This is a genomic window from Photobacterium sp. J15 (assembly GCF_963870815.1).
Taxonomy (GTDB): Bacteria; Pseudomonadota; Gammaproteobacteria; order Enterobacterales; family Vibrionaceae; genus Photobacterium; species Photobacterium marinum.
Genome location: NZ_CAWMUI010000003.1, coordinates 57,672 through 115,342, shown reverse-complemented (window position 1 = coordinate 115,342; position 57,671 = coordinate 57,672). Strand labels below are relative to the sequence as shown.

The 57,671-nt window shown below is 43.2% G+C and carries 47 protein-coding genes and 3 pseudogenes (2 of these 50 cut by a window edge); 20 read left to right on the top strand and 30 right to left on the bottom strand.

Annotated features, from left to right (window positions below):
• Both AACQ93_RS25395 and AACQ93_RS25390 read left to right on the top strand, forming a co-directional pair.
• Positions 1–748, top strand: partial view of an alanine racemase gene (locus tag AACQ93_RS25395; protein ID WP_007471246.1) — the 3' portion only. 413 nt of this gene lie to the left of the window's left edge; only the last 748 of its 1,161 coding nucleotides appear in the window; the start codon falls outside the window, past its left edge; its stop codon occupies positions 746–748.
• 1 nt (position 749) lies between these two features.
• Positions 750–1,676 (top strand): ornithine cyclodeaminase family protein, encoded by a 927-nt coding sequence (locus AACQ93_RS25390; RefSeq protein WP_064609919.1) that lies wholly within the window; start codon positions 750–752, stop codon positions 1,674–1,676.
• 53 nt (positions 1,677–1,729) lie between these two features.
• Here the strand turns inward: AACQ93_RS25390 and AACQ93_RS25385 are convergent, their stop codons facing one another.
• The 5 genes from AACQ93_RS25385 to AACQ93_RS25365 form a co-directional block, all read right to left on the bottom strand.
• Positions 1,730–3,829: an FG-GAP repeat protein gene (locus AACQ93_RS25385; RefSeq protein ID WP_084419536.1), complete on the bottom strand. Its 2,100-nt coding sequence runs from the start codon at positions 3,827–3,829 to the stop codon at positions 1,730–1,732.
• Between the two features lie 674 nt (positions 3,830–4,503).
• Positions 4,504–4,878: an H-NS family nucleoid-associated regulatory protein gene (locus tag AACQ93_RS25380; protein WP_064609917.1), complete on the bottom strand. Its 375-nt coding sequence runs from the start codon at positions 4,876–4,878 to the stop codon at positions 4,504–4,506.
• Positions 4,879–4,923: 45 nt separating this feature from the next.
• Entirely contained in the window at positions 4,924–7,089 is a 2,166-nt protein-coding gene (locus AACQ93_RS25375; protein ID WP_064609936.1) for a type I secretion system permease/ATPase, read from the bottom strand.
• Positions 7,090–7,097: 8 nt separating this feature from the next.
• On the bottom strand, positions 7,098–8,459 hold the full coding sequence (locus AACQ93_RS25370; RefSeq protein WP_064609915.1) for an HlyD family type I secretion periplasmic adaptor subunit: 1,362 nt from the start codon (positions 8,457–8,459) through the stop codon (positions 7,098–7,100).
• Positions 8,456–10,567 (bottom strand): peptidase domain-containing ABC transporter, encoded by a 2,112-nt coding sequence (locus AACQ93_RS25365; RefSeq protein ID WP_064609913.1) that lies wholly within the window; start codon positions 10,565–10,567, stop codon positions 8,456–8,458. The genes AACQ93_RS25370 and AACQ93_RS25365 overlap by 4 nt, the downstream gene beginning before the upstream one ends.
• Positions 10,568–10,887: 320 nt before the next feature.
• Here AACQ93_RS25365 and rtxH point away from each other — a divergent pair, with 320 nt between their 5' ends.
• The 5 genes and pseudogenes from rtxH to AACQ93_RS25345 all read left to right on the top strand — a co-directional run bounded on the left by rtxH (position 10,888) and on the right by AACQ93_RS25345 (position 26,228).
• The gene (rtxH, locus tag AACQ93_RS25360) at positions 10,888–11,244 is read left to right on the top strand and encodes a protein RtxH (RefSeq protein ID WP_064609911.1); all 357 of its coding nucleotides are present in this window, start codon (positions 10,888–10,890) and stop codon (positions 11,242–11,244) included.
• A 12-nt stretch (positions 11,245–11,256) separates the two neighbouring features.
• Complete coding sequence (locus AACQ93_RS25355) at positions 11,257–11,718, top strand: toxin-activating lysine-acyltransferase (protein ID WP_064609909.1); 462 nt, start codon at positions 11,257–11,259, stop codon at positions 11,716–11,718.
• 18 nt (positions 11,719–11,736) lie between these two features.
• Positions 11,737–20,748, top strand: a pseudogene (rtxA, locus tag AACQ93_RS25350) (MARTX multifunctional-autoprocessing repeats-in-toxin holotoxin RtxA); the annotation flags it as partial.
• 153 nt (positions 20,749–20,901) lie between these two features.
• A complete protein-coding gene (locus AACQ93_RS25515; RefSeq protein ID WP_369808757.1) occupies positions 20,902–25,080 on the top strand; it encodes a C80 family cysteine peptidase in 4,179 nt (1,392 codons plus the stop codon).
• A gap of 842 nt (positions 25,081–25,922) precedes the next feature.
• Positions 25,923–26,228, top strand: a complete 306-nt coding sequence (locus AACQ93_RS25345) for a helix-turn-helix transcriptional regulator (RefSeq protein ID WP_198160304.1) — start codon at positions 25,923–25,925, stop codon at positions 26,226–26,228.
• 77 nt (positions 26,229–26,305) lie between these two features.
• Here the strand turns inward: AACQ93_RS25345 and AACQ93_RS25340 are convergent, their stop codons facing one another.
• Positions 26,306–26,827, bottom strand: coding sequence for a hypothetical protein (locus AACQ93_RS25340; protein WP_064609906.1), 522 nt, complete (start codon positions 26,825–26,827; stop codon positions 26,306–26,308).
• A 547-nt stretch (positions 26,828–27,374) separates the two neighbouring features.
• Here AACQ93_RS25340 and AACQ93_RS25335 point away from each other — a divergent pair.
• From AACQ93_RS25335 to AACQ93_RS25310, 6 genes are all read left to right on the top strand, one after another.
• Positions 27,375–28,079 (top strand): AidA/PixA family protein, encoded by a 705-nt coding sequence (locus tag AACQ93_RS25335; RefSeq protein ID WP_064609905.1) that lies wholly within the window; start codon positions 27,375–27,377, stop codon positions 28,077–28,079.
• 506 nt (positions 28,080–28,585) lie between these two features.
• Positions 28,586–29,413 carry a hypothetical protein gene (locus tag AACQ93_RS25330; RefSeq protein ID WP_064609903.1) on the top strand — a complete coding sequence of 276 codons (828 nt, stop codon included), beginning with the start codon at positions 28,586–28,588 and terminating at the stop codon, positions 29,411–29,413.
• 407 nt (positions 29,414–29,820) lie between these two features.
• The gene (locus tag AACQ93_RS25325) at positions 29,821–30,183 is read left to right on the top strand and encodes a hypothetical protein (protein WP_064609901.1); all 363 of its coding nucleotides are present in this window, start codon (positions 29,821–29,823) and stop codon (positions 30,181–30,183) included.
• A 46-nt stretch (positions 30,184–30,229) separates the two neighbouring features.
• Positions 30,230–30,352 (top strand): hypothetical protein, encoded by a 123-nt coding sequence (locus AACQ93_RS25320; protein WP_255377270.1) that lies wholly within the window; start codon positions 30,230–30,232, stop codon positions 30,350–30,352.
• Between the two features lie 449 nt (positions 30,353–30,801).
• Positions 30,802–31,197 (top strand): DUF2391 family protein, encoded by a 396-nt coding sequence (locus tag AACQ93_RS25315; protein ID WP_064609900.1) that lies wholly within the window; start codon positions 30,802–30,804, stop codon positions 31,195–31,197.
• A gap of 996 nt (positions 31,198–32,193) precedes the next feature.
• On the top strand, positions 32,194–32,637 hold the full coding sequence (locus tag AACQ93_RS25310; RefSeq protein ID WP_064609899.1) for a DUF3653 domain-containing protein: 444 nt from the start codon (positions 32,194–32,196) through the stop codon (positions 32,635–32,637).
• On the opposite strand, the gene AACQ93_RS25305 is transcribed toward AACQ93_RS25310, so the two are convergent.
• From AACQ93_RS25305 to AACQ93_RS25275, 7 genes are all read right to left on the bottom strand, one after another.
• The gene (locus AACQ93_RS25305; protein ID WP_064609897.1) at positions 32,601–33,029 is read right to left on the bottom strand and encodes a hypothetical protein; all 429 of its coding nucleotides are present in this window, start codon (positions 33,027–33,029) and stop codon (positions 32,601–32,603) included. The two genes, AACQ93_RS25310 and AACQ93_RS25305, sit on opposite strands and share 37 nt — an antisense overlap.
• A gap of 26 nt (positions 33,030–33,055) precedes the next feature.
• A complete protein-coding gene (locus AACQ93_RS25300) occupies positions 33,056–34,207 on the bottom strand; it encodes an SIR2 family protein (RefSeq protein WP_064609895.1) in 1,152 nt (383 codons plus the stop codon).
• 30 nt (positions 34,208–34,237) lie between these two features.
• Positions 34,238–34,591, bottom strand: a complete 354-nt coding sequence (locus AACQ93_RS25295) for a hypothetical protein (protein WP_064609893.1) — start codon at positions 34,589–34,591, stop codon at positions 34,238–34,240.
• Positions 34,591–34,752 (bottom strand): hypothetical protein, encoded by a 162-nt coding sequence (locus tag AACQ93_RS25290; protein WP_157097670.1) that lies wholly within the window; start codon positions 34,750–34,752, stop codon positions 34,591–34,593. Before AACQ93_RS25290 ends, AACQ93_RS25295 begins: the two co-directional genes overlap by 1 nt.
• A gap of 137 nt (positions 34,753–34,889) precedes the next feature.
• On the bottom strand, positions 34,890–35,084 hold the full coding sequence (locus AACQ93_RS25285; protein ID WP_064609891.1) for a hypothetical protein: 195 nt from the start codon (positions 35,082–35,084) through the stop codon (positions 34,890–34,892).
• Positions 35,081–35,323: a hypothetical protein gene (locus tag AACQ93_RS25280; protein WP_064609889.1), complete on the bottom strand. Its 243-nt coding sequence runs from the start codon at positions 35,321–35,323 to the stop codon at positions 35,081–35,083. The genes AACQ93_RS25285 and AACQ93_RS25280 overlap by 4 nt, the downstream gene beginning before the upstream one ends.
• 75 nt (positions 35,324–35,398) lie before the next feature.
• Positions 35,399–35,827, bottom strand: coding sequence for a type II secretion system protein GspD (locus AACQ93_RS25275; protein WP_232323404.1), 429 nt, complete (start codon positions 35,825–35,827; stop codon positions 35,399–35,401).
• 676 nt (positions 35,828–36,503) lie between these two features.
• On the opposite strand from AACQ93_RS25275, the gene AACQ93_RS25270 reads away from it, so the two are divergent.
• Together AACQ93_RS25270 and AACQ93_RS25265 are read left to right on the top strand one after the other, a co-directional pair.
• A complete protein-coding gene (locus tag AACQ93_RS25270) occupies positions 36,504–37,661 on the top strand; it encodes a tyrosine-type recombinase/integrase (RefSeq protein WP_198160302.1) in 1,158 nt (385 codons plus the stop codon).
• A gap of 54 nt (positions 37,662–37,715) precedes the next feature.
• Positions 37,716–37,961, top strand: a pseudogene (locus tag AACQ93_RS25265) (transposase); the annotation flags it as partial.
• 158 nt (positions 37,962–38,119) lie between these two features.
• On the opposite strand, the gene AACQ93_RS25260 reads toward AACQ93_RS25265, so the two are convergent.
• The 7 genes from AACQ93_RS25260 to AACQ93_RS25230 all read right to left on the bottom strand — a co-directional run bounded on the left by AACQ93_RS25260 (position 38,120) and on the right by AACQ93_RS25230 (position 43,213).
• Positions 38,120–38,764, bottom strand: a complete 645-nt coding sequence (locus AACQ93_RS25260; RefSeq protein ID WP_064609881.1) for a hypothetical protein — start codon at positions 38,762–38,764, stop codon at positions 38,120–38,122.
• Between the two features lie 146 nt (positions 38,765–38,910).
• Positions 38,911–39,378 (bottom strand): 2TM domain-containing protein, encoded by a 468-nt coding sequence (locus tag AACQ93_RS25255; RefSeq protein ID WP_064609879.1) that lies wholly within the window; start codon positions 39,376–39,378, stop codon positions 38,911–38,913.
• A 212-nt stretch (positions 39,379–39,590) separates the two neighbouring features.
• A complete protein-coding gene (locus AACQ93_RS25250) occupies positions 39,591–40,751 on the bottom strand; it encodes a DUF2971 domain-containing protein (RefSeq protein ID WP_064609877.1) in 1,161 nt (386 codons plus the stop codon).
• 115 nt (positions 40,752–40,866) lie between these two features.
• Positions 40,867–41,256, bottom strand: a complete 390-nt coding sequence (locus AACQ93_RS25245) for a hypothetical protein (protein ID WP_064609875.1) — start codon at positions 41,254–41,256, stop codon at positions 40,867–40,869.
• Positions 41,257–41,300: 44 nt separating this feature from the next.
• Positions 41,301–41,528: a hypothetical protein gene (locus AACQ93_RS25240; RefSeq protein WP_064609874.1), complete on the bottom strand. Its 228-nt coding sequence runs from the start codon at positions 41,526–41,528 to the stop codon at positions 41,301–41,303.
• 318 nt (positions 41,529–41,846) lie between these two features.
• Positions 41,847–42,476 (bottom strand): hypothetical protein, encoded by a 630-nt coding sequence (locus tag AACQ93_RS25235; protein WP_064609872.1) that lies wholly within the window; start codon positions 42,474–42,476, stop codon positions 41,847–41,849.
• 146 nt (positions 42,477–42,622) lie between these two features.
• Complete coding sequence (locus AACQ93_RS25230; protein WP_064609870.1) at positions 42,623–43,213, bottom strand: hypothetical protein; 591 nt, start codon at positions 43,211–43,213, stop codon at positions 42,623–42,625.
• 344 nt (positions 43,214–43,557) lie between these two features.
• Here AACQ93_RS25230 and AACQ93_RS25225 point away from each other — a divergent pair, with 344 nt between their 5' ends.
• The gene (locus AACQ93_RS25225) at positions 43,558–44,508 is read left to right on the top strand and encodes an IS110 family transposase (RefSeq protein ID WP_064609868.1); all 951 of its coding nucleotides are present in this window, start codon (positions 43,558–43,560) and stop codon (positions 44,506–44,508) included.
• A 28-nt stretch (positions 44,509–44,536) separates the two neighbouring features.
• On the opposite strand, the gene AACQ93_RS25220 is transcribed toward AACQ93_RS25225, so the two are convergent.
• The 3 genes from AACQ93_RS25220 to AACQ93_RS25210 form a co-directional block, all read right to left on the bottom strand.
• Positions 44,537–45,193, bottom strand: a complete 657-nt coding sequence (locus tag AACQ93_RS25220; RefSeq protein WP_064609866.1) for a GIY-YIG nuclease family protein — start codon at positions 45,191–45,193, stop codon at positions 44,537–44,539.
• A 485-nt stretch (positions 45,194–45,678) separates the two neighbouring features.
• On the bottom strand, positions 45,679–45,978 hold the full coding sequence (locus AACQ93_RS25215; protein WP_007468096.1) for a hypothetical protein: 300 nt from the start codon (positions 45,976–45,978) through the stop codon (positions 45,679–45,681).
• 873 nt (positions 45,979–46,851) lie between these two features.
• Entirely contained in the window at positions 46,852–47,433 is a 582-nt protein-coding gene (locus AACQ93_RS25210) for a hypothetical protein (protein WP_064609864.1), read from the bottom strand.
• Between the two features lie 580 nt (positions 47,434–48,013).
• On the opposite strand from AACQ93_RS25210, the gene AACQ93_RS25205 reads away from it, so the two are divergent.
• Together AACQ93_RS25205 and AACQ93_RS25200 are read left to right on the top strand one after the other, a co-directional pair.
• A complete protein-coding gene (locus tag AACQ93_RS25205) occupies positions 48,014–48,778 on the top strand; it encodes a winged helix-turn-helix domain-containing protein (protein WP_084419532.1) in 765 nt (254 codons plus the stop codon).
• Positions 48,762–49,244, top strand: a complete 483-nt coding sequence (locus AACQ93_RS25200; protein WP_036800816.1) for a hypothetical protein — start codon at positions 48,762–48,764, stop codon at positions 49,242–49,244. Before AACQ93_RS25205 ends, AACQ93_RS25200 begins: the two co-directional genes overlap by 17 nt.
• 227 nt (positions 49,245–49,471) lie before the next feature.
• On the opposite strand, the pseudogene AACQ93_RS25195 reads toward AACQ93_RS25200, so the two are convergent.
• The 4 genes and pseudogenes from AACQ93_RS25195 to hipB form a co-directional block, all read right to left on the bottom strand.
• Positions 49,472–49,953: pseudogene (locus AACQ93_RS25195) on the bottom strand (tetratricopeptide repeat protein).
• An 89-nt stretch (positions 49,954–50,042) separates the two neighbouring features.
• Entirely contained in the window at positions 50,043–50,519 is a 477-nt protein-coding gene (locus AACQ93_RS25190) for a hypothetical protein (protein WP_064609858.1), read from the bottom strand.
• An 868-nt stretch (positions 50,520–51,387) separates the two neighbouring features.
• Positions 51,388–52,698, bottom strand: a complete 1,311-nt coding sequence (locus tag AACQ93_RS25185) for a type II toxin-antitoxin system HipA family toxin (RefSeq protein WP_064609855.1) — start codon at positions 52,696–52,698, stop codon at positions 51,388–51,390.
• A complete protein-coding gene (gene hipB / locus AACQ93_RS25180) occupies positions 52,698–52,946 on the bottom strand; it encodes a type II toxin-antitoxin system antitoxin HipB (RefSeq protein WP_064609850.1) in 249 nt (82 codons plus the stop codon). Before hipB ends, AACQ93_RS25185 begins: the two co-directional genes overlap by 1 nt.
• A gap of 762 nt (positions 52,947–53,708) precedes the next feature.
• Between hipB and AACQ93_RS25175 the strand changes: the two genes are divergently transcribed.
• Together AACQ93_RS25175 and AACQ93_RS25170 are read left to right on the top strand one after the other, a co-directional pair.
• Positions 53,709–53,993: a type II toxin-antitoxin system RelB/DinJ family antitoxin gene (locus AACQ93_RS25175; RefSeq protein WP_007468083.1), complete on the top strand. Its 285-nt coding sequence runs from the start codon at positions 53,709–53,711 to the stop codon at positions 53,991–53,993.
• On the top strand, positions 53,990–54,268 hold the full coding sequence (locus AACQ93_RS25170) for a type II toxin-antitoxin system RelE/ParE family toxin (RefSeq protein WP_064609848.1): 279 nt from the start codon (positions 53,990–53,992) through the stop codon (positions 54,266–54,268). The genes AACQ93_RS25175 and AACQ93_RS25170 overlap by 4 nt, the downstream gene beginning before the upstream one ends.
• Positions 54,269–54,372: 104 nt before the next feature.
• On the opposite strand, the gene AACQ93_RS25165 is transcribed toward AACQ93_RS25170, so the two are convergent.
• From AACQ93_RS25165 to AACQ93_RS25155, 3 genes are all read right to left on the bottom strand, one after another.
• On the bottom strand, positions 54,373–54,804 hold the full coding sequence (locus tag AACQ93_RS25165) for a GNAT family N-acetyltransferase (protein WP_064609847.1): 432 nt from the start codon (positions 54,802–54,804) through the stop codon (positions 54,373–54,375).
• Positions 54,805–54,929: 125 nt separating this feature from the next.
• Entirely contained in the window at positions 54,930–55,265 is a 336-nt protein-coding gene (locus tag AACQ93_RS25160; RefSeq protein WP_064609842.1) for a hypothetical protein, read from the bottom strand.
• 211 nt (positions 55,266–55,476) lie between these two features.
• On the bottom strand, positions 55,477–57,671 hold the 3' portion of the coding sequence (locus tag AACQ93_RS25155) for a DUF6035 family protein (RefSeq protein ID WP_064609840.1). It continues 43 nt past the right edge of the window; the window shows 2,195 of its 2,238 coding nt (coding positions 44–2,238); its start codon lies beyond the right edge, outside the window — the gene reads right to left on this strand; the stop codon is at positions 55,477–55,479.

Below are 57,671 nucleotides of genomic sequence, written 5' to 3'. Positions count from 1 at the left end.
CGCACTGATAGAAATTGATTGTGATGGTCATAGGGGCGGGCTTACCCCGGATAGTCCGGACCTGATTGAAATTGCTCAATTATTGCACCAAGGGACTGTGGAACTTGAGGGGGTTTTGGCACATGCGGGTGAGTCTTACCATTGTTATGATCCCGTGTCGCTTCGTCGTGCCGCCGATAACGAAGTGAGAACAACACTGGATGCGGCTCAGCGAATACGTTCTGCTGGTATTTCTTGCAATATGGTGAGTATCGGTTCTACACCAACAGCACATAGTTATCACAACCTTAATGGCATTACGGAAGTAAGGGCCGGAGCGTACTGTTTTTTTGATTTGGTCATGGCGGGGACGGGTTCTTGCAAGATCGATGATATTGCCGCCAGCATTGTCACAACGGTGATCGGTCACAATACAGAAAGGGGCTGGCTGTTAATTGATGCCGGATGGATGGCACTCTCAGCCGATCGCGGAACAGCTCACCAGCCTAAAGATTGTGGGTTTGGTCTGGTAACCCTATCAAATGGAGAGTTGGTTGAGCATTTGCAAGTGACCTCTGTGAATCAAGAGCATGGCATTATTACTGCTATGAATGGTTGCAGTATTAACTTCGATGCGTTTCCGATTGGCTGTCGATTACATATCTTACCCAATCACGCCTGTGCAACAGCATCAATGCATCAACACTATCACGTGTTTGATACCCAAGCGCAATCTTATGATATTTGGACCAGAATTCAGGGATGGTAATATGATTTGTCTGAACGAAGCGCAAACCTGCGCGCTAATTTCTCACCAACTGGCTTATCAGGCGGTAAAAGAGGCATTCATTGCCGCAAGTAGCGATGAGGCAACAATCTTTCCTGTCGTCAATGCATCAGGGCCGCAAAGTGACTCTATGTTTTCAATAAAATCAGCGTCAACAGCTACGTTGGTTGGCTGGAAAACAGGAACTTATTGGCCAGGCAATCACGATCGCGGTATCCCATGTCACGGGACAACCATCTTTTTGCTGAGCCCTGAGACTGGGGAGCTTGTCGCTACGGTCGCAGCAAGTAAAGTTAATGCCTATCGTACAGCCGCTGCTGATGCAGTTGCTGTCGATTACCTGGCCCGTCCTGATGCGAGTGTTTTAACTGTATTCGGTACTGGCCATCAAGCTGAATATGAAGTTTTAGCTATCGCTACTGTCCGCAAGCTTTCCAGGGTGATCATCGTCGGCCGAGATGAAGCCAGGCGAGACCAATTTATTACTAGGTTGATAGTTCAGGGGATCCCGGTTGTTGCTGGGTCTGCTCAGTACGGGTGTGAACAAGCTGATATAATCGTGACGGCGACAGCGGCTAAAGCGCCATTATTTCAATCGCATTGGGTTAAACCTGGTACGCATATATCAGCCATGGGGGCGGATAAAAATGGTAAACAGGAATTACCTGTTGAAATTTACCCGCGAGCCAAACTCTTTTGCGATTATCACTCTCAGTCGGTTGTAATTGGCGAGTACCAGCATACCAGTAACACGGAAATAAGAGAGATAGGTGCTGTGATAACGGGGCGCTCACCCGGTAGGGTGTCACCTGAAGATATTACGGTATTCGATAGTTCTGGTATTGCGATCCAAGATCTTTTTGTCGCTAAGAAGTTACTAAATGCCCAAAAGGTTGTTGTTTCACCGTGAAATTAAGCACAAGGCGGTCAATGCTGCCTTGTGCTTCTGTTTGCTGATATAAGTTAGAATAGATAGACAGCGCCTGAATTTGCTGCGCGATTATTCGTTTGATCCCCGTTGAATCCTGTCGATGCTGAGTCTTCACCTCGTGCGCCGACTGCTAAATCATGTCCGTTTGCGCTGAGTGACAGTGAATAGCCAAAGCGATCTTCTCGTGTACTATTGGGCGCTTTGATATAACTCTGTTGTATCCATGCCCCCTCTACTCGGGTGAAAAGATAGACAGCGCCAGAATAGGCGGCACTATTATTGTGTTGGTAGCCATCAATCCCCTTAGCGATGGAATCTTCTTTAAATGCCCCCACCGCAAGGGTATTACCATCCTGACTTAAAGATATGCTAGAGCCAAATTCATCAAATGAGTTTGTATTAGAAGCTTTAATAAAGGCCTGTTGTGACCATTCTCCAAGAGTTCTGGTGAAAACATATACCGCACCTGAATCATCGGCATCAAAAGGCCACTCTACAGGATTGATACCTTTGGTTGCTGAATCTTGAGATGGGGCGCCAACGGCAAGGGTATTGCCATCGGCATTTAACGAAACGGATGTACCAAATTCGTCACCATAGTTTGAAAATGAGCTCTTAATATAGGCCTGCTGATTCCATTGATCGTCTGTGCGAATGAATACATAGACAGCCCCGGAGCGTTGGTCTGTATAAAACCTAGAGGTATTATTGATTCCATCAGCCGATGAATCGTCACCGTTGGCGCCTACTGCTAATGTATTGCCATCGAAGCTTAATGAGGTGGAAATGCCAAACGCATCATTACCATGAGGCTTGTTAGCTTTGATGTATGCCTGTTGGGCCCAGTTCATTCCGTTGTATGTAAAGACATACACCGCGCCTGAACCTAGCGCCCTGTTATTATCTTGGTCACCATTGATCCCGCCATCACTGGAATCTTCATTTCTTGCGCCGACAGCCAATGTTTTTCCGTCACCGCTTAATGATAGCGATGTACCAAAATGGTCCCCTCGATCTGTGTTAGATGCTTTGATATAGGCTTGTTGACGCCATAAGCTTGGTGATTTTGTATATCGGTGACGCGATTCGGTAGTTCCTTTAGTGAAGACATAGACAGCACCGGATTCTCTGGCGTTGAAGTTCTCTTGTTCGCCATCGATGCCCTTTGCATCTGAATCCTCGTTAAATGCCGATACTGCCAAGGTTTGACCGTCGGCACTTAAGCTTAAGGCGTAACCAAAGAGCTGGGCGTCTCCAAAATATGAAGGTTTAATGTAGGCGTCTTGGGTCCAGACTCCATTTGAGCGGGTAAATACATAAACGGCACCAGTATTTTCGAGCGTCAATGCTGAATAGGCATTGCCATTGTCTTGGTAACCGTTGATCCCTTGTGAATTGGAATCCTCATGAGGGGCACTGACTGCCAAAGTATTGCCATCGGCACTTAATGAAACCGCATATCCGAAGTGATCCTCCGCATCCGTATTCGAGGCTTTCAAGTACCCGGTGGCGGCGATAAGCGAGGATCGACTTAACGTGAGGCGGTTACTAGTGACCTGCGCATCATCATTTTCAGCCATAACAAAAAAGGTGAGTTGACTATTTAGCAGGGTGTCTAAGTGAATATTCGTTTCAGTAACATCGACAGTGTTGCCCAATGGTTGGCAATTGTTAAGGTAACTAGTATTTTCTAAGCACACCTGATAAGAAGTGGCATTTTTACTTGTGCTCCATTCAAACGTAAAGCTTTTAACATTATGGGCACTTGCTTCAATAGTGTGTAAATTGAAGGCTTCAGGTTTTATAATGTTTTTATTCTCCACTATCTGTGCTTTTTCAATACCTCCAGTTGAGGTGTCTTTAATAGTTAATCCATTATCTTCTGTAGTACCGCTTTTTTCAGGGTTTATTGCTGGCTTGTTTGTTTGATTAATAACTTCGATGGTTTCTGTGTTTTCACCGCTAACTTGTGTTTCTACAGGCTTGTCGTTGTTTTCGTCTATGTTTTTTTTGTTATCTGTATGGCCGTCGCTAGCTTCGACTATAACAGTGTTCTCTGTTTTTTCTTCTGCATTACAGCCGAGTAGTAATAATGCCGATAAAAGAAAGAACAATCGAGTCTTATACTTCATTACAATCCTAATGTTGTGTCTTTTATTATTGATGATTTATGAACATGGTGAGCCCAAGGTACTCAAGATAAATACCCAAAGGGAAGATGCATTGTTCATGGGGTGCGGATAGTACTGAATGAAATCAGGAGACACAAGTGCTTGATTCTTCGCTGGTTGGGCTGAATTTTATGAGAGAAATGACTTGTAACGGAGATGAAATAATTTAGAGTGATTAATCAATTTCAAATAACTGTTTATAAAGGTTTTTATATGTCAGCGCTATTGGGGGGTATTGGTGTCGCCGCCTGGTCTGAACAGTGATATATCTCACGTAATTGTGCAAGTGCAATGCAAGGACTATTCTGATTATCCTTATCTAAACAGAACTTCATGATTTTATTGATGATCATCGGAGTATCATGAATTGTGGCTGTTCACTCGATCATACCGGGGAAGAGACTGTGATACTACTGATGAAGTTCCCTTAAAATGAGGTGGGCATTTCGAAAACTTTGCTGAATTTTGTTCTTTAAGGGGAGGTCTTAAGTTTTAGCTTAAGACCCACAGTTGTTTTGAAATTATTCTTGTTTGTTAGCTTTTGATGTATTGGTTAGATGTTCGAAAGGGCGATTGGGTTAATGTCCCTACGGATGAATACACCTATACATAAAGGCTTTATTTCTATGTCGCTATTAAATTTCAAAATCAGATAACGGAACCCCTTTAATCAGCTGTAACTGAATTGGAGAAGGGGTCCTTCCTTGTCCTGTCCAAGTTTTTATATTACCGTTAAAGTCAGTGTACTTATATTTGGGTGGGCGTTTCTTTCGTTTTTTTCTTATATTGGTATTTAAAATGTTATCAATATCTTCATCAGTCATACCCTCATCTATTAATGACTGATAAATGTTTTTTAATTTTTCAGAGTATTTTGACTTTCTATCTGCTTCAAGTTGTTTTTCTTCAACAATTATCTTTAGTTTATTTACCCCAAGTTGTAGCTTCTCTAAACTTATGTTTCTTGAGGCTGTTCTTAACTTACTCATGTCAAGTAATATATTAAACATCACTATTGCTCCTTAGATATATCGACTTTTGAATGTCTTGTTTGGTTATTTATGAGTTGATTCAGTACCTACTTGCTGGTGCCAGAGCTTGGCGTACAGTCCGTCTTTTTCCAGCAGCTCTTCATGGGTACCACTTTCGCTGACCTGACCTTTATCAAGGACAATGATTTTATCAGCGTGACGAATTGTATTGAGGCGATGGGCGATACTGATGACGGTTCGCTCGCGGCAGATTTCATCCATGTTGGCCATAATCGCCGCCTCTGAACTGTAATCGAGTGCTGAGGTGGCTTCATCAAGCAGCAAAATCCTCGGGTTTACCAGCAGTGCACGGGCTAGGGCAATGCGCTGGCGCTGTCCGCCTGACAGGGCGGCACCTTTTTCCCCGACCGGGTGGTTGAAGCCGTGGGCAAGCCCTTCAATAAATTCCAGTGCGCCAGCCAGTTCGGCGGCATGACGGACTTCATCATCCGAGGCTTGTGGTTTGCAAAGGCGAATGTTATCCGCCACGCTGCCGGAAAACAGGATACTTTCCTGCAAGACCACACTCATGTTCCGGCGCAGGGAAACCGGATCGGCGATGGCGAGATCCATCCCGTCAACCAGTACCTGTCCGTGCTGGGGAACGTACAAGCGTTGCAACAGACGGGTCAGGGTACTTTTGCCAGAGCCTGACGGTCCGGTGATCCCGATAAACTGCCCCGGTTCAATGGTCAGTGACAGGTTGGCTAATACTTCCGGCGCATCTTCGTGGTAGCGGAAGCGGATGTTGCTGAATTCAATGCCGCCCTGAAGTTCCGGCACTGATGCCAGCCCCTGTTTGCTGTTTTCTCTTGGCTCATCAAGAATATCGCCGACCCGGCGCAGGGCGATCAGCGTATGTTGAAAATCCTGCCAGATCTGGGCCAGGCGCAGTACCGGCTGGGTAACGTGGCCGGCCAGCATATTGAAGGCAACCAGCTGGCCCGGTGACAGCTCGCCGTTAAGCACTTCGCTGACGCCCCACCAAAGCAGCAGGGCGGCAGTGAGTTTCTGGATCAGCGCAATGCCCTGGCCGGCGATCAGGCCGGATTTCTGAGCATCGAAACTGCGGTTTAGCTGCTGGCTCAGGATGCGCTGCCACTGCTGTAAAAAACGGTGCTCGGTAGCGGTGGTCTTGATTGTTTCGATCCCGGTCACCGCTTCGGTCAGGAAGCTGGTGGCATTGGCATCGGTCTCATATTCGGATTCGACTTTCTTGCGGATAACCGGTCCGGCGATCAGCCAGAGCACAAAGTAGATCATCAGGGATCCGAGTACCAGCCAGGTCAGTGAACGGGCGTAGTGGAACATCACGGCAAGAAAGACAGTGACGAAGATCAGATCGAGCAACAGCATCAGGGTTGAGCCGGTCAGGAACTGGCGGATCTGGGCCATTTCGCGAACCCGGGCGATGATCTGCCCAGTCTGGCGCTGCTTGAAGTAAGTCAGCGGCAGGCCGACCAGGTGACGGTATAAGCGGCCGGACAGTTCGGCATTGACCTGGCTGGCGAGGTGACCGAAGACGGTATTACGCAGGTAGCTGTATGCAGGCTCAGTAATTGCCAGTGCCAGCATGGCCAGCGCAAGGACATGCAGGCTCGACAGGCTGCGGCCGACCAGGACCTTGTCGATGACATTTTCAAACAGCATCGGGCTGACCAGCGCAAACACCTGCAGGGCGATGGCATACAGGAAAACATCCCGCAGCTGGCTTTTCTGGCGCAGAATGGATGGCGCAAACCAGCTCAGGCCGAATTTGACTTCTTTGCTGTCGATTTCTTCATCCGCCAGTAGTACGACCTTGTAACTCAGGTGGCGGTTATCTGTAGCCAGAGGCTGTTCTTGTTTGGCTTGGCTGGTCGGATCATATAAGGTCCAGCCGTTGTCGTTGACATCGGTGATCACCTTCCAGCCCTTACCGGTTTCCACCAGGGCGGGCAGGGGCAGCGTAATGATATCGCAGGCACTGACCGTCGTGATTTGGCTTTTCAGTCCGATGAAATCCGCTGCTTCCCTCAGCTCCGCATCACTCAGGCCGGGGTGGTTAACCCCCAGGGCGTGCCTGAGCTGAGAGTTGGTCGATTTCTTATGAAAGTGCTGCCCGGCATAAACCACAGCATCGATGGCGTGATTGTCCTGTTGCACGGCGGCTTCATCCCCATTTGCCGGTGCGCCTGTTGGTAAGATCATGTCCACGGTTACTTCTCCCTCAGCGCTTCAGCCTGGTATTCGCGGATCGGGCTCAGCAGGTAGTCGATAACCCGCCGCTTGTCGGTTTTGATCTCTGCGACAACCGACATGCCCGGAGTCAGTTCGACAGCCTGACCGTCAACCAGGATGTTGTTGGTTTTGAGCTGAACTTGTGCCGGGAATACCAACCCCAGGCGTTCATCGGTGGTGGAATCGCGGGAGACGCTGAGCAGCTCGGCGTCAATGGTGCCGTAGCGGGTGTACGGGAAGGCATCAACCTTGATAGTGACCTGCTGGCCCGGGTAGATAAAGCCGACATCCTTGTTGAGGATTTGCACCTCGGCTTGCTGTACCGCATTTTCCGGGACGATGATCATCAGGTTTTGCGCCGGCTGCAGGACGGCACCCAGGGTGTAGACGCTAAGCTGTTGAACGGTGCCGTCAACCGGTGAACGGATGATTTCCAGTTGTTCGCGTTCACGGACTTTCGACAGCTCCTGGCTCAGGGCGGTCAGTTGCAGCTTGGCCTGCCTGCGCTTTTCCAGCCATTCCCGCTGCTTTTGCGCTAAGAAGCCGGCCAGTTTCTCTTTGAGGCTGCGGTACTGGGATTTCAGGACATCCAGCTCAGCCTGCTGCTGCGCAACCTGGCGTTGTGCTTCCAGCAGCTCTTTTTCCTGCTCAAGGTATTCCACTTTACCAATGACTTTGACCTGGTTTAGGGTCTTGCGGGCTGCCAGTCGCTGGCTGATGTTTTCAGTCAGGCCGGTCAGGGCATTGATGTCACTCTGGCGTGCGGCTTGCGAGGTCCGGTTGACCTGCATTTCAGCACTGATGCTGGCAAGGGTGGCTTCAAACTCGCGCTTTTCGCTCAGGTAGTTTTCGCGGATCAGCGCCTGTTGTTGCTCCGGCAAGGCGGTGAACATGCCATCTTCCGCCAGCGGCTGGTCGCTTAGCAGTGCCCGATAACGAAGCAGTTCGTTTGTCTGGAACTCGGACTGGGTGATCAGGCGTGAGATATCCTGGTTAACGCCCAGGGTATCCAGGGTCAGCAACGGCATCCCTTTTTCTACCCGCTGACCGTCTTTAACATGGATGCCGATAACCCGGCTTTGTTCATAGGACTGAATCACCTGGGAGCGGCCGGAAACCACCAGGCGGCCGGTGGCGGTGGCCTGGACATCCAGTTTGCCCCAGTAAGCCCAAACCAAGGCTGCAATGACCCCAAGGCTGAGTGATATTGCCGTGATGCGGGCAAATGGCGAAGGGGGACGTTGCGACAACGCCAGATGTGACGGCAGGAACTCGTAATGCGGCTCAGTGTTTTTGCCTTTTTTGAATTTGCCCGTAAGGCGCTTGATTACTTTGATCATGCCGTGGGTTCCTCCTGTTTCAGTTCCTGCTGTAGCTGCCATAACTGTTTGTACTGTTTGCCATGTTCCAGCAGCTGCTGATGGCTGCCCTGTTCGATAATATTGCCCTGATGAAGCACTATGATCCGATCGCAGTCCCGGACGGTAGAGAGCCTGTGGGCAATGGTGATCACGGTACGCCCTTTGGCAATGTCGGCCATATTGGATTGGATCAGCGCCTGGGATTCATCATCCAGCGCACTGGTGGCTTCATCGAGGATCAGCACCCTTGGATCGGAAAGCAGGGTACGGGCAATCGCCAGTCGCTGTCGTTGGCCACCGGACAGCGACTGACCGCCTTCTGCCAGTACGGTGTCATAACCCATCGGCAGTTTGAGAATGAACTCATGTGCACCTGAAAGCTTTGCGGCTTCAATGATCTCTTCCAGGCTGGCTTGTGGACGAGACTGGGCGATGTTTTCGCTGACGGTTTTGTTAAACAGGAAATTCTCCTGTAGCACGACACCGATCTGTTGCCTGAGTTGGTGGACGCTGATTTGATTCAGCGGGATACCGTCGACGGTCACTTGCCCCTGCTCCGGGCTGTAGAGCCGCAGCAGCAATCTGGCCAGGGTACTTTTGCCTGAGCCGGAGGTGCCGACTACCCCCAGGGTTTCCCCGGCGCGGATATCCAGAGACAGGCCGTTGATGGTCGGCGGGATGTCCGGCTGATAGCGGAACACGATGTCTTTAAATGAAATCGCCCCATGCAGCGTGACCTTATCGCTGCCGGTATGTTGTTCCGGCGGCAGGTTGAGCATGTCACCGAGCTTTTCAACCGCGACCCGGGTCTGGATAAACTGGCCCCACAGCTCAACCATTCGTGACAGGGGCTGCGCAATATGGTTGGTCATCATATTGAACGCAATCAGCTGGCCGATGGTCATCTGTAATGACAGCACTTCTGTTGCGCCCAGCCATAGGATGGCGACACTGGTGACTTTCTGCAGTAGCTGGACAATATGGTTTGAGCGGTTATTCAGTTGCTGGACTGCGTATCCGGTCGTGACCATTTTCTCTGTTTGCTCATCCCAGCGGCGGACAAACCTCGGCTCGACAGCCAGGCTTTTGACGGTCTCACTGCCGGCAACGGTTTCGGTCAAAAATGAGGTATTGGCGGCGGCATGGGTAAACTGTTTTTCGACGGCCGCCTGCATACGTGGTGTCAGCCACCAGGCCATTAGGGCATAAAGGGGCACTGTCGCCACAAACAGCCAGGTTAGCGTGCCTGACAACAGGCTCATTACGTAGACGAAAACGAACATGAACAGCAGTTCGACCGTCAGGGTGAACATTGAGCCGGTCAGAAATTCCCGCACCGTATCGAGTTCGCGTACACGGGTAACGATGGCCCCGACCTGGCGGGATTTGAAAAACAGCAGCGGCAGGCCGAACAGGTGTTTGACCAGTTTCAGGCCGAGCTGGATATCAATCCGGTTCGCGGTGTGGGCATACTGGTATTCACGAAGGCCGCGAAGCAGTACTTCGATAATGCCGGTGACAACCAAGCCGAACACTAATACATCCAGGGTTGACCACGCCTGGTGAACCAGCACCTTATCCATGACTACCTGAAAAAACAGCGGTGAAATCAGTGCCAGGATCTGTAATACAAAGGAAAATAAAAAGATTTCACTTAATAGTCTTTTATGTTTCAGAAACTCAGGAATAAACCAGCGAATATCAAACCGGGATTGTGACTGTTTTATATCAAGCCATTTTCCGTTCCAGTTGGAAGACAGTTCATCGTACGGCAAAACTTCCGGCTTATCTTTATTAGCCTTTTGTATTAAACATTTTTCTTTATTAGTTTTGGCTAAAATGAAAGGTGTACCCTGATTATCAAAAATGATTGCTGGTGTTTTTATTTTATCGAGTTTTTTAAATGTAACTGTCTTGGTTGAAATTCTAACATTATGCTCTTTTTCCATTTTTCTTAGCTCATCTTTATAAACAACTTTCTCATGATGAGATAAAGCCTTTTCATGACTTTTGTTATGTGGCTTATTCTCTGTGATGCTTAAATAAACCTTTATACATAATAACGTTAGTCTTTCATTTTGCTTCATTGTTAGATGTTCTAGTATTAACTGGGTGAGCGATGCTAACACTCGTGTAATATAAGTTCAATTGTAAAAAATAAAAATGAACAAAGTGTGATTTTTCATTGTTTTAACCTCATTTTAAAAGCGTCAATTTTTCAGCATTAGAGTAATTAATCTATTATAAGTTGATGTTTTTAATGAGATAAAAGTTTAAGGCTTTTTACTTTGTTTCTTGGTTGAAAGGAGCGTAATATCTTTCGGCTTTTTTTCTGTTGCAACAGAAAAATAAAGAAACGGTATCGAAGATGATGTCATATTCATTGTATTTTATAAGGTAGTCAATTATGTCTGAGAAATTTGTACAAAGTGTTTCTAGCGTCAACTATAACAAGGGTGTTTTTTCACTGTACTTTGTTGGCCAAAATCAAAAAAACATGGCTAATGGCATTATGGCTGAAAATGATAATGAACTGGAATTTAAGCAAGTTGTTCACATGCCTGCTTCTGGCTTCATGTACATGGTGTCGATGATTAAAAATATGCTGGAAGATCCGCGTATGGAAGCTGAGTTTGAAAAGCTTGTAGCTGCTGGTTTTTTATCTGTTGGTGAAGATTCAAAAGCCGTAGAAAACAAAGGTGATACTCAAAATGTAGTAGAAAAAAAGACAACAAGTAAGCGAACAACAAAAGCAAAAAAATAAAGTGGTACTTTAATGGTTGTTAGAGTTGATACATCTGAAATTAATAAAGAAGAACTCCATAAGGTTGTAGTTGGGGTAATGTTGTTAAGTCAATATTCTCCACTCCATAAAAAATATACCGTCGCACAGTGGTATCAGAGGATTGTTCGTTCTATTGAGTTAAATCAGTTCAGTTATTACGAATCAGAAAATAGTCGTCCAATTGCATTTTGCAATTGGGCGTTTTTGTCTGAACAAAATAAAGAAGAAATTTTAAACGAAGGACGTCAAATCATTCACTCAGACTGGCAGTCGGGAAATCATGTTTTCATTCCTGAGCTGATAGCACCTCACGGGCATGTCCAGGAGGTTGTGGAGGATTTACGTAACCGAATTTTAAAGCCTTATAGAGGACAACGGGCAAGTACCTTCAGAGTAAAAATTGATTTTAAAAACAGAAGGTTAGTGCGAGTTGCGCAGTCTTTTCTAATTTAAGGGTTTATAAGGAATATTATGGGTGACGTTGTAGACTTTTTCGAAGGTGATTTCGTCGACTTTTTCGAAGATGACGTAGCAGGCTTCTTTGAAGATGATGTCGCTGGCTTTTTCGAAGATGATGTTGCTGGCTTCTTTGAGCATGATGTTAAGAATTTTTTTGAAGACGATGTCGCCGGCTTTTTCGAAGATGATGTTGCTGGCTTCTTTGAGCATGATGTTAAGAAATTTTTCGAAGATGATGTTGCTGGCTTCTTTGAACATGATGTTAAGAAATTTTTCGAAAACAATGAAATCAAAAGCTTCTTTGAGAACGATGTTAAGAACTTCTTTCAAAAAGATGTTAAGAATTTCATTGAAGGGGTTGGCAGGAGTCTTGAGTTCTTCTTTACGGGAAGAATGGAGGGGGATGATGGTGATAATACCCTTGTCGCCTTAGGAGTGGGCGGTACCATTAATGCCTATGGTGGTAATGATGAAATTGTAACCGGCGGATTTTACGTCGATATCTATACCGGTTCCGGTAACGATAATGTTTATGGTGCTGCTGGCGGCATCGATGTTACTGATACTGATGGTAATTTAGGCGTTTATGGTGCTTCCGGCAGTTTATCTGTCGATAAAACGGGCAATGGCAATATTGTCGTGGGACAAGCTTCTGTTGCATCCGTTATCGACCATATCGGTGACCACGGTGATCTGGAGTTTGATGGTGGTGCCGCTTACAACGAGTTAACTCGTAAAGGACAAAGTGGCAATGTTTCATTTAACGGTCTTGGTGGTTATAACGCACTGTGGCATGAAACCAATCACGGTAATCTCTCGTTTAAAGGTGCAGGGGCTGGCAATAAGCTAGACCGAACCTGGCTTGATCAATACCAGGGGTCAGGCGGTGATGTTACTTTTGACGGCGGCGGAGCTTCAAACATCATTAGCTCACGAGTTGCGGCTGGCAATATTGTATTTAAGGGAGCTGGATTTTATAACGACATCGAGCGCGTCGGACAAAGTGGTGACATCAGTGTCAGTGGCGCCGGGGGGTATAACTCAATAAAGCGTACCCGCAACCACCAGGACGAATATGCCGCTACTCGAGGCAATATCCGTTTCGAGGGCTTTGGTGGATATAACAATATTCACTCTGATGTTGCTCACGGTAACATTAATTTTGCCGGTGCTGGCGGGTACAATGATATTACCCGTCAGGGGGCTGACAGTGAGTCTTCGGGCATAGCTCTAGCTCTAGCTACAGCTCAAGCTGAAGAGATAGTGTTAACCCGGGCGACGATGGGGGGCTCATGGATCCTAGAGTCTCAGTTGGTGACGGGGATTAAATCAAACCGTGAACCAAACACTTACCTCTTCGCCTTTGCTGACAGCACTTATACCAAAATAAATAAAGTGCAGTTGCGCAATGACCCTCAAACCGGCAAGTTAACGTACTACTCTACAGCCTGGTATAAAGAAGGTAACCATTTAACGGATCTTGCCAACCAGGATATCTCATCTGCATCTGGTTTTAATGCCGTTAACATCAATGGCGCTTATCGTCTGTCTAATCTCACTATTGAACACCGCAAAACTTTTACAACTGAAGGTGTGGTGGATGATTTGACTGAATATGAGTGGCGTCCATATGCAGGTGGTGCCCACATTAATGCAGATGATGTCACGTTATCTGATGCCAAAATGGGTGGGCATGGAATTGACTACAATAGGTCGACTTTTGACGTCTCAGCAGTGAAATCCAACCGTAGTAAAAATACTTACGTGTATGGCAAATTTGATGGGGTCTATACCAAGATCGTTGTCGTTCAGTTGGCGAATGAGTCAGAGTCCGGTGCACTTAAGTACTATGCTGAATCATGGTACAAGCCAGGGGATCATACTGCTGACTTGGCGAATGAAAATATCTCTGCTGTCAATGGTTATCATCCAAAGGCTGTCGGAGGTTATTCACTTAGCGATCACCATTACTCGGTTACTGGCGTTCGTAGTTCGTCCCAGCGTTTAGCGCATACAGAAGAATATAGTGATCAGGCGTTGTTTACCCCTTCTACCTCTAGTGGTGAAAGTTCCGGTGATGTGAACTTTGAAGGTGGCGGTGCAGCGAATGTTATCCGTTCGAGTGTAACCAGAGGTGATGTTAACTTTGACGGTGGCGGCATTGCCAACGTTATTTTGCACAGCTCAAAGTATGGTAATACCGACTTCGAAGGAGGTGGTGGTGCCAATGTCGTTGTTAAAAGTGGGTTGGAAGGTGATTTAACGTTCCGTGGCGCAGGTCTTGCCAACGTACTGGTTCATCAAAGCCAGAAAGGTAAGATGGATGTGTATGCTGGCGGTGCGGTTAACGTGTTGGTGCGTATCGGTGATGGGCAGTATTTAGCGAACTTGCTGGCGTATGGCAATATCTCTGTTCACAAGGGTAACGGTGATAGTCGAGTTGTGATGCTTGGCGGCTACAACACTCATACCCAGGTTGGCAGCGGTAATGCAATGTGGCTTGCGGCAGGTGGGTTCAATGTGATGACCCATGTCGGTAAAGGCGATGTTGCTTCAGCTCTGGTTGGTGGCGCAAATGTGCTGACTAAATTTGGTAATGGTGATCTGATCTCCGGCATGCTTGGCGGTGCGAATATCATTACCCATATTAGCGATGACATGGAATCGTCTGATACCACAGCGATAGCATTAGGCGGTGCCAATATCCTGACTAAAAAGGGCAAGGGTAACTCGCTGGCTGTCATGGGCGGTGGTGCCAATGTCATGACCCATGTTGGTGATGGTTCTACAACTGGTGTGATGCTGGGTGGAGCGAATATCCTGACAAAAGTAGGCCACGGCAATACAACAGGCGTGATGTTGGGTGTTGGTAACGTGCTCACTCATGTCGGTGACGGTCAGACCATTGGGGTAATGGGAGCTGTTGGCAATATCTTTACTAAAGTCGGTGATGGTACTTCTATTGCGGCCATGGTTGGTGGCGGTAATATTTTCACCCATGTCGGTGAAGGGGATGCCTGGGCTCTGATGGGCGGTGTGGGTAATGTCTTTACCAAAGTCGGTGACGGTAATGCTCTTGCTTTGATGGTTGCCGCTGCTAACGTCTATACCCATATTGGTGATGGCCTGTCAGTCGCTTTGATGGTAGCTAAAGGCAATATTGCGACCAAGATCGGTAACGGAACTACGATGGCGGCAATGGTCGGTGCAGCAAATATTTTTACTCACATCGGTGACGGCAATACATTTGCGGCAATGGTCGGTAAAGCGAATATCCTGACTAAAGTGGGTAATGAACTGACGGCTGGCCTAATGGTCGGTACTGCTAATATCTTTACCCATGTCGGTGATGGGACCAGCATTGGTTTGTTCGCCGGTAAAGCCAATATCATGACTAAAGTTGGCGATGGAACAACGTTGGCAGCGATGTTCGGAAAAGCAAACATCATGACCCATGTCGGCGATGGACTGACGGGGGTGCTGGCGCTAGGCGAAGCAAATATCGTAACCAAGGTCGGTGACGACTTTATGGGGGTAGTTGCGGCAGCTAAAGCGAACGTGGTTACACACGTGGGTGATGCTACCACTGCAGCGGTGCTTGCCGGTAAAGGTAACATCCTGACTAAGGTCGGTGATGGAACCACGGTTGGATTGTTGTTATCAGACATCGGTAATGTGATGACCCATGTTGGTGATGGTATGACTCTGGGGTTTGCCAAAGGTAAGGCCAATATCATCACAAAAGTGGGTGACGGTTTAGGTGTGAATGCTGGTTGGGGTAACGCCAACGTCTTTACTCATGTCGGTGAGGGCGATCGTTATAACTTTGCCAAGGGTGAAGCTAACTTGATTACCAAGGTGGGTGATGGCCAGGAAGTGTCCGTTGTCCATGGTAAGGCAAATATCATTACCCACATCGGTGACGGTAATGATTATACCGGTGCCTGGGGTAAGGCGAATGTCATCACCAAAGTTGGTGATGGACGTAATGTCGTTCTGGCTAAAGGCGAAGCTAACATTGTTACTCAGGTGGGTAACGGTGACAGTTTTAATGCGCTGTGGAGTAAAGGCAACATCGTGACTAAGGTCGGCGATGGTATGCAGGTTACTGCCGCAAAAGGTAAAGCAAACATCGTTACCACAGTCGGTAATGGTTTAAGTGTGACGGCCACTTACGGTGATGCCAACATTAACACCAAAGTCGGTGATGGTATTTCCGTGAATGTGGCTTGGGGCAAGTATAACGTCAACACCAAAGTGGGCGATGGCCTCAATGTCGCTGTGATGAAAGGTAAGGCCAACGTTAATATCCATGTCGGAGATGGTCTGGGTATTAATGCCTCTTATGCGCAAAATAACGTCGCTATCAAGATTGGTAACGGTGATTTCTACAGCCTGGCGGTGGCTTCCAGCAATACTAAGAGCAATAAGCTGTCTTCGCTCTTCGATACGATTAAACAAACCGTATTGGGCGTAGGTGGTAGCCAGGCGATTAACTATTTGGTTCATGGTGACGATGCATCCTCGTCAGGTACCCGCAAAGGCCGTGGCGCAATTGCAACCCCGGAAATTACTAAGCTTGATGGATTCCAGATGGATGAAATCGAAGAGGTTGGAACAGACTTAGGCGATAATCTGGTTGGCGGTGTCAGTGATGTTGAAACCCCTGATTTGGATGCCATGCAAAATGATCTGGATGTTGATGAAGCATCTGATACAACGCAGAGTCCGAATTTGATCGTCAATGGTGATTTTGAACAAGGTGGTCATGGTTGGGGGGCAACAAACGGGATTGAAGCATCTTATGCTGCCGCATGTTATGGCAACAGTGACGATGGACATGGTTCACGGGTTAGTGAGCTGGATGTCGCGGGCAATACAAGCTTGTACCAAGACTTATCGAATCTGACTAAAGGGGAGCTTATCTCCTTGAGTTTTGATTTTGCAAATCGAGATCATGAAGCAATTACGAACAACGAAGGTTTCGAGGTTCTTTGGAACGGTGATGTTGTTTTCTCCTCTTCTGATGATGATGCCTCTTGGCAGCACAAAACATTAAAACTGACAGCACAGGCTGGCAGTAACCGAATTGAATTCAAAGGCACAGGCCTTAGCAATGGCGTGGGCTATATCTTGGATAATGTGGTTGCCAAATCCGAGATGTCAATGCAGACCAACGCAGTTGGTGAACATGCCGAGCAAAATGAAGCGGCGCAAAACGCAATGGGCGACAAAGCTCAGGCAGAAGCGGATCGCCAGCGCTTGGAACAGGAAAAAGAGAAGCAATTAGCGGCTGTTTCAGGATCACAAGCTCAGCTGGAATCGACCGATCAGGAAGCATTGGCTAGCAATGGTCAGGTGCAGAGAGCGGCGGTGAAAGGTGAATCTGATGCCGTTACAGAAGAGTTAACCGCAATGACCCAAGGGCTTGATAAGCTCGATGGACATAAGGTGTACCGGGGCGAATCTGGTAACTCGTGGCGGGAACATTTTGCCGGAGGCATTCTTGATGATGTCGAGGCGCAACTTGATCAGTCTAAAGCTAAAACAAGCGAGTATTTGACCAAGTCACAGCAGCAGATTGCTGAAAGTAAGGATGACGTTAAAGATTCTGTGGCGAAATCTGAAGCGGGCGTGGCAAAAGGCGAGCAAAATCGCGCCGGAGCTGAGCAAGATATTACTGATGCGAAGGTTGAGGCTAATAATCGTAAAGCTGAGGCGCTCGCACAGCAAAACCGAGCGAAGGCTGCTGAAAATGAAGCACGTTGTGCCTCTGATGATGCTCGTTCCCGTGGCGAACAAGATAAATTGGCCGCTGAGAGTGAAGCGTCTCAGGCCCAAGCAGATGCTGAAGGGTCGAAGAAAAATGAAGGGGATCGTCCTGATCGTGAAGGCGCGTCAGGTAGCGGTTTATCTGGCAAGCAGTACCAAGGTCATGCGGAAGCTGACACAACAAGTCATGTTGATGCAGAGGGGCAAACACGAGCAGACGGCCGGTTTAGCGAAGGTTTGACCGATGAAGAACAGGATGCTTTGGATGGTGCGACACAGGCTGTCAATCGCTTGCAAATCAATGCTGGCGTTCGGGCCAAGAATACCGGTGCTTCCATTACATCTATGTTTACGAAAGCAACTGATAATAAGGTCGCTGCTTCAGCTAAGCATGGTTCACAGGATGTTCGCCGTAAAGAAATCCAGGTGTCAGGTGTCAATCTGGAAGGGTTAGGTGAGGTTAACGCTGCTGCTAAGTTTGAGCATGATAGCCAACATCAACTAGTTCGTGATTTTTCACAGGTATCCAGTAAGGATGGGTTGCAAAAGAAAGCCAAGGTGTTCGCGAAACCAATCGGAGAGTCTTACCAGAAGATCCTCGATCAGGTGGAGCTATTGCATACCTCAACAGGGTTGAAGCAGATTGAAGTTGCTTTGAACTTGAATAACCTTATCGATGCTTACGTTGCTAAACATGAGACTTCAGGACGGAATTCTGCACTGAAGCGCTTCCAAGAGCAACTATCAGAAAGTTTGTACAGTGGATCAGCCGGAGCATTAAGAAGCGACATTGCTGACTTGGCTAAAACACGGCCTGATTTAGCGGCGACAGTTATTTCTAATATCTTGATGGCAGCCGATGATAAGACGCCAACAGTGGATGTTAAGCAGCTTGATGACGGCACGAAATACATCAGTGAAGCAAGCCTGAATGCTCTAATGGAACAAGAGGAACCGTTCAATAAGGAGCGGTACAATCAAGAGTTGCTTGATGGAAGGAAAGCTGGTGAAGATATTGTTGCCAAAGGTAATTTAAATGACGCCGAAATTAAAGGTATTAAATGGTATACCAGTGAAGGCTTCCAATATGTAAACGAGTCACTGAGGAAGAACGAGAAACTTCAATATTTCGTGAAAGACAACTCTGTTGATGCTGTTAAAGGTATGAGCAAGTTAGACACGTTTGAAGGAACTGTTTACCGTGCGTTTATGCCAGGTGTAAGTTTAGCGGAGTTGGAGAGTCGTATTGCACCAGGGCAACTGATTGGCGAGAAAGGCTTCTGTTCCACATCGACCAGTGCAGAGCTGGCTAAAGACTTCCGTGGTGGAAAAGGGACAGTGATGCTAACGATTCTGGACGCGAAAGGCACCAATGTTGCCGGCCTTGCGCAATTGAATCAGGCAGAGGTTTTATTAAAACCGGGCTCCCATATACGTATAGAGGCGATCAAGAAGACAGACAAGAATCTGCATATTGTTGCTAAATATACGGAAGATTTTAAAGTCGGTGAAAGTGTGCATAGCCTATTTGACGGCAACAAGATTGGTTTAGCTATCAATCAGGATACTTCCACTCTACATGAAGATGTGAAGTCCTCTTTCGATAGTGCCGATGTTGCCGACATTTTGAAGCCGAAAAAAGCGGTGGAAAATTTGGTGGGCGAGAATGCTGCAAGTCGTTTTGAAGAACATCATAACGTCATAGATGATGCAGCTAGAACAGATAAAACCGAGAAAAACTATCAGTCACGTGATTTAGTTCTAGAGCCAATCAAACAACCAGAATCGATTGAGCTGGGTATGCCTGAAGCTGATCAGGAAGTGTTGGCGAAAATTGCAGATCGGGAAAATGTCATTATTGGTGTTCGTCCTGTCGATGAGAAGTCTAAGTCTTTGATCGACTCTAAGATGTACAGCAGTAAGGGGCTGTTTGTTAAGGCGAAAAGTTCAGATTGGGGGCCAATGTCCGGCTTCATTCCTGTTGATCAGTCGTTTGCGAAAGCATCGGCAAGAAGAGACCTTGCGAAGTTTAACGGTTATGCCGAGCAATCTATTCAGTCCGGTAATGCGGTAAGTGCGGATCTGTATCTGAATCAACGTCGGGTTGATGACCTGGTATCAAAATACCATTCATTGACGACACCTGAGCTTGATGCAGAAAGCGGTATGTATAAAACAACTGCGACCAATGGTGACCAGACAGTATCTTTCTTCCTGAATAAAGTAACGGTTGACGGCAAAGAGCTGTGGCAGGTTAATTACTTGAAGGATGGCGAACTGGCACCGTTCAAAGTGATTGGTGATCCGGTATCGAAGCAGCCGATGACAGCAGACTATGACCTGCTGACTGTGATGCATCCTTATGGTGATTTAGGTCCGAAGGATAAGGTTAAGCAGCCATTAACATGGGAACAGTGGAAAGAGTCAGTTACCTACGAAGACTTAACGCCTAAGTACAAAGAGCTTTATAACAATGAAGCGCTTTACAACAAGAAGGACGGGGCGAGCCTTGGTATTGTGAGCGATCGCCTGAAAGAGCTTAAGGATGTGATCAATACTGGTCTGGGCAGAACGAACGGTCTGGAAATGGTTCACCATGGTGCTGATGATGCAAACCCTTATGCTGTAATGGCGGATAACTTCCCGGCGACCTTCTTTGTACCAAAGAGCTTTTTCGAAGAAGATGGTTTGGGTGAAGGTAAGGGTTCAATCCAGACTTATTTCAATGTGAATGAGCAGGGTGCCGTCGTTATCCGTAACCCGCAGGAGTTTTCTAACTTCCAGCAGGTGGCGATTAATGCGAGTTACCGAGCATCACTCAATGACAAGTGGAATGCTGGCTTAGATAAGCCTTTGTTTACCAAAGAAGAGAAACTGTCACATGCCTTCCTAGATGCAAGGGATGAGTTGGTGAAGAAGCTTAATGGTGTCAATTCTGATGTCGATCAAGATGAACTTGAATCTCTTGGTTCAAAGAACCGTCCGGTTAAAGCTGAAATTGATGGTCAAAGCCAGTCAACTCAAGATGCTGCGGATAAATTGGATCGCGTTAGTAAACCAGGCCTCGATTTTTCACAAGTAATCAGTAAGGATGAGCTGAAGAAAGAGGCCCAAGTGTTCGCGAAACCAATCGGAGAGTCTTACCAGAAGATCCTCGATCAGGTGGAGCTATTGCATACCTCAACAGGGTTGAAGCAGATTGAAGTTGCTTTGAACTTGAATAACCTTATCGATGCTTACGTTGCTAAACATGAGACTTCAGGACGGAATTCTGCACTGAAGCGCTTCCAAGAGCAACTATCAGAAAGTTTGTACAGTGGATCAGCCGGAGCATTAAGAAGCGACATTGCTGACTTGGCTAAAACACGGCCTGATTTAGCGGCGACAGTTATTTCTAATATCTTGATGGCGGCCGATGATAAGACGCCAACAGTGGATGTTAAGCAGCTTGATGACGGCACGAAATACATCAGTGAAGCAAGCCTGAATGCTCTAATGGAACAAGAGGAACCGTTCAATAAGGAGCGGTACAATCAAGAGTTGCTTGATGGAAGGAAAGCTGGTGAAGATATTGTTGCCAAAGGTAATTTAAATGACGCCGAAATTAAAGGTATTAAATGGTATACCAGTGAAGGCTTCCAATATGTAAACGAGTCACTGAGGAAGAACGAGAAACTTCAATATTTCGTGAAAGACAACTCTGTTGATGCTGTTAAAGGTATGAGCAAGTTAGACACGTTTGAAGGAACTGTTTACCGTGCGTTTATGCCAGGTGTAAGTTTAGCGGAGTTGGAGAGTCGTATTGCACCAGGGCAACTGATTGGCGAGAAAGGCTTCTGTTCCACATCGACCAGTGCAGAGCTGGCTAAAGACTTCCGTGGTGGAAAAGGGACAGTGATGCTAACGATTCTGGACGCGAAAGGCACCAATGTTGCCGGCCTTGCGCAATTGAATCAGGCAGAGGTTTTATTAAAACCGGGCTCCCATATACGTATAGAGGCGATCAAGAAGACAGACAAGAATCTGCATATTGTTGCTAAATATACGGAAGATTTTAAAGTCGGTGAAAGTGTGCATAGCCTATTTGACGGCAACAAGATTGGTTTAGCTATCAATCAGGATACTTCCACTCTACATGAAGATGTGAAGTCCTCTTTCGATAGTGCCGATGTTGCCGACATTTTGAAGTCGAAAAAAGCGTCGAATGCGATCGATTTAGATAATGGACTAAGCAGTAGTAATGATGATATTCGTAAACGCAATGTAGATGATTGGGCCCGGGTTGCCGTTTCACCACAGGCCGATGGTGGTGAAACCCGTTTTGATGGTCAGATCATTATCCAGACGGAAAACGATCAGGTGGCAGCGAAAGCTGCAGCTCGTTTGGCTGGTAAGCACCCTGAAAACAGTGTGGTAGTTCAGCTTGATGCGGACGGTAAATACCGTGTGGTTTACGGTGAACCGTCTAAGTTGTCCGGCAAGCTGCGCTGGCAGGTAGTGGGTCACGGCCGTGATGAGTCTGAAACTAATAACACCCGTTTGAGTGGTTACAGTGCAGATGAATTGGCGGAGAAGCTGGTTAAGTTTAACCAGGATTTCAGCCAGGCTGAAAATATTACCGCTAAACCGGATCACATCAGTATTGTCGGTTGTTCACTGGTTAGTGATGATAAGCAGAAGGGTTTTGGTAACCGCTTTATCACAGCTATGGATGCCAATGGTATCCGAAGTGATGTTTCTGCACGCAGTTCTGATGTGGCTGTTGATTCGACAGGTCGCAAGCATACACGTGATGCTAACGAACAGTGGGCTCACAAAGTGGCAGCGAACAAAGTCGTGCTGAGCTGGAACGAGCAGGGTGAAGTGGTTACTCATATTGAGGCGATCCGTAACGGCATTGCCGAAGGTGATGTTGACCTTGCCCGCGTTGGCCAGAGCGATAGCGAAGCACCAGCCCGTGGTGCAATCGGTGATAACGGTGATGTCTTTACCGCGCCTGAAAAACGTAAAAATAGTATAGACACCGCCTCATCAAATGGCTCTGACCGTCATTTGAGTTACTCCGGCAACATCCAGGTGAATGTGGGGGACGGTGAATTCACCGCTGTTAACTGGGGTACATCGAATGTGGGTATCAAGGTTGGTACCGGTGGCTTTAAATCATTGGCATTTGGTGACAACAATGTGATGGTTCATGTTGGTAACGGCGATAGTAAACATAGCTTCGACATGGCCGGTTATCAGGCTCTGGAAGGTGCCCAGATGTTCATCGGTAACCGCAATGTCAGCTTCAATATGGGCCGCAGTAACGATCTGATCGTGATGATGGATAAGTCGATTCCGACACCTCCATTGGTCAACCCGTTTGATGGTGCATCACGTATCTCCGGTGTACTGCAGGGGATTGCCCGCTCCGGTGAAGGGCAGGACTGGCTGGCTGCTCAGGAGAAGCAATGGACGTTGTCCGGTGCGAAGAAGTTCGTTAAGGATATGTCTGGCCTGGATCAGAGCAGTAGCGTGGATTATACCTCGCTGGTTGAGCTGGACTCGCACAATGAACGCAGCAGCCGTGGTCTGAAGCATGACGCTGAGGCTACGCTGAACAAACAATACAACAAGTGGCTGAGCGGCAACAGTAACAGTGACACCAGTAAGATGAGCCGGGCCGACAAGTTCCGCCAGGCAAACGAGAAGCTGGCATTTAACTTTGCTGTTGGTGGTCAGGGGGCCGATATCCAGGTAACTACGGGTAACTGGAACTTCATGTTCGGTGACAATATCCAGTCGATTCTGGACACCAACCTGGGTTCGCTTTTCGGCCTGATGACACAGCAGTTCTCGGCAACCGGTCAGGCGAAAACAACCTTTACCTATAACCCGCAGGATCTGCCTCGTCAGCTGAAGAACAAGTTGCTGGGTAAACTGGCTGGTGTCGGTGCTGAGACCACACTGGGTGATATCTTCGGTGTGGATTACACCGCTGGCGGTCATATTGTATCCCGAAATGGTGAGTCGGTTGACGGCGTGGCGATCCTGAAGGAAATGCTGGAAGTGATTGGCGAGTTCAGTGGCGATCAGCTTCAGGCCTTCACGGATCCGACTAAGCTGCTGGACAGCCTGAAATCTGGTATCGACATGGGTGCGGATGGCATTAAGTCGTTTGCAGAAAGCCATGGCCTGAAAGAAAAAGCACCGGAAGAGGAAGAAGATAAATCTTCTGTGTCTGTGAATGGTGCAAATGCCGGTGTTGAACAGGCTGCTGGTGAAAAGGTTGCTTCTGCTGACAGTACGAAACAGGAACGCGCATTCGGCTTTAATGCCCTGAACCTGCCGAACCTGTTTGCGACCATCTTCAGTCAGGACAAGCAAACGGAGATGAAGTCACTGGTTGAAAACCTGAAAGACAACCTGACGGCAGATCTGCTGAATATGAAGGAGCAGACATTTGACTTCCTTCGAAACAGCGGTCACTTGCAAGGCGATGGCGACATCAATGTCTCGTTGGGTAACTACAACTTCAACTGGGGTGGTGACGGCAAGGATCTGGGAGCGTACCTGGGGGATAACAACAACTTCTGGGGTGGTCGCGGTGATGATGTTTATTACGCTACCGGTACATCTAATATCTTCACCGGCGGTGAAGGTAATGACATGGGTGTGCTGATGGGCCGTGAAAACATGATGTTCGGCGGTGACGGTAATGATACAGCGGTGGTTGCCGGACGTATCAACCACGTCTTTATGGGCGCAGGTGACGACCAGTCATTTGTGTTCGGTGAAGGCGGTGAAATCAACACCGGTAGCGGCCGTGATTATGTCGTGACATCCGGTAACTTCAACCGCGTTGATACCGGCGAAGATCAGGACTACTCAGTGACGATTGGTAATAATAACCAGGTTGAACTGGGTGGTGGTAACGACTTTGCTAATGTCTTTGGTAACTATAACCGTGTCAACGGCAGCGCAGGCAACGATGTTATCAAGCTGATGGGCTACCATGCGGTATTGAACGGCGGTGAGGGTGATGATCACCTGATTGCGGCTGCGATATCTAAGTTCAGTCAGTTTGATGGCGGCCAGGGCCGTGATCTGATGGTGCTGGGCGGTTACCAGAACACCTTCAAGGGTGGCGAAGATGTTGACAGTTTCATTGTCAGTGGTAACGTCATTGACAACCTGGTTGAAGATATCCGCAGTGAAGACAATATCGTCTTCAACGGTGTTGACTGGCAGAACCTGTGGTTCGAACGCAGCGGTTATGATCTGAAGCTGTCGGTCCTGCGTGAGCCGGAAGCTGAGACGGATCAGGCTAAGTTCGAAAGCGTCGGCTCAGTGACCTTTGCTGATTACTTCAACGGTAATCGTGCAGATTTGGTTATCGGTATGGGCGAGAAAGATGCAGCCGGTGAGCGTGAATACACTGCTCTGTCTGATAACGCTGTCGATGCTTTGGTACAGGCGATGAGCAGCTTTGCACCTCAGGCTGGTGACAATGGCTTCATCGACAACCTGGACAGCAAGGCACGTGTTGCCGTGACAACGGCATGGTCTGATGTGACTAACGGCAAGGGCGCGATAGCTTAAGACGTAACTAACATCAGGTTTAAAGACGAAATAAAATCAAAGCCGCTTCCCTTAAAGGAAGCGGCTTAATTATTAATAATACCTGGCAATCAGCTGATCATGTTCAACAACAAAAGTATTCAGTGTGTTTTTTGTGCGCTTGGTGTTCTGCTCGTCTGTTGAGGCACGTAAGTGAACCTAGATGAATATTGGCAGGTTACTTTTTCTTTTTGTCGTATTTGAAGTGTTCTTGGTTGGATTTGAATCGATATCTCTAAATGATTTTATTTTAAATATCTGAAATAAAATGTATTTTTCAATCTAATCCTAGATTTCCCTTTTCGTTAATGGTGTTAAAAAAGCATTTTTTTAAGTAAATCTTTTCCTCTTTAGAAAAATCATTTTCAACCGCTTTATCTCCTCAACTATATAAGTCAGATCGCTTCTTTCAAAGTTTGTTAAATCAATACTATCTTCTTCAAGGTTGGCTAATCTTTTTTAAGTGAGGAATAAAACCTTCTAGCCTTTTGAATTTTTTCTCTTGTTTATATCCGAAGCATAAAATTGAAAGGCTGCCATCTATATAAGGTAATGCGTTAGGCCTGTCTGTTATATTATATCTCTGCTTGCCTTATTTTTGTCGTTCATGAAATTTCCTTATTACTTTGCGCTCAGCATTAGCAATGTATTTAAGTTAAGCTAAACAGAGTGTGATTATGGTCACAAATGACCGTGCTAGTAAGTAACATAACTTACTGGCACTATGTGAAAATTCCAGATAACATCTGTGAGTATTTTATTATCAAGGTCAAAAGTGTATTATCGTACGCTGTTCCATTGTTTATAATTATGTGGTGAATGTTGTGTCTTTTTCCGAATACATCAGGCTTGCTCGTCTTGACTCTGGATTGTCTCAGCAGAAGATGGCAAAAGCTCTGAATCTGGCCCGTCAGACATACCTTGATATGGAAAATGGTAAGGTTTGTCCTAGAGCCGATCGTCTGATGCGAATTGCTGAAGTTACCCAAAAACCGATTACTTATTTTTATGGTCTTGGTGATGGCGAGCTTGTGTCGGATTGGAAAAGGCTTATTAGCTCTGTTCCTGATGAGAAAAAGGCAGCTTTTTTTCGGATCATGGAATCAGTATCCAAAGAGCTGTCTAGTTAGTGGCAACAAGTTCCGTTTTATTTTGAAACTCAAAACTCATATCCCAATTTACTTATCATTTCTCAATCTCTTTTATCCTATAATTTCCAAACCATGACCTGACAAGATATTGGTTTTTGATAATAACTCGTCTTTGTTGGGAAAGAACTGCAAAAGATCTTTTTGATAGGTGTTGGAGAATGCGTATCAAGATAAACTAGCCTGTCATCTTGTGGTTGTTCCTGAAAGACATCAATAAGGGCGCAAAATAGTCGTGTATGTGAAACTGGTGAAAGCTTGCTTAATTTTTCTATATCACGCAGGTAAGATGTGGATGTGTTGCGAAGTTTAAACTCCAATACTATCTTGTGTGAGTCATTGATGATAAATGCATGATCGCATGGTCCTCCGTTCCCAAGATTTATCTCTCTAAGCCATTCAACTTTGCTGTTGCCAAATATACTGTTCCGTTTTCGCATGATTTCAAGTCCGCATTGGAACACGAACGCAAGTTCTGGCATGAAGAAGATCCCTTCATCGGCTTCTTGTGATAGGTCTCTATCATATTTTATTGCTGTTTGATAAATTGCCTTCGCAATTTTCATTTCATATTCATGCATGAATTATCCAGTCATTAAATCATTTTATTTTATTACTAACCAAATGGTTTATAAATGGCCATTTATGGCAACTTAATTTTATCTTAACCGTATTTCCCTATCCGAAACCAACTGTTAACTACTCCGCAATTCTTGACCTACCCAGTGAGCGTTATCTATACCTGAACCTGCTTGGTTTTGTTGTTAAAAAGGATGAAGTCGAGAGGGATCATCACTGGTGGGAAAATCTGACAGCCGTTGCGTGTCGATACCATGCGTCGGATGACCAGACATTTTCCAATTAGCAACCGTTCTTCATTTTTTAGGTATTGGTCAACATTTGTACGCCATATGGATACTAGGCTTGTTGAGTATTACTGGTATAGCGAGGCGGTAGAGATATCAGAGTCATTAGTACGTGAGCGTTGGAGGTGGAAACATGATTCGTTCAGGACCTTAACAAAAAGTCTAAATATGCACTCTAGTAAAAGCATTAGAAAGGGCTTTTAATTAGTTGTTATAAGCAATGATACAGCTTGTAACATTAATAAATAAAAGGAATTTAAAAATGGCTGTTAGAAATGTTTTTGCATCAATAGATGTTAGTGGATTTATCAACGACTACAGAGCTCAGCTAATCAATTATTACGATGGTGTTGACGTAACCTCAAAGTACATGAGTGAAGAGCTTGAAGCCGTTTTGATTCGGATTAAAAAGGGAGAATTGGCTCCGAAAAAGTTTGGATATTACGACACTTCGGTCTTACCCAACTACACACGTCTTGTTTCAAGCAAAGACAGCACCATCGGCTATAAGGTATACCGCGAGGATTATGAGTGGATTGATAAAGATGCAGGTGAGTTACAGCTAAATAATATCTACAATCTTATGTTATCGGCCGAAAATGGTGACAAAATTATCTGGTGGGGACACTCAATAAAACCAAATTCACATATTCAGGCTGTTATCTCCAGCGTTGACAAACCCGGCTCTAGCACCATGCCGCCTAATGAGTTCAGGAATTTAGAGCGCAAGAATGTCCAGTTTTACTATGCCAGTGGGGCCGTAGATCCAACCAAACTGGTGGCGGGAGTTGAAGTGTCGACTCAACAAGCTTATTGCTTGCAGTGCTGCCTGGAGGGAACCCCCGGAACCACAGTCAGTTACGATATTGCCCTGATGTTGCTGTCGACTTCATTTAACTACGAGGGGTCTTTAATATCGGTCCCGATAGCTGAACTGGTTGTCGATCCAATAATAAAAATCCAATAACTACTCAAGGGCTACATTTTCAAGTCCTTGGCATAAGCATTGCGACTGTTCTGTTAGCCTATTTTAGAAAAGGCAACAGATGTGGCGGTTAAAAGAAAAACCAGTCTTGGCTTTTCTTTCATAATTCCCTGAATTTAAAAGAAGTGTTTTGCCCCAGAAATCACGCTCTGGGGCATTCCTTGGTTTGCAGTTATAACCAACTTTGTTTGCTGTGTAATTTAAGGGGGCGTCACTGGATAGTGGTGTGTGACTTATCCTATTGATTTTAATCTGATCAATTTATGTATTGGCTTTTCCATGAGCTGGCATTTCACTCTAGGACGACCATTTCATTATCAGCTCACATCGAGAATTATTATGCAACCTTTCACACCTATAATAACAATTGATTTGTCATGCAAATATTATGCAACTAGTATTCTATTGTCGCATCTTAGGTTTCATAAGATGTTTGGAATGTTAGTAAATCCCCGTTGTTAAACGGGCTAATTGAGGAAGGATAAATTATGGAATTGCAGAGTGATGCAACTGCTCCTGTATCTGGTGCAACGAACTTAATACCGTTAACCCTGGCTGAAATTAAGGAGAAATTATCTCACTTGGGGGTCATGGATGATGATATTGAATATTTATTAAGTCATTCTCAAGCTGATGCTAGAGCGGTTGCAGAACAAAAAGATAACTTGTTGGTTGATATGCAATGGAACTTTCGCTCAGCAACACCACCCCCTAGCACCGGGATGGAGTCGCCTATCAACTGGGGGCAACAGTCGCTCTTAAGAACAAAAAAGATATTGGGCCGAGTTGCTTTCGTTATTAACTCCCCTAAATTCAAGCATCGTTTTAATAGCCAGTTATCCTGCCTGAAAGCTTCCACCTTTGTCGGGGGGCTTAATGGGGCCGATGTGATACCTAATAATTACCGAGGATTTAAACAGGTTGTTTTTAATGCGCTGGCAAAGTCGGATGGGCATTATAATTTGTATGCATATAATAAAATCTCCGGGGGTAATGCTTATGGAGGCGTAGGTGCTCCTAATATGTATTTTGCTCCCAATCAGTTAGATAATTCACCGATGAATCAATCCGCACCTTTGCTTTTACATGAGTTAACTCATACGTTTGGTTATCAGCATGCAGGTATTGAGGCAGGGAACTTCACACCGAGTAATCTGCCTTATTATGTCCAAATGATTACTGATAACGGCGGTATGAATGAACGTGATTTCCCAAGCTTAATAGACCTGTATCATCACTCCTATGAAAAGGGGTATCTCCTACCAGACTCTGACTTAAATATTGACGTGTTTTCTCAATATTTCGGTAACTCTTAACGGTGGTACTTAATTTGAGGTTTAAATCACGCGAGAATGTTTAGTCTGGGGCTTTGTAAAAGTATCCCTAACAACGTATGCCAACAACCGAAGTCGAAAGGTCGCTACCATGCGGCCTTCCTTTGTATGAGGCGAGTGGTATCTGGAATGGTTAGCTTGTAGTGGGTTACCTGTTTTTATCACCCTTGTTGTTATTCCGCTCTATCTGCTGAGGTCTCGGCACATATAGTTTGATTTCCCGGGCATATTAGAGTTCTTGATTGGTATTTTCCGCTATAGCTTTCACGTTTGTTATTAAACAATAAAGATTCAAAGCTGCGGGTTAGATTTTTTTGACTTCAAGCTGTAAGTATCTGGTTACATTTGGAATGTAGTAACAAGAAGAGTTGCATTTGATAAGGTATGCTATGAAAAGATTGATGGTTTTGAGTATGGCCTTGGTTATTGCTTCGTGCGCGGCCACCCCTCAAAAGTTGCGTTCATCAAAACCTGTTTTAGAGCAAGGTAGTATTCAAACTCCGGACTATATGGCAACCTGTATTGCCGATGGTTGGGAGAACATGGATTATATTATTTATAGCCCGGTAGTAAGTTACAGGCCAACCTCATCAGGGTATGAGGTGACTCAATATATTGATGGTACTTTGACACATTTGGCTGATATAGAAAACACACAGCCAGGAAGCGAGGTCAAGGTATACACCCCGTCATTAAATTTAGGGGAAGACTCGGCGGTGAGTATTGTTGAGCGTTGTATGCTGAAAAATTAAAGGAGTACGATCTTCTAAGGTTTTGCATAGTGTTCTGTGGCTATCCATGTCGATGAGGCTGGTGATCATCGACATGCCGGAAAATATGCCGTTCAATGATGAATTTCGCAGAATGAAGCAGGAAGCTATCAGTTGGTGTTATGTGATGCGAGTAATTAAAGTAAGGTAAGAAGTGAACGGTATCGGGATCTTGTTCACTTCTCTGGCGCGATCCCATCGCATTGATTAGGGCTAATTAAAGGCTAGCTACCATTATACAGTGTAGCTAATTGGTCGAAGTTTTGATTATAGGGGGATGCTTCTAACTTTATGCTCTACGGTTTTATGTGCTTGTTCGATTTTTTTTTCGGTTTAAGCCAGACCGTTTTTTTTTAGTCGTGTTATCGCGGCTTTTTATTCATTGCATGAGGCGGTAGTTATGTGGAATGGTCAGGTGGTGAGGTACCTGCAGTTGTCAGCCCTGATCGTTATTTGCTCTATCTGTTTTGGCGTGGCCATCGGTAACGTTTTCTTGTTGGCCTGACTCATTTGTCGGTTTTAGTATTTTTAGTGGGCAGGGGAAGTTGACTGCAGCAAATTATGCCAGTGAAATCGGTTGTGTCTGTAAAAGGAGGGGGAATGGAACTCAGCTTCAATATGGAAGATGCAAGCCAGGTGTTTGTTGGGGCTTTTGCTCTGGCTGTTCCTATTTCTTTTTCCGAAGAGGCCTGGCGTTTAGGTGAAACGTTGCCGTCTACCAACCTCGTGGCGTTATTTACTTTGTCGATATTGTTCTTGGGTATTTTTACCTATCAGAGCGTGTTCCAAAAACAGATCAAGAAGCGTTTGTTTGTTTTCATTTTCCGTATCGGCATCGCGTATTTTATGACTGCATTGGTCGTTTGCCTGGTGCTCTTTTGTTTAGACAAACTTCCATTGTTGTCAGATCCAGTAACCGCCTTAAGGCGGATGATTGTCATCACCATGCCTGCCTCAATGGGAGCTATAGTAGTGGACAGCTTCGACAAAGAGTAAAGTTAGAATTGAACATTCCTTTGTTAATTACCCTGACTGCAATTACTCATGGATACAAGCTGCCAGCAAAACATGACATCGCCGGATGTCTTCCTCTAATTCATTGCACGCAACCACTGGGCAGTTCTTCTTTCGGTTAAACAGAAATGGACAAACAAAGGATCGTCTTGCATAAGTTATGTCCCTTTGACTCGTATCTTGGGATAATTTAATGGCTAATCTGATATAACAGAACAGTTTCAAGTGATGAGCATCGAGTGCTGTATAGGCTGTCCTTCCATCGTTATAGTCATGATAGATTCTAAGTCTTGGTATTGGTGCACAATCCCTAGGAGGAGTCCTGCTTCATGGTATGTCATTGATTCTGAAGAGGACAGAAATTTTGCTCCAAACTCCACTTAATTCAAAGTACTAATGGTCGGCTATTAACTCGGAAAGAAACAGCAACCAAATAGTGGCAATGGCTACCGAGCCCAGATATACGAGTTATCATGGTACAAAACGTATTCTATTGTATTGAATCAAATTTCTGATGCACTATAACTTTTATTCTTGGCATAAATAAAATTATGAAATCCCCTTATTAAGTATTTACCCATAATTTCAATTTATCATCATGCCGGGCTGGCCGCGCTTTAAGGAGAGCAAACCGTTAGAGCCAAACTCAAGAAAATGCTTTACCAGGCGATAGACCCCGGGTTCCTGCTCCAGCAATTACTGATACACAGGCAACTTTTCTGCCTGAAAATTAATCTATCTGCGGCAGAACGAGCTTAAGATTTCAAAAACCAAAACTTATGGAATGACATTACGGCAAAAAGCGTGTTTTAAGCTAGTTCAACCTGACATTTCTAACTAAATCTTACATGTTTTGTTTAATGCACATTATGACGGCCTTATGTTAAATGTTTTTGTTAACATTTATATGCAGTAGCCTTATATACAGGGCGGTTACTATGCAATTCCTTAATAACAAGGAATGCAAAAAGTGACACCATGTCTAAAAAATTAACGAATAACTACATATTTAGGAAATTTACTTGCGGTTTGTCGAGAAAAGAAGTTGCTGAACTTTGTTTCAAAAGTGTGAGGACGGTCACGCGATGGGACGCAGGGCAGGAGATACCACCAGAGTGCAGAAGGTTAATGAAAATGTACGCTGGGCGTGAATTGGGAGCAATAGGGGATATTTGGCGGGGTTGGCGGTTTTCTAAAGAGGAACTAGTAACTCCTAATGGTTGGGGGCTTGGGCCAGATCGTATAATTACAGGCAATGGACTATTAGAAATTAACGCTGAAAGTGATAGACAAGCCAAGGCATCAATATTAAAAACTGCAAGGCTTCTGGAAAACCTACCAAAAAAAATTGAACAAAGCCCCATGATGAATGGGGCCCAGTTATATCACCCCATTAATGAAATAAGTAATTTGCTAAGGTAATCCGTTTGGGATATAAAATTTGAGATTGTAAGGTCTTTTGTACTTTCTCTACGTGAAAATTTAATGTCAAGGTTTCGCTCTTTCATTGAACTCTCATCATTAAGAGACGCAGGGTTTATAACCAAATCAGAACTGAGGTTTGAGTCTAATTTTTCAGCCTGGTCTTTTAATGTTTCAATTCTTTGCTCAACAATTGAAACGTATTGTGTGAATTGCTCATTCTTTTGGCGTAATTGCAATTCTAATAAGCGGGTTTCTTGTTTATGGATACGAGTGAATACTAACCATGTTAAGGTGATCAAACCAGAGCAAAAAACAAAAAAAGCACTAAGTATGGGAAGCCAATTTATAACAATTGCTGTACCAATAAAGTTAATTAACTCTTCTTGCATTGTTTTCTCCAGACGTTGTTATGATACTAATCAAACAAAAACTTAATTGCTTCACTTGTAAAACCGTTCAAAAAATAGGATGCTTTACTTTCATCAATAAATCGATAAGTATCTTTTAACTGCATGATAGCCTCGTCAGTTTTTCGATAATCAACAACCTTAACATTACTTTTTGTAACTCCTTGAATATCATGATCCCATTGATAATCTTGATAGTTACTTATTATTTTATAAAGACAAACCCGCAAATAGTCGTCATGCTCAGGAAGAGAGAAGCCAATAATTGAAACACCTAAATTATAAGCACCTGTCTGACCTAAACTATGCCAAAAGCTCATAAAAGGGTTAGCATAAACTATTTTCATGTATGAAGGAGAGAGGATCATGGGGACTCCTTCTGGTTTTTTCTCTAAGTAAAAATCATCAATATTTTTAATTCTATGTATAAATCGAAGTGGCTCGTCTTTAATTATAGGACCATCTAATAAAGGAGTAGTTATATATTTATTATTGTTGTTAAAGATTAAATCTTTCGGCAAGCCTGTCAGATCATAGCTTTTATAAGTTTTCTTTGAGTGTCGATAATTTTCATCAGAGAACCAGTCCAAAGAACCATGAAGCTTTAAAATTACAACCTCTTTATGAGTGTTATCTATGGTGCCTCCATGGTTATTGGTTGATGAATAACGATTACGAAACAGGCGATATGGTTTTTCGATAAACTCTAAAGCTCTTTCTAAAATCAAGTCATAGTTTAAGGTTATAACAATGTCTGTATGTTTAAGATTTTGAGCGAACTCTATATATTCATTAGGAATGTCTTTTCCATTAGGTGTTCGTTCATGAATAATTTGACCTATATACTTTTTAGTTAATAATTGTGCTCCATTACCTTGAGAGCTGAACGTATCACTCCCTTCTAACCACAAAAAATGTTCAATATCTAAATATGACATAAACTCTTCAAGGTTGACATCATTCTCGGATATTTTTATTCCTGAAGTGCTAAACTTATAATCAATAAACTCCTTCAAGGATGAATGAAACTTAGTACTTCTTCCATGATTTTTTTCTATTCGCTCCTTTACCAATTTGTATAATTCCACAGCAGTTGGTAATCCAGCTGGAACAGAAAAGCCAGCACCTATTATAAATATCCTATAACCAATGTTATTCATAACAAACCATTTAAATTTAAAGCCAACAAGTTAATTGTTTAAATTTCCATTTATAGAGCTGAGAACCTCAATTAAATTATTATTAATATCATAATAGGCATCTGTAAAATTTTGAAGTGTAACTTTTCTCTTTATCCTTTGCAATTTTCCAGACCCTGATACAGATTCAAGAACCATATAAGTATCTACAACAGTCGTAGTCATATCCTCAGGCTTAAATAAAAGGTTTATGTTTTGTGTGTTGACAGGGTTATGTGCAAAAGCATTTCTTGTATTCATGATCGTTTGAAATTTATTGTTACTGACTTTAGGCCAATGATTAATATCTCGAAGATATATGTAAGCTTTAACTTTTGATGATAAATTAAAAAGTGCATTGTTCATCAAAATTTCAGATAGAAATTTATTTTTTCTTTATCTTCAATACTCAGGTATGAACAGATTATTTCTTTTAATTTATTCTCAATTTCATTTGTTCTTTCAATAACAAATGCTGTTTCCATCCTTGTCTCTGTTGGCTCTAACACTGGCTTAATTTGACTCATATTCCCTCTTGATAATTGTCACACAATATACCAATTGCGTATGATACATGTCACCTTATAGAGATCAACCGTTTAGCTTGTTGAACTCGCTGCCTTGGTTGACCCCTAACGGCGACTCAGATTAGGGAAGGAGGGTGTCACTGGTGACGGTGCATAGAAACGAACTTTCCAGACCGTGTGTCACGGAGGGCATTGAGTGTCAGGCTGTCATTCTCGACCATCATGGTTACCGCCTGTTTGATATCGGCTTCCCGGTCTTCCGGTACCCACAGCGTAACCTTTTTCAAGCCTTTGTCGCGCTGACGTTTCTCATATTCGCTATTCCTGCTCATATCACGGTCACCTTAATCAAGACGGACATCTGGTTTTTCACGGTACTGTTGGACGAGGAGGTAAACAGGCCACCGAGCAGCGGCAGGTCTTTCAGTACCGGAACACCGGATTCGCTTTCCCGGATTTCATCACTCACCAAACCGCCCAGTATGATGGACTGACCGTCCACAACCTGAATCACGGTATTGATTTCGCGGTTATTGGTGATGATATCGCTGGCAACGTCGCTGTCAGACACGCTGGGATATGAAGCACCACTGTGCCGTTGACGATGTGCGGGCGTACGGAGAGACTCAGGCCAACGTTCTTGCGTTCAATTTGAGCCGTTGTTGGCGACCTCACTGCTGACAAGAAACGGGACGTTCTGGCCGACATTGATATAGCCTTGCTCCCTGTCCATGACCAACAGGTAAGGCTTGGATAACAGCTTGGTGTCACTGTTGGTCGTCAGGGCATTGACCAGCGCGTTAACGTCGCCCTTGTCGTAGATGGTACTGCCGCCGGGCAGGATAGCGTTTTCGATCTTCTTTTTGAGCGGGTTCGATATCAGCCGGAACCCGGGACTCTCCAGCAGGATATCGAAGTTAACCCCGATATCTTCCGAATCGCCAACCCGGGTATCCATGACCACCGCATCAATCAGCACCTGTCTGCGCCGGACATCAATCCGCTGGAGCAGGTTGTTTATCTGGATAAGCTGCAAAGGTGACCCGGTAACAATCACAGAGTTGGCATGGAACACGGAGTAGGCCGGTCTGGCGTTCGCCCGTGTTTTCGGTAAACGCATCCAGCACCGCTTTGATCAGCGACTGGATTTTGGTGTTCTCGACATAGTCGAGGTCATAGAATTTGGTAACTGGCGGCACGATGAGGACCTTCTTGCTGTCCTTGCTTGGCCTGTCCGAGGGTGTCAGCAGCGACAGGCGATAGAACCCGGGTTCCTGCTCCAGCAATGATTGATTTTTCTACCTGAAAATTAATCTATCTGCGGTAGAAAGAGCCTAAGATTTCAAAAACCAAATGTTATGGAATGACATTACGGCAAAAAGCGTGTTTTAAGCTAGTTCAACCTGACATTTCTAACTAGATCTTACATGTTTTGTTTTTTTGTTTTTTTGTTTTTTTTCTGTTCTCTCTCTCTACCAATGCGCATTACATTTATTATGTTAAAAGCACTATTGAGAGCAACTTAGTAATTAGTAAGTTTTCATATTGATGTGTTGCCATCATACGCTTTCCTCAAGGAAAGTTCTTTCGAGCATTTTGGGGGAATGAGTAGGATAAAATATACGCAAAATATGACATTAAAATAATTACCCCATATAATGCCAATTATAACAAGTAACTGATATCCGTAGCAGGGTTGACGTGACATTGTAACACTTTAAATCTTTCTCTTTATGGGGACAATGATAGGGATGAATAATAGTGGCCATTTTAGCCCGGTGGTGTTTACAAACCAGGAGCAACTGACCAACGCATCTGTTGTACGGATTAAGAATCCTACAGAACGATCGCGTTATAGAGAACTGATTGCCGAATTGAGTAAACTACTTTATCGAGCTGCTGATATGTCGGATCTGGATGACGACAAACGAAGAGTTGCTAATGATGGCTTTGTGTCCTATCTATACAATGCATCAGGCCGGAGTCTAAACACATTGCGCCAAACGAAGCATTCACTTCGTTTATACCTTGATTGGTGTGAAGAGAACCAATTCCGTTCATTACCTACATCACCCTATGAGCTTGGTCACTACCTCAATTTCCTTGAGATGGTCAAAGGCCACGCGCCAAGTACAATTAGTGCCCATCTATCTGTTGTCTCTTTGCTTCATCGGATTGCCGGTATGATAGATGTAACAAAAACCCAACATGTCATTGATAGCATGGCCAGCATTCGAATGAATGCAATAAGAAATGGTTACACTGAAAACCAGCAAGCAGGTTTTCGTAAACACCACCTTCAGGCCTTGCGCCATCAATGGGAAAACAGTAATCATCCGCGCGATCGCAGAGACCTTGCTCTATTATCTTTAGCTTGGGATAGTCTACTTCGAGAAAGTGAGTTAGCTAGAGTGACATTGGGAATGCTAAAGCTAAATCGAAATAATGGTCACTATATAGGTCGAATTGGCTATACCAAGACCAGTAATAAAAAAAATGATGCCTCGGGCAGCGTGTTCTTCGTTAGCCGGCAAAGCTACCAACTTTTGATGGCAGCAATAATTGCCACTGGAGGTGATCCTGATGATAGAAACAGTTACGTATTTTACCCATTAACAAAAAAAGGATTTGCCAATAAGCGATTTTGTGACCCCGTAACTGGTTTTTCACCACTAAGTGGTGAAGCTGTAGATGGGGTATTTGATCGAGCTTACCATGCACTAACCCCCAAAGATTGTGAAAAGCCATGGCGCGGACATAGTGCTAGGATTGGTCGTGCTCAGGATTTATCGGAAGCTGGGGCCACGAACAAGCAAATAATGCAGTTAGGTCGCTGGGAAGATCCAAAAATGCCCTCTCGGTACACTCGTGAACAAGATCTAAGTGAAATAGCGGCTCAATTTATCTAGTCAGCATTATCACATGAATGACAGTGTCGCATTAGATATGTGTCACCTCCATAAAACAGGGAAAGTAGACACTATAAAGAACACAGAAAAATACAGGGTGGTCGAGCCCAGGTTAGAACAGTTTTATACATGGCTATGATGTCTGCCATGCAATGTAACCCTGTTTTTAAAAGTACCTATCAGCGACTGCAGGCTGAAGGGAAACCCCAAAAAGTGGCTATCATCGCCTGCGTCAGAAAGATGGTTATCATCCTCAATTCGATGCTGAGAGATGGCGTCTTATGGGATGCAAAACAGCTTAAAATTTATCTGTTGACGCTGTTGTTGACAACCGGGGGAGTCCATGTAGCCCAATTAAGGCTACCACGACACTTAATTTGAACACCGTAAACGCTGAACTTAACCCAAACCAAAAATGCCAAGTGTGCTGAATCACTCTTAAATTGTTTATTAGAGTTTTATATTTCGAGGAATAGTAGACCCACCTTACTCTTAGGTAACCACCAACGAAACTCATAATTCTGCGATAATGTAATTGGCGAACCGTACGGTTCTTTACCTAATTTTGGATGATAGATTAGCTCTGTACCTTGCTTATATGAACTACCATTTCTAAAGTCAAAATCCCCCGTTTCTTTAGAGTAGCTATCATGATCGATGTAATGGCGATGATCAGTACCGACTAACATAACTCCGAAATCAGCAAATTTACCGTAGTTCTCAAGATTATGAATATCACTAAAAACATCGTACCGATTATTTGGTTCACGATGGTTAGATTTTTTGAAGAACTTCAGCTCAATGGCACAACTACTTTTAGCCCCAGACGCCAAGTTTTCAAAGTATATGTAAATGTCTACTTTTGCTTTCTTTGAGCCACTTTTTACAAATGCTCCCTGATCAAGAAATACAGGCTTTTCTAACTCTATCCCAAAGATCTCGTCGCGAGTATTAACATAAATCTCTCCAATAGACTTTAAGATTGAAGACAAGTGAAGTTGCATTGATGCTTCGTTTTCAACAACAATCGCTCCGCCATTCATTTTCTCATATAACGCCCTTGCTGAAATATCAATAACTTCTCTTAAACGATTTTCAGACACTGGATTCTCCTAAAATTCTAACGCCTAAGCTCATGCGCCCGTTACCGCAAATAACAAAATTGACTACCATAAACACCAAAGTCAATTCATACCAAAGCTGTCGAGTAAAACGGGTCGCATTGTGCTTTTTGTTATGTGCGAACTATCTATAATCTCCGTCCTAATCGCTTTTCTATTTGCTTTTTTTCCCAACGCTCATTGAACCAATTAAACCATTCATAGACATGAGCAGCATGATTAAGCACACCGATACCCCAGCCTAATGCAGGCCAAATAGCCCAAATATAGCTGGAGTCTGTAAGTAAATTTATTAAGAACAAAATAAAGATGACGACCAAATAATTTGTTAGATGGGAATAAAACCCTTTCAAATCTCTAACATATTCAACTACTGCCAGCTCATCTTTCTGATTTGTATTGGTATCCATACTGCAATCAACCTCTTGTAATTCATTAACATGAACATCAAAGACTGCAGCTAAGGACTTTAACGAATCAAAACTTGCCTTTTGCCCTCTTTCAATTCGCTGAATTGTACGAACACTCAAACCTGTCATTTCAGCTAACTGTTCTTGAGACCAAGCTTTCGATAACCTTAATTTCCTTAGTTTCATCATTACCTCCTTTGATGTGAAACCACATTGCCCCATAAACTACCAAAAGGTAACGACACTAAGGTGACAAACACCTGACACATATTTAAAATCAGTCACTTAAGAGAAGCACATAACGCCGCATTAAGGTGTGAGCAGCGCTTGGCTATACTTGAGCGAAGTGAAACCGCCAAGCGTTGCGAATCACTCTTAAACAGTTTGTTATACGCGTCTCAAGGGATCGCATCATAGCTGTACCTACCAGCTTCCACGGTTACCCCCTTGAACTCTTTCCAAGCTTTAAGTTGCCTCTCATAGTATTCAGTACCAACTTTTAATTGTGTACCCATTGATATCAGGTCTTGGTCGGTAATTCTAACAACCCTTGATGATGAGCAAATCTCTGCTTGTTGGTATAGAAAATCAAAAACATGCGTTTTCGTCGACTTACTCCCTAAATCTCGGAATCGTTTCTCAAGTTTTACATCAATTATTTCTTTGATTGCTAACTTTTCGTGTTCTCTCATGCGTGCACCAAAAATGATTCCTACGACTTGGTTGAAGTCATAGTGAAATAACCGCTGATAGTTAGTAAACGAAGATTCGCCAGAAATATACTTACTAGGTTGTGGGAGCAGTAAGCGAGCTTCTTGCTCATATGCCCAACATTCATTTTTCGTTAGCAATTGACTTTGAATTTTCGCATGGAAACCTAAGCGCTCTTCCTCAGTTTCAAATTTATATCCTGTGTTGTAGGAAGGTAAAAGGCAAAAAGCATCTATGGCTTCTAGTTGATTTTCATACTCGATTGCTTTCACCTTAAATTTATTACCAATTGAACTCGTATGCCCCTTACTTACTGATAGGCTATCTTTCGTTCGACTGGAACATTGATATAAATAGCCATCAATTGGTCGATAGATCAAACAATAACCAGTATGACTTGCTGCATAGTGGGACCACATGAGCATTTCATTGTTACAAGTTGACAGTGAAACCGAGTACCCTGCACTAGGAGCATAAAGCGACAAAAGAGCCTTAAGTTGTTTTTGCAACTCCCCAATTTCCTGCAAATCAGCTAGATTGATTTCGCAATTTTTAAATATGCTTTCAATCACTTTTACTGAGTGTTGGTCGTACTCTTCGAGCAGTTGCTCCACTGAGATAGGACATATGCTGTTAAAGTAACTCGCTGCTAGTTCTGACCACACTTCGTTTTGCCATAGCGACTTAATGACGCGAAACCAAGTACTTTTACTATTCTTCGGAAACTCAAACTTTGACTGCATATCGATAGGATCATTTAACTCTTCTCTAGATGCAAAATACCATTCGTCATAAATGAGTCCCTTTTGAGATAAAAGCCCTGGAGATCGATATCTATAGACGTACATTTTTTATTAATTTCCTCTGAAGCGTATAATGCCCTGTTAAGGTGTGAGCAACGCAATGCCTAAGCCACCGCATAGTAAAAATGCCACGCGTGCTGAATCACTCTTAAATTGTTTGTTATATTTCCTGCTTATCCACTTTAGCTAAACCTTTACAAAGTTTATCTCCAACCCATGTAAGACGTGTTCGCTGCCTTAAAAATGGTAAGAAACTTAGACCAACCATCACACCTAGAGCCCCCATTAAAACCACATTATTAGTAATGCTCAAGTTAATATCCGTTTTTGGCAATATTTCCCTATATAATTCGGCGCTAAGCAAAAACAATAAGATAGGAAAAAACATCCCGAATATAGCTCGCATAATAGGAAAAGGTTGAGACAAAATGCCTTTTTCTTTCAGAGACAATGCTAGCGAGTGCACTCTTTCATATTCGGGGTTGGATCTAGAGCGGAATGAAATTGCTGTAAGTAAGGAGTTCACGTTAACAAAATGATGCTTACCCATACTAAACTCAATCAAAAACTCAGCTTCTGAAGTAGAAAGAGACTCTAGTTTTCAAGAAGCAAATCAGAATCTGAATCGCCTGCCTTAATTCGATCTATTAACGAACTCCATAGATTTATGATGTCGTCATTTTCTAGTTCCTTGTCTGACGCAGACTCCAGCAATTTGTGAAGTTTTACATCATAAATTAACTTCTCATCATCTTCTTGTGCCGCTTCAACAATTTGTTCTTCGTTCTTTTCAGCCAACTTTTGTTTATTTTTATTTTTCATGTATAGCTTTAGTTTATTAATCCCTTGCACTTGCGCGGCAGCAAGCTCGCTTGTTATAGCGATATATCAAGGTACCAATCGCTTGACTAATGGTTGCTTTGGTAACTTCAACTCTAGCTAGGTCTTCTAGATCTGTTTCTTTTCGTTACGTTGTCTCATCCAACTTTTTGTCTTCCAATTCTTCCAATTCTTCCATGGTGAACCTCTCAGGAAATATAACGCCCGCAATAAGGTGCGCCAACTCTGAACCAGCCAAGCACACTGAACTCCAAACCAAAACTGCCGAGTGTAATGCATCACCTTGATTGCTTTGTAGCACTATGTTTTCGACAATGTATCAATAACTAACCGCTGTTGTTTTTCAAGTTTTCCAACATAAGGTTTAATTCGTTCTGAGTAACTACCATTTACCATAGACACATCGCGCAGAAATTCTTCATTATAGGATTGTAACGTTTTTACAGTTTCCTCATTTGTGGGCGCATCATTTAAGTATAATGAAACCTTTTCATGATGACGTTCAGATATTTTGTTAATTTCCAGTTGCCATTCTTGAAAGATATTCATCTTATACAATAAAGCAACCTGTAAATTTTTTGCATAAGATAGCCACTCACTATTTCCAGTAATTACAGCCTCATTAGACAGCCTCAAACTCAATATTAGATTTTCAAAATTATTGAAGTTTGCTTTTTTGTCACTGTCATTGATTGTCAGTAAGGTTTGATACATTTCTGAAGAACTCTTAATTTCTTCTGTAATCGATTTAATTCGCTCTATTTCTTCTTTATGTAATTTATTGGAGTTTTCTTGGATATCAGAAACTATCCTATCCAGCTTACTTATCTCTTCTTTTGAATTATTCAATTCCATATATTGAAAGCTTAACCCAAGGATAAGCCCCACAAAAGTAAGTATTTCTATTGTCTTTGAAAGACTAAATTTCATTATTATTCCTCGATATTATTGAATAGTGCTAACGCCCTATTAAGGGGTGAGCAACGCAATACCAAAGCCGCCGCGTACCACCTTAAACACTAAACGCAACGCATAGTAAAAATGCCACGCGTTGCGAATCACTCTTAAACAGTTTGTTAGGTTTTGGACTTCAGGATTGTATATAGAGCCTTTATATACTTGCAAGCTATTGGCTCTAAACGCTCAAATGAAATAGATAAATCTGTTAATTCATCACCAAGTTGACCATGATGTGGATAGTTCTTTGCCAACTGTCTACTAATTACACCTTCATGTTTAATTGCATTATTCAACAACCTTAGCTCATTTACTGCATTAAACTCCGGTAGTTTTTTTGCTTCTGGTGGCAATACTTTCCATAAATCATTCCAGTTGGAGAGGTTCCTTGTTCCTACTTCAAGATTGAAAAACCTAACAAGTTCTTTGTGCTTGAGCTCAACCCTTTTATAAAGCGCTAAGATGTATAACTCACCAGCTAGGTCGACAACACTAAACTTATAAATTGCGTCATCTTCAATCCATGAACGGTGCATATGCTCATGTTCTTTAGATAAAAATTTCATGTTGTCGTGTGCAGCTTGTGCTTGCTCAATCTTGGAAAACTCGCAGTCCATAGCTTCAGAAAAAACTTTTTGAAAGGAGTTGATAGTGTCAGTATCAAGACTAGACATATGACTTTCGATCAAATCTTCAAAAGATAAACTCAACTTACTCTCCTTAAAAACCTAACGCCGCATTAAGGTGTGAGCAACGCTACCACAAGACTTAACCATACCACCGTAAACACAAAACCCAACGATGAAATGAAAAATGCCATGCGTTGGGAATCACTCTTAAATGCTTTGTATGGATAATAAAACCGACTTGAGGGTAAAGTGAGACCCAGGCTTTAGCGGCAACTAAAGCTTTCTATACAGTAGTTCGATTGATGCCTGGTTCCTCTGTCGAGAGACCGATAACAAACGTGAACACTGTATAGGACTCCAAGCACAACACTCGAATAGTCTACTGGGTCTCGAACCCGCATTACGCAATGCAGAGTTAGCTTATTATGGATACTTCAACAATTCAAAACATTAACATCGGCGTCGATACCGGAAAGTCTCAGCTCGATATTTATATCCGACCTCTCGACACCTTTTTCTCTGTTTCTAACGACGACAAAGGTATTAAACAAGCCATCAAAACCATCAATCAATACTCACCACAACGGGTCGTTATTGAAGCTACTGGTCGATTAGAAATGCCCTTCATTCTTGCTTGTGCTGACGCCAATATTCCTTATGTCATCGCTAACCCTGTTCACGTTAAGCGCTTTGCTGGCGCCATCGGCCAACGAGCAAAAACTGATAAGCTTGATGCCAAGCTCATCGCCCACTATGCCGAAGCTATACAGCCAGCCTTAACCAAGCTCAAGCCTGATTCCATGCGGCTTATGGCGGATTTAGTTGTCCGGAGAAATCAGCTTCTCTCGATGCAAACCATGGAGAAAAACCGACTCCAAATTATGCCAAAACAACTGGCTATGACTATCAAACCTATCCTGACCGCATTTAAAAAACAGATAGAAAAAATCGAAAAGAAGATCGTTGACCTTATTGAAAGCTGTCCCGAATATCAGGCCAAAAATGTAATATTACAAAGCATTCCAGGGATCGGTAAAATCGCCGCCGCTTCTATCATTAGCAACCTTCCCGAGCTCGGCTATATCACTAATAAACAAGCTGCTGCACTTGTCGGGGTCGCCCCCATGAGCCGGGAAAGTGGGCGCTATAAAGGACACAGAAAAATACAGGGTGGTCGAGCCCAGGTTAGAACAGTTTTATACATGGCAATGATGTCTGCCATGCAATGTAATCCTATATTCAAAACCACTTATCAACGACTCCTAGCTGAAGGCAAACCAAAAAAAGTGGCAATCATTGCCTGCGTCAGGAAGATGGTTATCATCCTAAATTCGATGTTGAGAGATGGCGACTTATGGGATGCCAAAACAGCTTAAAATTATCTGTTGACGCCATAGTCGTTTGTTAGGCGCGATGTGGGTTATATTTTTCATTTACCTCATTTGCGCCTTCGTCATGAAATAAGTCTGTAGTGTTAATAATAGAGAAGGGGTCAAAATCACTTATGAACAACTGTGCATTAAAAGATATCGACGAATCAGGTGAAAAGTACAACTCTCTTTCACCTTTACCACCGGTGATGAACCCTAAATCAGTGCGAGTAATGATCTGATCTACTAAATAACCACCGACTTCTTTTTCTTGGGTGATTTCTAGCCATACCCGCTCTCTTGGCTGAACGATACGAACCGAAACAATATCAGGTTTAATCCATTGAGCGTATTTTGACATTAATCCTTCGGTTATATCTATAGCAGAGAATGCATCTTCCTCTGATGTGTTCCCAGCAAAGGTTTGCAGCAACTTTATAGCTTTGTCTAAAGGATACCTAAAAAACTCTCGATTATTATTGACTCTAAAATCAGAAAGCTCTTCGTGAATAGCTTTTTCGGCATGATTGTAGTCATCACAAAACAACTCAAATGCTACGTGATAAGGTGTTGGGACTCCTGTTTTATATAACTCTCTAGCCCTTGACCTACTATCTCTACGAGTCTTGCCGATTTTTAATAAGCCGGGCATAGATTCATTTATCAAAATATATACGTATCCTGGATTCACAAGCTTCTCCTATCTCGCCTAACATTTTACTCTACGAACCATGTTCGCATATCTCGACAAAGTTCCACTTAAAAGAAGAGCAAACTAAAATATCAATACGCTACCGCCCTCAAGAATGAACCTGCCTAAGTCTGTTTTTCTGGGCATTTTACTGTTTGATGTACTTATTTCTTTGACATTGATCGGGTTGCGTAACTTTTAACTTTATCGAGAGGGTTTCAAACTTAGAGGTCTTACCAATTACTCGGTTCAAGAGCATCGTTGATTTGGGAAATCGTTTTAATATCTATAGGTAGGATGAGAAGTTTCTGCTTTGAACCGCGGGAGTTAACTTTCTAGTTAAAAGAAATATGCCGGATTTAATTTTAATCGTATCGAGCAACACTGTGCAATAAAACACATATATGTATCAATACCCGCTTTTTCTTTCACTAGTCTCCTCATCAGGATTTGGGTTTAACTAACGTAAAGACCTACAGTTAAGATTAGCCCCAGGTTTTATTGGTCTTGGCGTAGCGTACCACCTGATAAACCGCTATATTTTCGTTTGTTAGCCACACGATAACTTCGGGTATACACTGAATGGGCAATTCTATTTCGTATCCGTGAGATAACGTTTCTATTTTTTCAGCTGTTTCAGGACCAAGAAATTCTGAAATAACATTTTTAAATACCCCTTCGAAGTCACGAACTTCAAAATATACACGGTAAACGTCTGAGGTATAATCCAATGGCGTTCCTATCTCCAAGGTTTCATATTCTGGGGTTGCATCAGTATTTTTCATCTAGCTTTATCCTTAAATAAGAAATCTTTAAATTAGATTACCACACACAATACTAAGCAGTAGAGAACTATTGAATCTCAATTAAAATTTAAACCGTACGGACCCTAAGTAGTAAATGATATTTAGCAGCTCAGCTAAAGGTTTTCATGAAAAATTTGTTACATAGCATAAATGATAGCCAGCAATTTTACGTTTATAGTGACTGAACCGTGTCCGAATCATGTCCGAATCATGTCCGAATTTTTTATAGAAACAGATAATTAAGACGAATTTCGATTAAAAAAGATTTTTTTCAAAAAAAGACAGATCAAAGACTTAAGAAAAGGACACGAAACGGACATGATCTGGACACAGTATGGACATGATTCGGACAATCAAACGTTAGCGTTATTGAAAATAATATCAATAGGCAGAACCATTGAAACACCAATATCGCGTGTGACATATACATCGCCCGATCTTTCAAATTAAAATATTTTAATTTTTTAATTGATTAGAATAATTTTAATAAAGCTGGCTATGCCAGATTTTATCAATCCAAATTTTCGCGTCAAGGCACTTGTGGCAAAAATGTGCGTCGGGGGTGGCTGGGAGTGGATGGGAACGAGCTAGCGGGGGTGTCCCCCTAAGAAGCGGCAGAAAAGATTGAGGGAAACTTGAAAATCAAGGTGGTTTTTACACATAGTAAGTATTAAAGTCACAGATAAACAAAGCTAGTAATTATCATCAATGACAGTAATTAAAGTCCATCAAAACAAATTACATTTAGAGTAAATACAATTCAATGATGAACTGCATATTGTGTTTAAAAACGTCATAAAAGAATACATAATCAAATAATTGTTATATATTCTTCTAAGTGTCTTTATATTTCTAAATTTTTAGCTTTATAGTAGAATTATCAGTTGATTTACCTTTCACGTCAGCACCAGATCCAAAAATAAAATGTGGCGCCGCAGTAATTCTACTGCTTCCAGTTTGGTGTCCACGGGCTTTAAGCATACCAACACCACCCTTATAGCAAACCAGGTTACCGCTAAATCCCCTAGACCTTAATTTCTTGGCTAATTTTTTTCCAAAGGATTTTGAGAAGAAAGTGATGTTGTTGCCGCTGAAACAAGCAAGCACATGAATAGTAAGATTATAGTTTTTTGCATGTGTTAAATTATAAGCAAGTCTATCGGCTAACTCAGATGCGGTCCAAGTTACATGCTCTGCATCATTAAGTTTCCAACTAATCATATTTGTTGAAAACTTATGTCCATGTCCCACAACAAAGAGGTGGTCGTTCAAAGTTATATCTTTCCAATTCGCATTTCGACGATTTGCCCCGGTGCGAGTACGCCCTGCAGGCGAACAATCATCAAAAGGAAGTATTGAATCAGCTCTGTCCATCCTACTTATTGTATCTAGATGCCAGTTTTCATCTCTAAATGGTAACCAATAATAACTCATTACTTCGCAATACTCCGTTAATTGCCATCAAAACGTTATCTTTTCAGCGTTGAGCCTAAATTCAATTTTATTATCACTTTCCTATAACTCTTCGCTTAAGTAGATATTTTATATTCTCTTGAATGTATGAAAAAAATCCATGTTTTTCGCTCAATACCTAACATCGTTAAGGTTGACATGTCATAGCTTGACATAAACCGCAATCGTATTGATAAACGTTGGCAATAATAACGGCATTATTAACAATAACCACATCATAAATCAGACAAATACAGGCATCTTTATGCCAATATTCTAATTTTGAGTGTTTAAAGCTATCTGATTTCAAATGTCAGTCAAAATGATAATGTATATGAAATCTGATAACTACAGAAGGAATCATATTTTTTCATTGCCATAATTTGGTAATAATCAGATAAAAATCTAGAAACAATCACTCTGAGATCACAATAATCCCCTACGGCTTTAAATTGGTCGTGATTATCAACAGATGATGCTGTTCAGTCTTCAGCTGAAGTAGTATTATAGATGATATTTATATTAATAAGAGTTAATCTAAAACGTGTGGACATTTAACCCAATGTCATATCATCAACTGACGAACCCGTTAAAACAGCGAGCACGGAGACTCAAATCAACTGAGTGTGAAATTCTTCAGATGCTTATCCAACATGAGGGAGAGTACGTCAGCAGAGAAACGCTACTTAATGAAGTTTGGCGAGGCAGGGTTGTTTCTCATGAAAATATCGCGCAATCAATATCTCAACTTCGTATAGCACTTGATGATAACGGAAAAGAGCAGAAAGTCATAAAGACAAAACCTAAAGCTGGCTATATGTTGTTACCTGACCACATAGAGGTTCAACATACCCGACCAGCCCCAGAACTACCGGAGGCCACCGTTCCTTCATCAGCTCTAGATGACAAAAATGTTGAATTAACGCTGCAACAAAAAGTCATTACAAATTTACTGTCAGCAACGGTAGTAAAAGATTGGCCATTTTACGCGCTGTTTATAATAGCAAGCATGAATATTTTTTATACTCACGACCTATTTTGGAATGCAACGAATCCGCCTGAATATAACACCACTACATACCAAACTAATGGTGTCATGTTTATCATTGATCACCACACTGCAAGTCTGAATCTTTATCAACATATAGAGAAACAACTACCTGAAAATATTCACAATGTAATGATATCCAAGAATCCTGACAGTTTTTACGTATCCTGTATCTTCACGAATAAAAAAACCGGTGAGAGAAACACAAAAAACCTATCATTTTCCGTTGAGTTAAGTTTTGATTACATTCAGGAGAAGATTGTTGAAAAGTGCAACTAAAGTATGTGTTGGTTTATATGCAACCATCTCACTATGTGTATTACTATATCTTACATATACAAATAATATCTATACACCCAAGACTATAGGGCAATTTTCTGCTAAAACTCTTTATTCCGATAAGTTTATCTATTCCACAGATGAAAATGATTACTATAAAGAAATTAACAAGATAAAAGAAAATATACTCGGTTTCCGCACGATTACAGCCTCAATTGCAACACTTGAGACTGATACGATTTTTCATACAGCCTATTTCGTTTTATTCACAAAAAACAATACATTTCTGTCTTATCCTCGTGATGACGACAAATACAAGGAGATGATTGAAACTGATATTGTAGAAGCCGCACAGCAACAATACCCTAAGCTAGAATTTTTCAAAGTTATTTATGAAGATGGTAAGTTTGTATGTACGTCCAGTATCAACTCTCATACCACTACATGCAGAGAAATTATCCGGTAGTAAAATATCATGGCGTCAGTTCTACTAAAAAAAGAAATAATCCCAAAGTCTGTGATGACACCTCTTCTAAAATCATAGAGTGTGGATTTCTGCGCTAAGTATGAATGGCTTAGGTTCTATGTATGGCGAAGTCACAAAAATGCTAATTACAATATACTGCAAATAGCTATGTAAAAATAACCACAATAGACATTCCTACTAAGCTAATAGCCACGCCACTGAAAAAACTACCAAGTGCGATCCAAATCTTCAGCATAGAGCGCAATTGCCCTTTTATACTTTAAAATTGCTGCCTCATCAGTGGTCTCAAGCAATAGATTCAGTAATAGCGCAGTTGCCTCTTTATATCGGCCTATGTTGTATAAACACATAGCGTAAAATGGTTTAGCCTCAATCGCATCAGGGTATTGGTTTATGATGTTCTCAAAAACAACTATCGCCTTTTCGTAAAAGCCTAAGCTTCTGTACGTACTAGCAAGTCCAAATAAGCCATCAAAAATCTCAGTCTCTGTTAAATGGCCATCCAACGCCTTTAAATAATGCTCGATGCTTGAGCTTCTTTCCCCTGATTATCAAATGACCAAGCCATATGTAAATGTGCCCGACCTTTTGTCGCTGGAGTTGACAGCAGTGGCATCAGCAAGGCGCGGCTTGCCTCAAATGCACCTTGCTTTCGAAGTTCAATAGCCTGCTCTAAGATATCCTTCATTTTTATATACCCTTTTTTCTACTTGGTTACACCAATACCACTTAGACTGCTTAGAAATGCTAGGAGTTTCAATGAGTGGCAAGCCACTATTATCGCATAAACTGAAAACACTGAACGGAATCTGTCGAAATATTTGTGCTACAAATAAATTTATCTCGATTATAAATAATTTGGTAAAACTCCTCATGCTCATGATTTAAAAGGTGTGCTTCACTAAAATCATGCTCAAAGTCGTCACCGGTTACATGCTCATGCGATTTAGTTTTAAGTGAATACACATCGTCACTCCAAAAAAACAGGGATGACGTTTTATACGACCTTTTTTTAAGCGTACTTCCTATAATTGATGAATCCACATCGTAATAACCGAAAAGCTTCTCTTCAAAGGTTGTCATATACTTATACGTCTCTATCCCTTTGGGATAGTGCACACGCTTTTCAGAATAAATGGTTTGATTTACCTTATCCCCTAGCGCCATCTCTGAGTATTCGTTGTTCTTATAGAGAATTACAGCAAGAAGAATAAATGCACACAGGATATATATCTTAATAAATATTTTTATCATACACGTCACTAATTAATGCAACTGCATTAAACAACAACTCATAAGTAACCTTCCCCCACAGGAACATCAACATGGTCCTTTTCACCCTCAGAGGGAACAAAGCTGCATTTGTGGGCACTTATGCCATTATTGTCATTTCCCCAACAGCGAGAGGAGCAATGACTTCTATTTTCTTCATTCTATCATGTAGTAGAAGTAAGGCAGTATTTGAAAGAGGCAAAACCTTTGGCAAACACGATCTTCTTTGCCAAAATCACAAACAGCCACAACAGCTCTTTTAAGAACAAGGGATTAACAGAAGGCACAAATGCGCTTATTAGTTACGAACGAACTAACTAACTACGGAGTATCTTGCAATGAGGTATCAGCTTTATTGCCAACTGGCCATTTTCGTTTAGATCAATGAATATTGGAGCTTGGCAATCCAACCACCAGCACTGGGATATCTCACAAACTCTTAATGAACTAACCCCATACATCAGCAGCTTATTCTGACAGAAAGTAGTATAGGCATCTTTTGATAAAAAGCTTTTCACTGGCAGTTAGTGGGCGAGCTTAAGCCAGACGTATTAATTGCAACAGATGTAAACCACAACTACGAAGCAGCACCAGGAATTGGTAACCGCAAAATGCCCCCTCTTAAGATGGGTGACGCCTTTACCATTGGCTGCGGCTCTGTTACCTAAGAATATACTAGCCAGAGGCGCATATGACGCCTCTGATTTTTTCTTACAGGTCAACGCACAAACCGTCTTTTTTCATTGTCGCATTCACAAACAAAGTAGGTCCGGTAATTTATATAGCTCAAAGCCTCGTCAATATTTATAGCATTGGAAGCGACTTGCTCAGCATTGGGGCAATGCGAAGCTTATCCTAAAGCTAGTCGCTTAACTCGTGCAAGTGAGTGCTCAAATATTACTTTTTTTATATTTGCGGGAAAGTTTTCCGGTAAACGCTTATCAAGGCGCTCTATCGCTGCTGGTAGCGCCACAACAAAATCATCAAGTATTTCACTCATTCGCTCTTTGCTGAAACCAACATCACTAGCAGTTGCGATAAAGTGACGAGCATAGATCTTATCGATTTGATATTTTTTGCCTTTTGAAGCTTTTAGCCCCATCGCCAACTTGAGTTTACGAATATTTAATCCTGAGCCACCGACAATTGGATAGGCTGAGAGTATGTCGTAAAAAGGAGTAAGCCGATACGCCCCACCTTGTTCCAGGTAAATTGAAAAGTTCTTCGCATGCCCATCGGTCGCTCCAACAATCCACTGGAACACCTGAAAACGCATAAAATCATCTCGGTCCTGCAATGCGTTACTAGACCCCATCAGAAGCGCCATGATCTCTTTAATACTCGCACCACCATCACTTTCATATTTAAGTGCTGACGGCTTACCCTGAGCCTGGCAGATATCTTCCTGAGGTAGCCTAATCAACCAACTCGAATCCTTAGCCCAACGTCTGTCAAAACGCTCGACAGCGATGGCCTTCATCTTGCCCGCGCGCACGATTTCAACTTCCGGCACCTTAAAGCCAAGTTCCCGGGCAAGCTCTATGCACAAGAATTCGTTTTCCACACTGTCTTTCATATCCAAAGTGGCATGAGGCTGACGAATTTCACCGATAGGTAATTTAATAATGTGGGTCGTTGGAGTGCTACCATGTGGAACACACCATGTTTGACCGATGCGTAGAAGTGCGGTTTTCTCTTGTGCACCGGCCACTGAAATCCTGAACTCATCATCGTCTTCAAGCATCCCGAGCGGCGCATTTGACATGTAAGCCGATAGAATACGCTCAAGCCGTTCTTCTGACAGCTCTTCATATTCCAGCTTTTTGACATCCTGAATGGCGTCCGGGGGAAGCAGAGTGATAGCGCCAACACTATCTCTCCCGATCATTGATAGTAAATCAAATGCCTGAGTTGAATCAGCATGATGCCTAGCAACAATCTTTGCTCTCACTTCAGGAAGATCTGGCAATAGATTATCAAAATAGTTGATTACTGAGTCTGATGTGATCTTGTCATATTGTAGAGGCAGTGAAAGCGATAAAGCTCGCGCACGATGGCTGTTAATCCATTCTGGCGAGTATCGAAACTGATGGGCACCATTAGACTGTTTGATAAACTCGCCCACCAAATCATTATTCATGTAAGTGAATAACTTCTTCATCACCAATCCTCATCATCTTCAGGCTCAACATTGATCTTTTGGCTTTGCACCACAATCTGTAACTCAACTTTCAAAGCTTGAAGAATCTTAAACAAGGTAATTAATTGAATTTTATCTGGATTATTTTCGAAATTGGAAATAGTTGATTGTTTCACGCCAACACGCTTAGCCACATCTTCTTGTGTCCAGTTGTGTTGGAGTCTTAGTAACCTTAACTGGTTAGCTAACTGTTTTGGGCTGTAAATCATCAGTAGATATCTCAAATCTCGTTATCCTCACTAAAGGATAATTAAGTTCATATCCCCTGTAAAGGATAAAGGAGAAGTTATCCCCACAAGGGGATAGAGACAGAGGTATCCCCTAGTAAGGATAATATGTGCTAACTGCGCCAGAGGATATGAGTGAAGATAGCTTAACTTTCGCAGAGGTTTTGAATTACATCATTTGATTTAACTCACAACGTGCAAAGCTTAACCTGATATTGAAATTTATTTAGCTACTGAAGTGTAGTAATAAGGTGTACGGATGTGATTACAGAGGGAGACTGACGGACTAATTACAGAGGGGCTTTATCGTTCCAGCGTACCCAGTCTCCGCATGGAACTCTCAACTGATAATCATCGCTAAGCAGCAGCTAGCGATGATTTTGCTCTATCTACTCGTAGGGCCACCGTATTAATTTTATGCCTTAGCCAAATACACCGAACCGTAGACTGGCTTATCTCTATCCCGTGCTTTTTCCTTAGTTGGGCTGCGATTTGAACTTGACCCAGATGCGGATTTTCCAGTGAGAAGGCGATAACCGTCTCGTTGGATTAAAGAAAGTATGGGTAACGCCCGATTAAGGTGTGAGGCATGCAATACCCAAGCCTCCGCATACCACCTTAATCACTAAAACCAACGCATAGTAAAAATGCCACACGTGCCGAATCACTCTTAAATTGTTTGTTAGTTGCCCATCTCAAAAGCTAGTGCTAACATTTGTACACACACAAACAAAGGAATACATCATGGACACTAGAATTCAATTTCGTGTTGATGAGGAAACAAAACGCCTAGCTCAACAAATGGCTGAAAGCCAAGGTCGCACACTGAGTGATGCTTGCCGTGAACTTACGGAACAACTCGCTGAACAACAAAGAAAAACATTATCTCACGATGCATGGCTAACTGAACAAGTAAACCTAGCATTTGAGAAGTTTGACTCAGGAAAAGCAGTTTTCGTTGAGCACCAAACTGCTAAATCTCGAATGGAAGAGCGAAAAGCCAGGATCCGCAATCGAGGTAAGCAATGATTTTATGGGAAGAAGATTCACTTAATGACCGCGAAAAAATCTTTGAATTTCTCTATGATTTCAACCGTGATGTCGCAGAGAAAACTGACAGCCTCATCGAAGCAAAAGTAGAAAACTTACTAGAGCAACCTCTTATGGGAGTACAACGGGGTGGTATCCGCGGACGATTGCTCATTATTCCTGAGATTTCAATGATCGTATCGTACTGGGTTGAAGGCGATATCATCCGAATTATGCGTGTACTCCACCAGAAACAAAAATTCCCTATGGATTGATTACTCCATCTGGGGACCACCTTACCTAAACCATTGTGCCATTCACACTAAACTTGACCTAGAATGAAAATGCCAAGCGTTGAGAATCACTCTTAAATGCTTTGTTATATTTGTTTTGCCAGTTCGACAAATTCTTCAGTAGCTTTATTACGCTTATAACCGAGCTTATGATAATAGCTAACAAGCTTCTCATGTCGTCCGTCTTGTGAAGAACATACAGTTACATAAAGGAAAGTATTCTGTTGAGCATAGTTTTGCTCAACATATTGGATTAGGCTCTTACCAATTTGATTCCCTTTGTTTCCTTTAGCGACGTAAACTAAATCTATTACATTTTTTCCTTGCTGTTCACCAGCTAAAGCAAATCCAACACTTTCATTAGATTCTGAGTTAATGGCGATACAAGCAAAGCTAGCAAAGGAAGCTGCTGATTCAGAATTTGTACCCAAAGATTCTGGTGCTTCTCTTTTCCATTCACTTATCAAACACCCTATATCTTGATGACTAGCTTCAACTGTAACAATATTGAGATTCATTGTTGTCCCCACAAAATATAACGCCTGCGATAAGGTATGCCCCGCTTAGCTAGCAAAGCACAGTGAACATCATACCAAAACCACCGAGGGCAACGGCTTACCATGATTACTTGTTATGCTTGCAATCATATCGTGCAATTTACACTTTTAGAGTAACTATAGGCACTTTTGACTGCGTTTTTCTTGATATAGTGCTCCATGTTTCTCTTTCTCGATTCGTCATTTGAACCATTAATCCCTGTTGGCTCTGAAATTAAATAACCATATGGGCAAAGCTCATTAATCTTTTCCTCGAAAACACTATCGATTTCATTATTTGAGCTCGTTAGTTTCTTTTCACTAATAGCTATCAAATTGTAGCTGTTATCACTAACTTCGTAGATGTGCACCTCTATTGGTGCAACCTGGCTAGAAGTACACCCTGTCAAAAGTATCAAACTAATCAAAGCTGAAAGTTTCATTTTTCTCCTTAGAACATAACAAAGTATTAGGCTGCATGCCTGCTTTCACGTAGCTACCGTACTGGTACTTAAGTGCAAAAAACCCATAAAAACTAGACCATCTCAGACAATTGAAGATGGTAAGAGGTGCTTCATCAAGACGGGAGCCCATGCGAGCGAACGATGGAACGCGTCGCACCATCACCCGGCGGGAGCCAAAAGCAACAATGCGTCAGGTGATAGGCTCGAAGGAAGAGCTAGTCCGTATCTCTTCATAACTCTTAAACACCTTACATAACCAATCCAACTGCTTGCCATAACGCTTATAAAACAATCTTTTAATATCAATTTCTTTTGCGTCTGTTTGAAATGATGAGGCATAGAGATCAAAGTCTTCTAATACTTTTTTCGCAGCCAGACAGTCATCTTCATCATAGCTATACCCTTCTCGGCTAACCTTGCTGAAGATGTCGGTCAGAGCCTTACAGATGGAGTCAAAAAAAATCGTGGCAGCCTCTTGCGCCAGACCCACATAGCTATTCCGGAGGAGTGGCAGATATTGCAGAGACTCATCCTTACAACCAAGCAGTGTGGTTATCGCCACTGGCATACCTTCCGAGCACTGAACAAGCAGAGGAAGAGTATTATCGTAGTCAGTATTTCTGTCCCACACTGAAAACTTAGCAAAGTCCTCCCGGCCTTTAGCCTGATAACGACGCACCATTGTTGTCATTAAGTTATTGGCCTGCTGCCTGAGGCTGGCAATCATCAGTGAATCATTCATCCCGAGAATCTCATCCAATAAACCCGGTCTCAACTCGGATTTTGTCAGCTCTGCGGCCAGACGACAGTAAGCAAGATAGGCAGCGTGGTTATCGAACGCAGGAAGTAATTTTTCCAGTAGTGACTGCAACTCCACTTCTTGAAATGCTTTTGTATAACGGATTAGCGACATTACCCGCTTCCGGCTATCAGATAACCACTGATCCGATTGCTGATGTGCCAGAGCCAGTTGGAGCGAGTCAGTATATTCAATAATGTAACAGTGATGACAGTTATGACAGACAGACTTCAGCCGACTTGCCGCCTCATCCAGCTCAAGCAATTTCAACTGTCTGAAGAGTTGCCGTCCTTGGTCACTGAACTCACTTTTTGGATCCAGCGATTTTCCCCGGATTTGTTTAACAAATGCCCGAGCCTTTTCCTTCAACTCCTGCTGCTGTACCTCTTTGGCTGCTTTCTCACTGAGGTAACTGTCTACAACAGCTTGCACTTTGCTTTCTGCCCTTGCTATAACCAACCGGATCCGCAATGTTCGTGGGACAGGAAAAACATTCAGCTTATCCCCACTGCATTGCTTCAGTAATTCACGGCATTGTTCAACAAGAACATCATTCATCGGCACCCGGCGGAGCAAACGGCGAAGCTGGCTGAGATCCCGACGGATGCTACTGAGCACAGACGCCTGTTGCTGGCGTTGCTCCTCTTCTTCCTGCCGGGCAAGAATCTCCCGGGCAGCATCCAGATGAGTTTTAGCCTGCTGCAACTGAACCGCCGTCATAACCCCGAACGGTAATCTTTCCTTAGGAGAAAGAGACAGCGAATGCATACTCATGATTTGGCGCTGATAAGTGATATCGATAGCTCCAATCGTCTCATCAACCTTGAAGTGCGGGTAGACCACCTCCAAATTCAGAGCCCCCTCAGATTCACTCTGGCTGATAGCAGCTTCAGATAACACAAATGCATTAAACTGAGCACCGTCCTGCCCTAACCTTTCTGGCGGCAAATCTTCGCGGTAATTAGCACCATAGAGCAACAGATGAAATGTCGAACGGTTCTTCTCTTGACAATCAGGGCTGAACAGCCAGACCAAGTTGTATCCCAACTGACGGTAGAAGCGCTGACGAGCAAGGGCGGTTTCAGGGTTCAGCCACCAACGGGTCAGTTCAAAGACCCAGTGATTACCATCCTTATCGCAACAGTAAATATCTGGCTTGCGGTGGGTATTAATCTCGTGGTCTCGCTTGAAGATATAAGGCTGCATTGCCACTGAGTCCGCATCAATACGCGGATCGCCGGACAAAATCTCCGCCACTTTTTCCTTATGACTGAGATGCCAGTCCCCCTCACCACGAAAGACTTCATTGTATAACTTACGCTGCTCACGATCAGGATGACAAAAAGGACAGTCTTCAACTTTCTGCTTATGCTCGAGGGATTTTGTAAAGTGACGGAAATGAAGGCACTGCGAACCTTTACCTTCATGTGTCCCCCCGGCTAAATGTACGGGTACCAGGCAGTGCGCACAACGGTAACGGTTATTATCTTCTGCGATTTCCTGACGGGTAATCCCGTTAGTTAAATCTGAACCTTTTTTGATTTGTTCTATTAATCGACGGGCCAAGATAGGACGGGTATGAGTAC

Bases quoted from the DNA above. Each gene is read 5' to 3' on its own strand.
- AACQ93_RS25390 (WP_064609919.1), top strand. From the start codon at position 750: ATGATTTGTCTGAACGAAGCGCAAACCTGCGCGCTAATTTCTCACCAA.
- AACQ93_RS25385 (WP_084419536.1), bottom strand. From the start codon at position 3,829: ATGAAGTATAAGACTCGATTGTTCTTTCTTTTATCGGCATTATTACTA.
- AACQ93_RS25380 (WP_064609917.1), bottom strand. From the start codon at position 4,878: ATGTTTAATATATTACTTGACATGAGTAAGTTAAGAACAGCCTCAAGA.
- AACQ93_RS25375 (WP_064609936.1), bottom strand. From the start codon at position 7,089: ATGATCTTACCAACAGGCGCACCGGCAAATGGGGATGAAGCCGCCGTG.
- AACQ93_RS25370 (WP_064609915.1), bottom strand. From the start codon at position 8,459: ATGATCAAAGTAATCAAGCGCCTTACGGGCAAATTCAAAAAAGGCAAA.
- AACQ93_RS25365 (WP_064609913.1), bottom strand. From the start codon at position 10,567: ATGAAGCAAAATGAAAGACTAACGTTATTATGTATAAAGGTTTATTTA.
- rtxH (WP_064609911.1), top strand. From the start codon at position 10,888: ATGTCTGAGAAATTTGTACAAAGTGTTTCTAGCGTCAACTATAACAAG.
- AACQ93_RS25355 (WP_064609909.1), top strand. From the start codon at position 11,257: ATGGTTGTTAGAGTTGATACATCTGAAATTAATAAAGAAGAACTCCAT.
- AACQ93_RS25515 (WP_369808757.1), top strand. From the start codon at position 20,902: ATGGCGGCCGATGATAAGACGCCAACAGTGGATGTTAAGCAGCTTGAT.
- AACQ93_RS25340 (WP_064609906.1), bottom strand. From the start codon at position 26,827: ATGCATGAATATGAAATGAAAATTGCGAAGGCAATTTATCAAACAGCA.
- AACQ93_RS25335 (WP_064609905.1), top strand. From the start codon at position 27,375: ATGGCTGTTAGAAATGTTTTTGCATCAATAGATGTTAGTGGATTTATC.
- AACQ93_RS25330 (WP_064609903.1), top strand. From the start codon at position 28,586: ATGGAATTGCAGAGTGATGCAACTGCTCCTGTATCTGGTGCAACGAAC.
- AACQ93_RS25325 (WP_064609901.1), top strand. From the start codon at position 29,821: ATGAAAAGATTGATGGTTTTGAGTATGGCCTTGGTTATTGCTTCGTGC.
- AACQ93_RS25320 (WP_255377270.1), top strand. From the start codon at position 30,230: ATGTCGATGAGGCTGGTGATCATCGACATGCCGGAAAATATGCCGTTC.
- AACQ93_RS25315 (WP_064609900.1), top strand. From the start codon at position 30,802: ATGGAACTCAGCTTCAATATGGAAGATGCAAGCCAGGTGTTTGTTGGG.
- AACQ93_RS25310 (WP_064609899.1), top strand. From the start codon at position 32,194: ATGTCTAAAAAATTAACGAATAACTACATATTTAGGAAATTTACTTGC.
- AACQ93_RS25305 (WP_064609897.1), bottom strand. From the start codon at position 33,029: ATGCAAGAAGAGTTAATTAACTTTATTGGTACAGCAATTGTTATAAAT.
- AACQ93_RS25300 (WP_064609895.1), bottom strand. From the start codon at position 34,207: ATGAATAACATTGGTTATAGGATATTTATAATAGGTGCTGGCTTTTCT.
- AACQ93_RS25295 (WP_064609893.1), bottom strand. From the start codon at position 34,591: ATGAACAATGCACTTTTTAATTTATCATCAAAAGTTAAAGCTTACATA.
- AACQ93_RS25290 (WP_157097670.1), bottom strand. From the start codon at position 34,752: ATGAGTCAAATTAAGCCAGTGTTAGAGCCAACAGAGACAAGGATGGAA.
- AACQ93_RS25285 (WP_064609891.1), bottom strand. From the start codon at position 35,084: ATGAGCAGGAATAGCGAATATGAGAAACGTCAGCGCGACAAAGGCTTG.
- AACQ93_RS25270 (WP_198160302.1), top strand. From the start codon at position 36,504: ATGAATAATAGTGGCCATTTTAGCCCGGTGGTGTTTACAAACCAGGAG.
- AACQ93_RS25255 (WP_064609879.1), bottom strand. From the start codon at position 39,378: ATGAAACTAAGGAAATTAAGGTTATCGAAAGCTTGGTCTCAAGAACAG.
- AACQ93_RS25250 (WP_064609877.1), bottom strand. From the start codon at position 40,751: ATGTACGTCTATAGATATCGATCTCCAGGGCTTTTATCTCAAAAGGGA.
- AACQ93_RS25245 (WP_064609875.1), bottom strand. From the start codon at position 41,256: ATGGGTAAGCATCATTTTGTTAACGTGAACTCCTTACTTACAGCAATT.
- AACQ93_RS25240 (WP_064609874.1), bottom strand. From the start codon at position 41,528: ATGAAAAATAAAAATAAACAAAAGTTGGCTGAAAAGAACGAAGAACAA.
- AACQ93_RS25235 (WP_064609872.1), bottom strand. From the start codon at position 42,476: ATGAAATTTAGTCTTTCAAAGACAATAGAAATACTTACTTTTGTGGGG.
- AACQ93_RS25225 (WP_064609868.1), top strand. From the start codon at position 43,558: ATGGATACTTCAACAATTCAAAACATTAACATCGGCGTCGATACCGGA.
- AACQ93_RS25215 (WP_007468096.1), bottom strand. From the start codon at position 45,978: ATGAAAAATACTGATGCAACCCCAGAATATGAAACCTTGGAGATAGGA.
- AACQ93_RS25210 (WP_064609864.1), bottom strand. From the start codon at position 47,433: ATGAGTTATTATTGGTTACCATTTAGAGATGAAAACTGGCATCTAGAT.
- AACQ93_RS25205 (WP_084419532.1), top strand. From the start codon at position 48,014: ATGTCATATCATCAACTGACGAACCCGTTAAAACAGCGAGCACGGAGA.
- AACQ93_RS25190 (WP_064609858.1), bottom strand. From the start codon at position 50,519: ATGATAAAAATATTTATTAAGATATATATCCTGTGTGCATTTATTCTT.
- AACQ93_RS25185 (WP_064609855.1), bottom strand. From the start codon at position 52,698: ATGAAGAAGTTATTCACTTACATGAATAATGATTTGGTGGGCGAGTTT.
- hipB (WP_064609850.1), bottom strand. From the start codon at position 52,946: ATGATTTACAGCCCAAAACAGTTAGCTAACCAGTTAAGGTTACTAAGA.
- AACQ93_RS25175 (WP_007468083.1), top strand. From the start codon at position 53,709: ATGGACACTAGAATTCAATTTCGTGTTGATGAGGAAACAAAACGCCTA.
- AACQ93_RS25170 (WP_064609848.1), top strand. From the start codon at position 53,990: ATGATTTTATGGGAAGAAGATTCACTTAATGACCGCGAAAAAATCTTT.
- AACQ93_RS25165 (WP_064609847.1), bottom strand. From the start codon at position 54,804: ATGAATCTCAATATTGTTACAGTTGAAGCTAGTCATCAAGATATAGGG.
- AACQ93_RS25160 (WP_064609842.1), bottom strand. From the start codon at position 55,265: ATGAAACTTTCAGCTTTGATTAGTTTGATACTTTTGACAGGGTGTACT.